Raw genomic sequence first — 43,563 nt, 5'->3', positions numbered from 1 at the left:
CATGCAGGTAGGGGTTTTGTCTTTGTGGGCAAAAAAGCCTGTGCCTGCTCGAATACCTGCGAGCACGCCCGCTCCCGCGGCCTGATGGCATTCGGCCGTTTCATGTACGCGTGATATCGTTCCCCTCTCAGCCATCAGCGCCTCCAGAGACCTTCCGATGCTCAACACCGCCCATCTCCACCCAGGCTTCATGATCGTCCACGGCAACCGCCTCGACGACCTGCGTAGCCTGGTAGTGAGCTGGATGCGTCGCTACCCGCTGGCGCCTCTGGAAAACGAAATTGCCCTGGTGCAAAGCAACGGTATCGCCCAATGGCTCAAGCTGGCCCTGGCCGAAGATCCGCTGGAGGATGATCTGGGTGGATGCGGCATCGCCGCTGCAATCGATGTGCAACTGCCCGGTAGCTTTATGTGGCAGCTCTACCGCAGCGTGCTGGGCCGTAGCGAAATTCCCGAAGTGTCTCTGCTCGACAAGGCACCCCTGACCTGGCGCCTGATGCGCCTGTTGCCAGCGCTCATTGAGCGGCCGCATTTCGAGCCACTGCGGCGCTTCCTCACCGACGACAGTGACTTGCGCAAGCGCTACCAGCTGGCCGAGCGCCTGGCCGACCTGTTCGACCAGTACCAGGTCTACCGCGCCGATTGGCTCAAGGACTGGGCCACTGGCGAGCATGTCATCAACACGGCCCGCGGCGAGCGCAAAGTCCTGCCGCCAGGCAACCGCTGGCAAGCCGAGCTGTGGCGAGCATTGCTGGAGGATGTTGGCGAGCAAGGCATGGCACAGAGCCGCGCCGGAGTACACCAACGCTTCATCGAGCGCATCAACAGCCTGGAGCAGGCGCCTGCAGGGCTGCCATCGAGGGTGATCGTGTTCGGTATCTCTTCGCTGCCGGCCCAGGCCCTGGAAGCGCTGGCAGGCCTGTCGCGTTTCAGTCAGGTTCTGTTGTGCGTACACAACCCATGCCGTCATCACTGGGCCGATATCGTTGCCGACAAGGACCTGTTGCGCCATCAGTACAAACGCCAGCAACGCAAGCAAGGCATGCCCTTGCAACTGGACGACCAGACGCTGCACCAGCATGCCCATCCGTTACTGGCAGCCTGGGGTAAACAAGGCCGCGACTACATCAACCTGCTCGACAGCTATGACGACCCGGGCAGCTACCAGGGCGTGTTCAGCGACGGCCGCATCGACCTGTTCAGCGACGGTTCGCCCACCACGCTGCTCAACGAACTGCAGGACGACATTCTGGAGTTGCGCCCGCTCGCCGAGAGCCGCGAACTGTGGCCGCCAGTCGACACCACAAAAGACCGCTCGATCCGCTTCCATATCGCGCACAGCCCGCAACGTGAAGTGGAGATCCTCCACGACCAGCTGTTGGCCCGCTTCAGCGCCGACCCTAGTTTGCGCCCGCGCGACGTGATCGTCATGCTGCCGGACATCGACACTTACGCGCCACATATCCGTGCCGTCTTCGGCCAGTTGCAGCGCAACGACCCGCGATACATCCCGTTCACCCTGACAGACCAGGGCCAGCGTGGCCGCGAGCCTTTGCTGATCGCGCTGGAGCACCTGCTCAAACTGCCTGACAGCCGCTTCGCGGTCAGCGAAGTGCTCGACCTGCTGGACGTGCCGGCAGTCCGCGCCCGCTTCGGCATCCGCGAAAACGACCTGCCCACGCTGCACCGCTGGATCGAGGGCGCTGGCATCCGTTGGGGCCTTGACGCCGAGCAGCGGGCGAGCCTGGGCTTGCCCGCCGGGCTTGAACAGAACAGTTGGCGTTTCGGCCTGCGCCGCATGCTGTTGGGTTATGCGGTGGGGGTGGGTGAGGCCTGTGATGGCATTGAACCCTACGATGAAATCGGTGGCCTGGACGCGGCACTGATCGGCCCGCTGGTCGCGTTGCTTGATGCGCTCGAAGTTGCCTGCCAGGCCTTGTCCGAGCCTGCTACCGTCAGCCAGTGGGGCGAGCGACTGCATGCCTTGCTGAACGTGTTCTTCCTCGCCGAGGACGAAGGTGATGAATTCCTGTTGATGCAGTTGCAGGATCTGCGCGATAGCTGGCTTGAAGTGTGCGAGACCGTCGGCCTGCACGACCCGCTACCGCTTACCGTGGTGCGTGAAGCCTGGCTGTCGGGCCTCGATCAAGGCAAGCTGTCGCAACGTTTCCTCGCCGGCTCGGTCAACTTCTGCACACTCATGCCCATGCGCGCCATCCCGTTCAGGGTGGTCTGCCTGCTGGGCATGAACGATGGCGACTACCCGCGTGCGCAGCAACCGCTGGACTTCGACCTGATGGCCAGCGACTATCGCCCCGGTGACCGCTCACGCCGCGAAGACGACCGTTACCTGCTGCTTGAAGCGCTACTGTCGGCACGTGACCAACTGTATGTCAGCTGGGTGGGGCGCAGTATCCGCGACAACAGCGAACGCCCGGCCTCGGTGCTGATCGGCCAGCTGCGCGATCACATTGCTGCGGGCTGGCATTTGGCCGACGCGCAGCAGGGGCAGCCCGCGAAACCGGGCGAGCAACTGTTGCACGCACTGACCCAGGAGCACCCGCTGCAGCCATTCAGCCCTCGGTACTTCCAGAAGGGCAGCGCACTGTTCAGCTATGCCCATGAATGGCAGGTGCTGCACCAGCAGGGCGAGGCAGACGAGCAGAGCGAGCCGGGCCTGCCGCCATATCAGGACGCTGAAGCCCTGAGTCTGCACCAGCTGAATGATTTCTTGCGCCACCCGGTGCGGCACTTCTTCAGCCAGCGCTTGAAGGTGTACTTTGAGGCGCTGGAAGCGCCCACCCCGGACGAAGAGCCCTTCGTCCTCGATACCCTGCAACGCTACGGCGCCAGTGAAAGCCTGCTTGGCGCCGCCTTGGCCGCACCTGACAACGCCGAACAGGCCTTGCGCGCCCAGGCCCGACGCCTGCAGGCCTGCGGCTTACTGCCACTAGCCGGTTTCGGCGAACTGCTGCAAAACGAGTTGATCGAACCGCTGCCGGACCTGCTGCAACGTCACCAGCAATTGCTGCAACGCTGGCCACAGCTGGTCGAGGGCGCTTTGCCGGTGCATTTCGAGCACGGTCAGCACCGTCTGGAAGGCTGGCTGGGCCGGGTGTTCCAGGCGGAAGACCAGAGCCTGCTCAGCATCACCACAGTACCCAACACCATCAGTGCCGGGCGCAACAACCTGAAGTGGCACCGCCTTATCGCGCCCTGGGTTACGCACCTGGCGGCCTGTGCAGCGGGCTACCCCTATAACAGTGCATTGGTAGCCAGTGACCTGACCCTGTTGCTTGCGCCGCTGCCGCAAGCACTGGCCGCGCAACTGCTGGGCGACCTGTTGGTGGCCCGTCAGGCGGCAATGAATGCGCCGTTGCCAGTCGCGGCCAAGACCGCGTTCGCCTGGTTGGCCCAAGACGATGCCGATAAAGCCATGGCCGCAGCAGCTCGTGCCTACGAAGGCGACGAACGCACCAGCTTTGGCGAACGGAGTGAAAGCATTGCCTTGGCCCGCCAGTTCCGGGACTTTGCAGCACTCACCGCTGACGAAACGTTTGAAGGCTGGTGCGAGACCTTGTACCGCCCGTTGTTCACCGCCCCTTGGCAGACCTTGGGCAACCCGGAGAAAGGCGCATGACCCAGGACCGTCCGCTGGCACTGAGTTTCCCCCTGCACGGTAGCCAGCTGATCGAGGCCAGCGCTGGCACGGGCAAGACTTTCACCATTTCGGCGCTGTACCTGCGCCTGATCCTCGGGCACGGTGGCGAGCAGGGCTTCGAGCGTGAGCTGCTGCCACCGCAGATCCTCGTGGTGACCTTCACCGACGCCGCCACCAAAGAGCTGCGCGAGCGCATCCGCGCCCGCCTGGCTGAAGCCGCACGGTTCTTCCGTGGTGAGCTGGAAGGCGCTGATCCGCTGTTGCACCAACTGCGTGACGATTACCCGCAAGAGACTTGGCCGCGCTGCGCCGGCCGGTTGGAAATCGCCGTGCAGTGGATGGACGAGGCTGCGGTATCGACCATCCATGGCTGGTGCCAGCGCATGCTGCGCGAGCATGCCTTCGACAGCGGCAGCCTGTTCACCCAGACCTTGGAAACCGACCACAGTGAGTTGTTGGGCCAGGTCATGCGCGATTACTGGCGGCGCTTCTGCTATGGGATGCAAGGTGACGCTTTGACCTGGGTACGCGGCAACTGGGGGAGCCCCGACGCCCTGCTGCCGCGCATTCGCCCGTTGTTCGGCCGTGTGCGCGTCCAGCAGGATGGGCCAGAGCCCGCCGCATTGATCCAGGCGTCGCTGCAGCAACGTGGCGCGCAGTTGGCGCGGATCAAGGCGCCATGGGCGCAGTGGGCCGAGGAGCTGCGGCAAATCTGCCGCGATGCGCTGGCTGCCAAGCAGGTCGACGGCCGCAAGATGCAAGCCCGTTACTTCGAGCCCTGGTTCGACAAGCTCTGCGCTTGGGCCAGCGATGAGCAACTGGTAGAGCTCGACTTGGGCACCGGCTTTACCCGGCTGACCCCGGCGGGCATGGCCGAGGCCTGGAAGGGAGAACCTCCCGAGCACCCAGCCCTCAACGCCATGCAGCACTTGCAGCAACAATTGCAGGCCCTGGACAGCCCGGATGCCCCGCTGCTCGAGCACGCGGCCAGTTGGGTATCGGCGCGTTTCGAAGTGGAGAAGCGCCGGCGTGCAGAAATGGGCTTCGACGACATGCTCGTGCGCTTGCAGCACGCACTCGCCAGCGAGGCCGGCGAGCGCCTGGCCAGTCTGATCCGTGAGCAGTTCCCGGTAGCGCTGATCGACGAATTCCAGGACACCGACCCGGTTCAGTACGGTATTTTCGAGCGCATTTACCAGATCAGCGAAAATCGCGCAGAAACCGGCCTGTTCATGATCGGCGACCCCAAGCAGGCGATCTACGCCTTCCGGGGTGCCGACATCTACACCTACCTCGCCGCGCGACGTGCCACCAGCGGCCGCCTGCACAGCCTGGACACCAACTACCGTTCCAGCAAAGCCATGGTGGCGGCGGTCAACCAGGTGTTCCTGCAGGCCGAGGCGCGTGAAGCGGGGCGGGGTGCATTCCTGTTCCGCGAGGCCGATGACAACCCGCTGCCATTCATCGAGGTGCGCGCCAAGGGGCGTGGCGAACAGCTGCTGATTGACGGTGAAGTCAGTGCAGCCCTGCAATGCTGGCAGCTGGAAAGTGAAGAGCCAGTCTCCAGCAGCGTTTACCGCCAGCAACTGGCCGCCAGTTGCGCCAGCCATATTGTTGCCTTGCTCAATGGCGGCCAGCAGGGCACGGCGGGTTTCCAGAATGCCGAAGGCGAATTGCGCGCCTGCTTGCCCTCGGACATCGCCATTCTGGTGCGCGATGGCCATGAGGCGCAGATGGTCCGCGCCGAACTGGCCGCTCGCGAGGTGCGCAGTGTGTACCTGTCCGACAAGGACTCGGTGTTTGCCGCCCAGGAAGCCCACGACCTGTTGGTCTGGCTCAAGGCCTGCGCCGAGCCTGACTCGGAGCGCCTGCTCAAGGCTGCTCTGGCCAGCCTGACACTGGGCCTGTCGCTGGCTGCGCTGGACCGGCTTAACCAGGACGAGCGGGTCTGGGAGAGCTGGGTGATGCGTTTTCGTCTTTACCGCGACACCTGGCAGCGCCAGGGGGTGTTGCCGATGTTGCGCCACCTGCTGCATGACTTCCAGCTACCGCGCACGCTGATCCGCCGCAGTGATGGCGAGCGGGTGCTGACCAACCTGCTGCACCTGGCCGAGCTGCTGCAGCAGGCTGCTGGCGAGCTGGACGGCGAACAGGCGCTTATCCGCCACCTGGCCGAGCACCTGGCCAGTTCCGGGCAGGCCGGTGAAGAGCAGATCCTGCGCCTGGAGAGCGACGAACAGTTGGTCAAGGTGGTGACCATCCACAAATCCAAGGGCCTGGAATATCCCTTGGTCTACCTGCCATTCATCTGCACCAGCAAACCGGTGGATGGCAGCCGTCTGCCGCTGGCGTGGCATGACAGCGAAGGTAACGCCCACGTCACCCTTACACCTGACCAGGAGCAGATCGAGCGCGCTGACGACGAGCGCCTGGCCGAAGACCTGCGCCTGCTCTACGTGGCCCTGACTCGCGCCCAGCATGCTTGCTGGCTGGGTGTCGCCGACCTCAAGCGCGGTAATCAGAAGAGCTCGCAGCTGCACCGCTCGGCTTTTGGCTACCTGCTGGGGGGCGGCCTTGCCTTGGCTGGCTCGGCGCAACTGACGGACTGGTTGCAGGCTTTGGCGGCAGGTTGCCCGCACATCACTTGCCCAGGCTTGCCACAGGCGGACGAGCAGATGTATCGCATGCCACACGCCGAACGTGAACTGCTGCCAGCACGCAGGCCACGTCGTGCGGCTGCCGAGCACTGGTGGATCGCTTCCTACAGTGCCCTTCGTGTCGGTGATCAGACCCTCGGCGCCGACAGCTCGCAGGCCCAGCAACTGCTGGATGACGAGGTGGCCGATGCCCAGATGTTGCGTGAAGTCCCGGCCGACAGCGGCGATATCCATCGCTTCCCGCGGGGGCCTAACCCCGGCACCTTCCTTCATGGTTTGCTGGAGTGGGCGGGCCGTGAGGGCTTCTGCGAGGTCAGCGGCAACCCTCAACTGATCGAGCGTACCGTTGGCCAGCGCTGCAATCGCCGTGACTGGGCCGGCTGGATCCCCACCCTGAGCCACTGGATGCAACGTTTGCTGGGCGAGGCATTGCCGCTGCCGGGCGGCGACCAGAGCGTAACCCTGGGCCAGCTGCGTCATTACCAGATCGAAATGGAGTTCTGGTTCGCCAGCCACCGGGTCGACGCAGAACAACTCGATCGCCTGGTGGCGCGTTACACCCATCCCGGTCTGGTGCGCCCGGCTGCGCAGCCGACAGTGCTCAACGGCATGTTCAAAGGGTTCATCGACCTGGCGTTCGAGCTGGACGGGCGTTACTACGTGACCGACTACAAGTCCAACTGGCTGGGTGCGGACATCCAGGCCTACGATGCCATGGCCATGGAAAAGGCGATTCTTGAGCACCGCTACGACCTGCAGTATGTGCTGTACCTGCTGGCCCTGCACCGCCAGTTGCGCGCGCGGCTGGCGGACTACGATTATGACCGCCATGTTGGCGGCGCCCTGTTCATCTTCCTGCGCGGTGCCAGCAGCAGCGGCCACGGTGTGTACCACGCCAAGCCACCGCGTGAGCTGATCGAAAGCCTCGATGCGCTGTTCCGTGGCGAGCACGCGCCGGTACAGCAGGACCTGTTTGCCGGAGTTGCGCCATGAGCCGAAGCCTTGTCGACCTGTTGCCCACCCCGTTGCACGCAGAGCACCTGCTGGCGCTGGCACCACAGCACAACAGCGCTGACCTGCTGCAATTGCTCGACCGCTGGGTTGAGCGGGGCTGGCTACGAGCCCTGGACCGCGCATTCGTCTCGTTCCTGGGAGAGCGCGCCCCTGGCAGTGATCCCTTGCTGTTGCTGGCGGCAGCGCTGGCCAGCCATCAACTTGGGCACGGGCATGTCTGCCTCGACCTGCAACAAACCTTGGCCGAGCCAGATTTCGCCCTGTCGTTGCCGCCGGAAGGTGATGCCCTGATCGGCCCCTTGCTATTGCCATCGCAACTGCTGGCCAACCTCGACTTGAATGCCTGGCTTCAGCGCATCATCGCTAGCCCGCTGGTGGCCGCAGGTGATACGCCTGGCCAGCAAGCGCGGCCACTGGTACGCAGTGGCGAGCGCCTTTACCTGCGCCGTTACTGGAGTTACGAACGGCGCATCGACCATGCCCTGCGCCAGCGCCTGAGTCAGGCCGAAGCACCGCCTGCAGACCTGCCAGAGCGCCTGGCGCAACTGTTCGAGGGCGGCGCACCAGCTGGCCAGGTGGACTGGCAGAAGCTCGCCTGTGCCTTGGCCACCCGTGCCGGTTTCAGCATCATCACTGGCGGCCCCGGTACTGGCAAGACGACCACCGTGGTGCGCCTGCTGGCGTTGCTGCAGGCACCGGCAGTGGAGCAGGGCAGGCCACTGCGCATCCGTCTGGCTGCACCGACCGGCAAGGCCGCTGCGCGCCTGACCGAATCCATTGGCCAGCAAGTCGAGCGCCTGCAAGTCAGCGCCGAAGTACGCGGGCAAATCCCTACTGAAGTCAGCACCGTGCATCGCCTGCTCGGTAGCCGCCCGGGCTCGCGGCACTTCCGCCACCATGCTGGCAACCCGTTGCCGTTGGATGTGCTGGTGGTCGACGAGGCGTCGATGATCGACCTGGAAATGATGGCCAACCTGCTCGATGCCTTGCCGCCGCGGGCGCGTCTGGTGCTGCTGGGCGACAAGGACCAGTTGGCTTCGGTTGAGGCCGGCGCGGTGCTGGGTGACCTGTGCCGGGATGCTGAGGAGGGCTTTTACTCGCCGGCGACTGCAGCGTGGCTTCAGCAGATCAGTGGCGAGTCGCTGGCCGGCAGTGGCCTCAAGACCGGCGATGAGCAGCGCCACCCATTGGCGCAGCAAGTGGTGATGCTGCGGTTCTCAAGGCGTTTCGGTGAAGGCAGCGGTATCGGCCAGTTGGCCAGACTGGTCAATCGTCAGGACGCTCACGCGGCGCGCAACCTGCTGGCCACGGCGCCGGCCGACGTGCACAGCCTGGCGCTCAAGCACGAGCAGGATCGTGCTTTCGACCGCCTGCTACTCGACGGCCTGAACCGCGGGACCGATGGCCCGCAAGGCTACCGCAGCTACCTGCGCACCCTTGGCCGTTACCGGCCGGTACTTGATACCGCCTTTGACGATCCCGCCTGGGAGCAATGGGCGAGCAAGGTGTTGCGCAGTTTCGAAGATTTCCAGCTGCTGTGCGCGGTGCGCCGGGGTGCCTGGGGTGTCGAAGGCCTCAACGAGCGGGTGGCTCGGGTGCTGCACAATGCCGGTCTGATCGACATCCAGCAGCCTTGGTACGAAGGGCGCCCGGTGCTGGTGACCCGCAACGACTACGGCCTGGGTCTGATGAACGGTGACATCGGCATTGCCCTGCGCCTGCCGGATGAGCATGGCCAGCCGCTGCTGCGTGTGGCCTTCCCGCGCAACGATGGCAGTGGTGGTGTGCGGTTCGTTCTGCCGAGCCGGCTCAACGAAGTGGAAACGGTATTCGCCATGACCGTGCACAAGTCCCAGGGCTCGGAGTTCAGCCACACTGCCCTGGTGCTGCCGGATGCGCTCAACCCGGTGCTGACCAAGGAACTGGTGTACACCGGCATCACCCGGGCCAAGCACTGCTTCAGCCTGGTTGAGCCACGCCAAGGCATCTTCGAAGAAGCGGTGGCGCGCAAAGTACGGCGTATTTCCGGGTTGATGCTCGAACAGGTCTAGGGCCATGAAACCCATTACACGTGGCCGCATGCTCATACAATAAAGCGGCCATGTGCTATCGTTGCGCCGATATCGGAAGGGGCTTAAAGGGATTTCCCACATGAACATGGCCGCAAGGCGAGTGACAAGCTGTGCGCTTTCGCTATTGCTGGCCGTCCTGTTCCTTTCTGCAGGCGCTGCCCAGGCAGACCCCGGTACAACTGCCGCCCAGGCACAGCAACGCGCCAAGGCAGTCACCCAGGTAGTACTGGGAATCTTCAGCTACGCCCGCTGGCCCGTTGAACCCTCTCCTTTGCGCCTGTGCCTGGTCGGCCCGACCGAGTATGCCGACGATCTCATCAAGGGCCATGTCCAGGAGTCTGGCCGGCCGCTGCAGGTGCGGCGCCTGCTGGCAGAAGACACCCAGGTAGCCCAGGCCTGCGATGCCATCTACATCGGCAAGCTTGACCAGGGCCAGCGGGATCGACTGTTCCAGCGTATCGGCGGCCGCCCGGTGCTGAGCATCAGCGAGGCGGATGACCCCTGCACGGTCGGCAGCCTGTTCTGCCTGCGGGTCAGCGACCAGCAGGTGGCCTTTGAAGTCAATCTCGACTCGGTGGCACGCTCTGGCGTGCACATTCACCCCAGCGTGCTGCAATTGTCGCGGCGCCGGGCGGGGCAGCCATGAAGCCGACCCGCAAGCGTACCGTGCGCCCGACCCTGCGCTCGGTGCTGGGCCGTGGCCACCTTAGCGTCGCCTTGCTTGCCGTTGGCCTGGCGGGTATCTCTCTTACCCTGCTGGGCGTGCTCGCCCTGCGTGTCTATGCCAACCATAACCTGCAGCTGATCGCCCGCTCGATCAACTACACCGTAGAAGCGGCGGTGGTGTTCGATGACAGCGCCGCCGCCAATGAATCGCTGGCGTTGATTGCCAGTACCGAAGAAGTGGCCGAGGCCAAGGTCTTCAACAACGAGGGCGAGCAACTGGCGCACTGGCAACGCGACAATACCGGCATGCTCGCGCAGCTGGAGGTGCAGGTTGCCACTGCCTTGCTGGAAGAGCCGGTCATTCTGCCTATCGTGCACCAGAACCAGCAGGTTGGGCACATCGAGCTGGCAGGCCAGGGCAGGAGCCTGTTGCTGTTCCTGTTCAGCGGCTTGGCCGGGATTCTGTTCTGCACGGTGCTCAGCGCTTTGGCTGCCCAGTATCTGTCGCGGCGCCTGCTCAGCGATATCACCCGCCCCCTGCGTGGCCTGGCCAGTGTCGCCCATGCCGCCCGCCGCGAGCGCCGCTTCGACCGGCGCGTACCAGAAGCGCCGATTGCCGAGCTCAACGAACTGGGTAACGACTTCAATGCGCTGCTGGATGAACTGGAGGTGTGGCATAGCCACCTGCAGAGCGAAAACCAGACCCTGGCCCACCAGGCCAGCCACGACAGCCTGACCGGCTTGCCCAACCGCGCCTTCTTTGAAGGGCGCCTGAGCCGCAGCGTGCAAAATGCGGCGCGCCAGCAAGACCATCTGGCAGTGCTGTTCCTTGACAGCGACCACTTCAAGCAGATCAACGACACCCTTGGCCACGCCGTGGGTGACGAGGTGTTGATCAGCGTGGCCGAACGTGTGCGCGCCCAGCTGCGCGAGCAAGACCTGGTGGCGCGCCTGGGGGGCGACGAGTTTGCCGTGCTGTTGACGCCTTTGCATTCGCGCGAGGACGCCGAACACATTGCCGAGAAGATCGTTGCCAGCATGAAGTTGCCGGTGCAACTGGACAGTGGCCGCAGTATCTCCACCTCGCTGAGCGTCGGTATTGCCTATTACCCGGATGACGGCGCTGACCCGGCCAGTCTCCTCAATGCCGCCGATGCGGCAATGTACCAGGCCAAGCGCAAACGCCGTGGCCATTGGCAAGTGGCGCAGACGGAACGGTCCGCCAACGAAATCAGGAACAGGAGTTGAACCCGTGATGCAAGCTTTGCGATTCCCGCTTTGGGCCTTGTTGCTCGCCATGCTGGCGCTGACCGGTTGTCAGAGCGCACCCCCCAAGGGCCTTACCCCAGAACAGATTGCTGTGCTCAAGCGCGAAGGTTTCACCCCGACCGATGAAGGTTGGGCCTACGACTTGTCTGGCAAAGTGCTGTTCGGCAGCGATCTGGACAGCCTCAACGGCCAGAGCCAGGCGATTGTCGAGCGCATCGGCAAGGCGCTGCTCGGCGTTGGTATCCAGGGCGTGCGGGTGGACGGGCATGCCGACTCGTCGGGCAAGGCTGCGTATAACCAGCAGCTGTCCGAGCGCCGCGCGCAAAGCGTGACCAAGGCGCTGGTGGGGGTTGGCATGCAGGCGCAGAACATTCAGAGCCGCGGCCTGGGCAGCAGCCAGCCGGTGGCGGACAACCGCACCAGCGCCGGGCGTACCGAGAACCGTCGGGTGTCCATCGTGGTAGCGTCCTACTGATCGTCGCCGCACGGGCTGTCACATATCCCCTGTAGGCGCGGGCAACGCGGCCTGGCACCGGCTTTGCCGGTGTTCGCGGGCAAGCCCGCTCCTACAGGGGCTGTGTTGCCTTCGGAAATGCGCAGGCCCATCATTCCTGGGCAAAGCGTATCTCGCGGGTTTGCCCCATCAACAACGGCGCATTCGCCTCGGTCACCCCACGGATGTAATCCCACAACAGGGTAATCCGCTTGAGCTTGCGAAGATCCTCCCGGCAATACATCCAGAATTGCCGCGTCACCTCGATCTCCTCCGGCAACACCGTGACCAATCGCGGGTCCTGCGCGGCGAGGAAGCACGGCAATATCGCCAGCCCGCGCCCCTGCAGCGCTGCCGTGTACTGCGCGATCACGCTGGTACTGCGCAGATGCGCGCTGGCGTTGGGGATCAGGTTGGCCAGGTACAGCAGCTCGGAGCTGAACGCCAGGTCATCCACGTAACTGATGAACGGGTGTTTGGCCAAATCCCCCACCTGGCGGATCGGCGCGTGGCTGTCCAGGTAATCCTGGGTCGCGTACAGGCGCAAGCGGTAGTCGCACAGCTTGCAGCACACATAAGGCCCATGCTCGGGCCGCTCCAGCGCGATGACGATGTCCGCCTCACGCTTGGACAGGCTGATGAAGTGCGGCAACGGCAGGATGTCCACCGAAATCGCCGGGTAGGCGTCGACGAAGTGGCTTAGCTGCGGCGTGATGAAGAAGCTGCCAAAGCCCTCGGTACAGCCCATGCGCACATGGCCCGACAATGCCACCCCCGACCCGGACACCTGCTCGCAAGCCATGTGCAGCGTGCTCTCGATGGATTCGGCATAGCCCAACAGGCGCTGGCCCTCGGCGGTCAGCACAAAGCCGTTGGTGCGCGATTTCTCGAACAGCAAGGTGCCCAGCGCCCCCTCCAGCGAGCTGATGCGTCGCGACACGGTGGTGTAGTCCACGCTCAGCCGTTTGGCAGCACTGCTGGCCTTGCGGGTGCGAGCCACTTCGAGGAAGAACTTCAAATCGTCCCAGTTGAGCGCGCTCAGGGATGTGAGGTCTTTTTGCATGATGATCCGGTTTTTTTGTGCGTTCTTGTTGGATGTTTGCACATCTATACTCGAAACAAGCCTCAGGACGCCACCTCGCGTTTGCCCGGCGCTGGCGATCTCGTCCCGACAATAATTCCAAGGAGAACGCAGATGAACGCACCGCAATCCCCTAACAGCACCAAGGTTGAGCAGGTCAAGCTGCTGATCGACGGCCAGTGGGTCGAGTCCAGAACCACCGAATGGCGTGACATCGTCAACCCGGCCACCCAAGAGGTGCTGGCGCGCGTACCGTTCGCCACCGTCGAGGAAGTCGATGCAGCCGTGGCCGCCGCACACCGCGCATTCCAGACCTGGCGTGACACCCCGATCGGCGCGCGCATGCGCATCATGCTCAAGCTGCAGGCGCTGATCCGCGAACACACCAAACGCATTGCCCAGGTACTCAGCGCCGAGCAGGGCAAGACCCTGGCCGACGCCGAAGGCGATATCTTCCGCGGCCTGGAAGTGGTCGAGCACGCGGCGTCCATTGGCACCCTGCAGATGGGCGAATTCGCCGAGAACGTCGCCGGCGGTGTCGATACCTACACCTTGCGCCAGCCGATCGGTGTGTGCGCTGGCATCACCCCGTTCAACTTCCCGGCGATGATCCCGCTGTGGATGTTCCCCATGGCCATCGTCTGCGGCAACACCTTCGTGCTCAAACCGTCCGAGCAGGACCCGCTGTCGACCATGCTACTGGTCGAGCTGGCGCTGGAAGCCGGCGTACCGGCCGGCGTGCTGAACGTGGTGCACGGCGGCAAGCAGGTGGTGGATGCCATTTGCACCCACCAGGACATCAAGGCGATTTCCTTCGTGGGCTCTACTGAAGTCGGTACGCACGTGTACAACCTCGGCAGCCAGCATGGCAAGCGTGTGCAGTCAATGATGGGCGCCAAGAACCATGCGGTGGTGCTGCCTGATGCCAATCGCACGCAAACCATCAATGCGCTGGTCGGTGCTGCCTTCGGCGCGGCGGGCCAGCGCTGCATGGCCACCTCGGTGGCAGTGTTGGTGGGCAAGGCCCGCGAATGGTTGCCGGATATCAAGGAGGCTGCCAGCAAGCTCAAGGTCAATGCAGGCTGCGAGCCGGGCACCGACGTTGGCCCGGTGGTTTCCAAGCGTGCCAAGGAGCGTGTGCTGGGCCTGATCGAAAGCGGTATCAAGGAAGGCGCCAAGCTGGAACTCGACGGCCGTGATGTCAAGGTACCGGGCTATGAGCAAGGCAACTTCGTCGGCCCGACCCTGTTCTCGGGCGTGAAGACCGACATGCAGGTGTATACCCAGGAAATCTTCGGCCCGGTGCTGGTGACCCTGGAAGTCGATACGCTTGACGAGGCCATCGCCCTGGTCAACGCCAACCCGTTTGGCAACGGCACCGGCCTGTTCACCCAGAGCGGCGCGGCAGCACGCAAGTTCCAGAGCGAAATTGATATCGGCCAGGTCGGCATCAACATCCCGATCCCGGTACCCGTACCGTTCTTCAGCTTCACCGGCTCGCGTGGTTCCAAGCTCGGTGATCTCGGGCCGTACGGCAAGCAAGTGGTGCAGTTCTACACTCAGACCAAGACTGTCACTGCTCGCTGGTTCGATGACGACAGCGTCAACGACGGTGTGAACACCACCATTAGCCTGCGCTAAGGAGTACGTCATGCGTATCGCATTCATCGGCCTGGGCAACATGGGCGCGCCCATGGCCCGCAACCTGATCAAGGCCGGGCATCAGCTGAACCTGTTCGACCTGAACAAGGTCGTGCTGGCAGAGCTGGCAGAACTGGGCGGGCAGATCAGCCCCTCGCCCAAGGACGCGGCGGCCAACAGCGAGCTGGTGATCACCATGCTGCCGGCCGCAGCCCATGTACGTAGCGTGTATTTGAACGAGGACGGCGTACTGGCCGGCATTCGCCCTGGCACGCCGACCGTTGACTGCAGCACCATCGACCCGCAGACCGCACGTGATGTGTCCAAGGCCGCAGCGGCGAAGGGCGTGGACATGGGTGATGCGCCGGTTTCCGGTGGTACTGGCGGCGCCGCGGCCGGCACTCTGACGTTCATGGTTGGCGCCAGTACCGAGTTGTTCGCCAGCCTCAAGCCGGTACTGGAGCAGATGGGCCGCAACATTGTGCACTGCGGGGAAGTCGGTACCGGCCAGATCGCCAAGATCTGCAATAACCTGCTGTTAGGCATTTCGATGATCGGCGTATCCGAGGCCATGGCCCTGGGTAACGCGTTGGGCATCGATACCAAGGTGCTGGCCGGCATCATCAACAGTTCGACCGGGCGTTGCTGGAGCTCGGACACCTACAACCCGTGGCCGGGCATCATCGAAACCGCACCGGCATCGCGTGGCTACACCGGTGGCTTTGGCGCCGAACTCATGCTCAAGGACCTGGGGCTGGCCACCGAAGCGGCACGCCAGGCACACCAACCGGTGATTCTCGGTGCCGTGGCCCAACAGTTGTATCAGGCCATGAGTTTGCGAGGTGAGGGTGGCAAGGACTTCTCGGCCATCGTCGAGGATTATCGCAAGAAGGATTGATGCAAGAGGTGGATTTCATCGCGGGCCAGGCGGCCTTCCCTCTGTAACTGCGCACCAGAGGGAAGGGCGTCTGCTTCGCGATTTTTTTTGTCCACGCTTACAGGTATTGCGTGGCCGTTGCAGGAGCGGGTTCACCCGCGAATGCTGCAGAAGCCTCACCGCCGCATTCGCGGGTAAACCCACGCCTACAAGTCAGGCGAAGACGAAATACTTGCGTACAGTCTCGACCACTTCCCAGGTACCTTTCATGCCTGGCTCAATCACGAACACATCACCCGCTTTCAGGTGCTTCGGCTCTTCGCCTTCCGGGGTGATGATGCAGTAGCCATCGAGGAAGTGGCAGAACTCCCATTTATCGTAGTTGACCTCGAACTTGCCCGGGGTGCAGATCCAGGTGCCCATGATTTTGCTGCCGTCGGCCGACAGGTAGGCATTGAGGTTGACGGTGTGCGGATCGCCGCCGATGCGCTTCCACTTGGTGGCGTCCACGACCGGCGTCGGGCAGGTTTCGCGCAGGACGGTGATGAAATCGGACATGGCACAACTCCTGGTGACTGGCTGAATGACTGGTCACCATAGGCCCAACGGCCGAGCCGCAGTTGCCTGGGCTCGACGTCCAGGTGTCTGCTCGCGCTATGCCAGGCGGTTTACCTCGACGGTGATGTGCGCCAGCTCTTCATGCACGCCCAATGCCCGGCGTACGCTGTCGGCGCTGAGGGCACCGTGGGTGACTAGGCCAAGGATGCAGGCGTATTGGTCCTTGCCCACCCGCCACACGTGCAGATCGGTGATGCTGGCCGGCACCGGCAACTGCGTGACCACTTCGCGGATTTCTTCCACCACAGGCGCGTCCATCTCCGCATCCAGCAGCACCCGCCCGGTATCGCGCAGCAGGCCGCGGGCCCACAGCGCCACCAGCAATGCACCCACCAGGCCCATGACCGGGTCGAGCCAGCTGGCGCCCCAGAACTTGCCAGCCAGCAAGGCAACGATGGCCAAGACCGAGGTGGCGGCATCGGCCAGTACATGCAGGTAGGCCGAACGCAGATTCAGGTCATGGTGATGATGGCCGTGCTCATGATGATGGCCGTGCCCATGATGGTCATGATGGTGGTGGTCATCGCGCAGCAGCCAGGCGCAGGTCAGGTTGACGGCAAGACCCACCACGGCGATGGATATTGCCTCGTCATAGTGGATTGGTCCCGGTGACAGCAGCCGCTCCACCGACTGAAACACCATAAGCCCGGCCACCCCCAGCAACAGCAGGGCGCTGGAGTAGCCGCCGAGAATCTCGATTTTCCAGGTGCCAAAGGCAAACCGTCGGTCAGCGGCATAGCGCCGTGCGGCAGCGTAGGCGAGCAAAGACAGGCCCAGGGCCAGGGCATGGGAGCTCATGTGCCAGCCATCGGCCAGCAATGCCATGGAGTTGAAGAACCACCCACCGGCAATTTCCGCCACCATCATCACGGTGGTAAGCCACACCGCCAGGCGTGTCTTGCGCTCGGCGCCCAGGTTGCTGGTGTGGAACTGATGGCTGTGCTGCCAACGGTCTGAGGTTTGTGTCGTCATGGTTTATCATGCTCCCGGAAGAACCAGAAATATACTATACCCCAGTATACCTAGCGCGGTGTGAAACCCAATGGCACATACCCTGAAGAGCAAGAAGCAGCTGTTGACCCGGGTGCGTAAAATCAAAGGCCAAGCCGCCGCTCTGGAGACGGCGCTGGAGCAGGACAAGGACTGCCTGGCGATCCTGCAGCAGATCGCTGCCGTGCGCGGTGCGGTGAACGGGCTGATGGCCGAGGTGATGGAAGGGCACATCCGCGATCACCTCGTAGCGGACGGCCTGAGTGCCGAGGAACGGCAGGACGAGGCGGACAAGGTGGCTACGTTGTTGCGGTCTTATCTCAAGTAGCCGGTACAGTGATGGTCGATACCCCAGGGGGGTATCAACGTCCGCGTTACAGTGCAGATTTTCGCTTTCACACTGATCGCAGATGCACGCATTCGCTACGCCCACCAGTACCGCACAAAGTGGAAGAACACCGGCGCGGCAAAGCACACCGAGTCCATGCGATCGAGCATGCCGCCGTGGCCTTCGATCATATGGCCCCAGTCCTTCACCCCGCGGTCGCGCTTGATCGCCGACATCACCAGCCCGCCGAAGAAGCCCATGGCGTTGACCGCCAACGCCATCAGCGCGGCCTGCCAGAAGGTGAACGGGGTGATCCAGCACAACAGGGCGCCGATCAGGGTGGCCAGTGCCACGCCGCCGGCCAACCCTTCTACGGTCTTGGACGGTGACAGGTTGGGGGCCACCTTGTGCTTGCCAAACAGCTTGCCGCACACGTATTGCAGCACGTCGCTGATCTGCACCACCAGGATCAGCCAGGCGATCAGCAGCAGGTTCCGCCCCTCGTAGCCGGGGATGTCCAGGGTCATCAAGGCGGGCACCGACGATACGCAGTACACCGCGATCATCAGCCCCCACTGCACCTTTGACGCCCGTTCGAGAAAGCGTGTGGTATCGCCGCCGAAGCTGGCCAAAATCGGCAGCAGCAGGAACAGGTACACCGGGATGAAGATGCTGAACAGGCCGTACCAGTCCATGGCGATCAGCACGTACTGCACCGGCAGTGCCACATAAAACGCTGCCACCAGCGCCGGGTAGTCGCTGCGCCGGGTCGGGGTGAGGGTCATGAACTCGCGCAGGGCGTAGAACGACACGCCATAGAACAGCACGATCACGCCGTATTTACCGAACAGGAAAGCGATGCCGATCACCAGCACCATCACCCACCAGGCGTTGATGCGAGCGTTGAGGTTGTCGATCACCGCGTGTGGCGCCGGGCCGGCGCGCCACTTCAGCAGGCGGCCGGTCACGCTGGCGAGCAGCAGCAGGGCGCCGATGCCGGCGAACAGGAAAAGGGTGTTGTCGTCCATGTCAGGCATCCTTCGGGGCCAGGGTCAGCAGGGCCTGGCTGGCCCGCTCGAGAAAGGCCTGCTTGCTTTCATCTGCGTGCAGGTGCAGCGGTTCGCCAAAGCTCAGTGTGCACAGCAACGGCAGGGGCAGGGCGCGGCCTTTGGGCATCACCCGGTTGAGATTGGCGATCCATACCGGTACCAGTTCGACGTCGGGGTTGGCCGCGGCCAGGTGGTACAACCCGCTTCTGAACGGCATCAGTGGCTCGTCGCCCAGATTACGCGTGCCTTCCGGGAAGAAGATCAGCGAGTCGCCTTGAGCCACGGCTTCAAGGATCGGCTGTAGCGGGCTGCCCTGGCCTTCGCTGCGTTGGCGGTCGATCAATACGCCGTTGAACACCTTGCGAATGAGAAAATCGCGGATGCCCGGTTTGGCCCAGTAGTCCGCGCCGGCCACCGGGCGGGTGCGTTTGCGCAAGGGCTGCGGCAGTGAAGCCCACAGCAGCACGAAGTCACCGTGGCTGCTGTGGTTGGCGAAGTACAGGCGCTGCACTGGCAGCGGCGTGCAACCCAGCCACAGGGCGCGGGCACCCGTGATCAGACGGGCGGCGGAGGTGATGAGGTAGGCGGTCAGGTTGGCGAGCATGGATCGGTGGTCATCCCTTCAAAGGCAGTGTCAGCAGGGTAGCCAAGGCCAGCGACAACTGCAGGCCCAGGCACACACCCTGGCGGCGCAACAGGTTCAGTGCGGCCTGGCTGCGATCAGGCCAGGCGCGGGCGTCCGTGGCCTGCGGTTTCAGTTTCAGCTCGAACAGGGCGCGGTCCAGGGCCTGGGTGTCCGCTGCCAGGTGGTTGCTGCTGGCGAGGTGGGTGAACAGTTCGGTATCTATGGCCACGCGGATGGCCCAGTACTTGTGCATTACGCCTAGCACCAGCAGCACGCCGCACAGCAGGCTGGCCAGCGGCTGAAGTGGGGCACCCAACAAAGGTGCAAGGCCGTAGGCCAGGGCCAGCAGGGTGAGGCCGTCGGACAAGCGTTCCAGCTGTTTGCCGCGACCCAGCAGGCTGGCTACCACACGCAGGTTCATGGCTGTGCTCCAAGCTGTTGCAAGGCCAGGCGGTGTGCCGGGTGCAGAATGCTGCCGGGGCGGGCTTTGCGGATCAATGCTTCGGCCTGCTGGGCGTCGCTGCAGCGGCCGGAGAGCAGCAGCCAGGCGGCCACGGCGCTGGCGCTGCGTGAATAGCCCAGAGCACAGCACACCAGTAAGGGGCCTTTGGCGCGCAGGCGTTCGATGGCGTTGGCGGCCTGTTGTAACAGGGCAGCGTCCGGCGCTATCAGGTCCAGGGTAGGGAAACACTGATACTCAAAGGCTGGCGCGGCCGAGGGAGCGGCCTTGTGTTGCGAAAGGGGCGCGAAGCGGCCCCGGTTTTTCAGCTTCGCAGCAGACATTGCCGGGGCTGCTGCGCAGCCCTTTCGCAACACAAGGCCGCTCCTGCAAAGGTTGGCGCTGCCTTGAGCTTTGCACGGCAACTCGGCGCACAAATCGACAATCGCAGCGAACGGCGTGCTGCGCCCTGGGATCCTCCCCAGGTACACGCCATCGCACACTTCATCGGCTTGCGGATGGTGCCGGGTCCATAGCCGCGAATTGACCCACGCACCGACCAGGTATGGTGCCAGCAGCCAGCTGGCCGCACTCGACAAGTGGCCATCGGCGCCTTTCTGAAACCCGCCTGCACCCAACACACCATAGTTCAGCGCAACCAGTGCCAGCGACACGGCCGGCCAGGCCAACCACAACCAGGCACCGCCCGACACAACGGCAGGCACAGCGCACAAAACAGCGCCCACGGCATAATAAAACGCCATCCGCCAGCGCTTGGCATCCCGTGCAAGGTGCGCCTGCTGCCAGGGCAGTTGCCCCTGATGCGGCCACAGCCAGGCGCAGGCAAACCCCGCCAATGCACCCGTGGGTACATCGATGAAATGATGCTGCCAGGTGGTCAGTACCGACACCCCGATCAACGCCATCCAGCCATGCATCAGCCATCGCCAGGGCTGGTGCTGCACATGCCGGGCAAACATCGTCCAGATGATCACCAGCAGCGCAATGTGCAGCGATGGCGCCTGGTTGAACGGTTTGTCGAAGCCCATCAGTACATCGAACAGCCAGCCGAACAGCCCATCCAGCTCCGGCCGTTCGAAGGTGAACCGCAGCGGCCACAGCAGGAAGCAGGTGACACTGATCACTTGTGCGCTGAGCAGTGCCAGCGCGTGCCGGTCCATTTCCTGGCGTGTGCGCGGCAGCAGAAAAGACAGCCCGTAAAGCAAGTCGATCGACCAGTACGGGATGATCGTCCAGGGCCACAGCGGCATGCAGCGCTCCCAGCCGAACACCAGGTTGCCGACATCACTGCGCCCGGCGGTATGGTTGTTCGCCAGCCCATAGCTGAGGAAAAACAACGGCCCCAGCAGCAGAAGCCAGAACACGCCCCGGCGGATCAGCCCTGGCTCGCGTGGTGGGTTCATTCAGCGCACTCGCTGTGCCAGGCTGACGCTGAAAATCCCCCATTCATCGATGCGCTGGGCCAGCTTGCGGAAACCGGCCGCCTCTACCAACTGGTCCATTTCGGCCTGGCTGCGGCGTCGCATCACCCAGGCCTCGCCACCCCGGTGGCTGGTAAGGGCGCGGGCGATCATCTCCAGTTGCGGGTGCCACGGCTGGCCGGTGTAGAGCAGATAACCGCCATCTTCCACGGCATCGGCCAGGCCGGCCAGCGAGTTGCCCACCAGTTGGTTGCTGGGGAACAGTTCGTAGAGCCCCGAGACCACCGCCAGGGTCGGCGGTTGCTCCAGCGTGGCCAGGCTCTGGCGGTCGAAGGCATCGCCCTGGACGAAACGGGCGATGTCGGCCAGGCCCTTCTCAGTGATCAGCGCGCTGCCTTGCTGCACGTTAAGCTCGCTGTAGTCGCGCAGCAGGATCGAGTCCGGCAACTGCTCAAGGTCTTGCAGGGCTTCGAGGATGTAGCGGCCATGGCCGGCGGCGATATCGACAATGTGCACAGGCCGCTGTTGTTCGCGCAGTCGGGCGATGGCCAGGCGCAGCAGTTCTTCGACGTGCAGCTTGCGCTGGCGAATGCCACGCCAGCCGATGGCGTCGAGGTAGTTCTGGTCGACCAGGCGGCCCAGCTGGCCCTTGCCGGTCGGTTGGTTGCGGTACACGTAGTCGAGCGTGCTGCCCGAATCGAAGCCGGTGTCGAAGCCCAGTTTCACCCCCGCAGACAACCCCTTGCCCAGGCTAAGCCCGGCGCGGGTGGCGCGCCAGTAAAGGTCACGCGGCGAGTGGCGCGGCAACGGTGCGGCCAGGCTTTCGGCTTCGGCGCAACTGGGGCCCGTCTTGTCGGCATCGAGCAGTGAGGGCCGGGCGGCGGGGCTGGTGAAGCAGTGCTCCACAAACCGTTCGATGCGCTTCAGGGCGTGCGCCCGGTCACGCTCACCGAGGGTGTCGTGGAAGAAGCCCGGCAGAATGTGCATTTCCTTGCGCGTGCTGCCCAGCCGTTCGAAAAAGCGCTCCTGCGGTTGGCGCTCGACCACGAAGTCGGCCCCGGATACCAGCAACTGGGTTGGTATCTGAATGGCCTGGGCATCCGCCACCACCCGGTCAGCGGCTTCGTACAGGCCCAGCAGCATGGTCACCGAAATCGGCCGGCTGATCAGCGGGTCGGCCACGTACGACATCACCCGCTCGGGGTCGTGAGTGAGCAGGCGTGGCTTGACGTAGCTGTTGACGAAGAAGTTGCCGCGCCAGGCCTTGAGCAGCTTCAGGCCAAGGCGGGCGAATGGCACGTACAGCTTGACCTTGAACGCGGGCGAGGCCAGCACCAGGCAGCGTACCTTGGGCGCGTAGTCGTGGGCCCAGGTGGCAATCAGCACCGCGCCGACGCTTTGCGCCAGCACCACCAGGTCGTGCTCGGCGATGCCGTGATGGGTCTGGATATGTTCGATGAAGGTTTGCACGTCGCGCACGCTGGTGGCGAACCCTGGGCTGTCGCCGCGTGCGCCTGGCGACTGGCCATGGCCGCGGGCATCCCAGGCGAAGAAGTCATAGCCCGGCATGTCCAGTTCATCGGCCAGGTGGGCCATGCGCCCGCCGTGTTCATGGCCGCGGTGGAACATCACCACGGCCCGGCGTGGCTGGTGCTCGTTGCGGGTGGCAGACCAATGACGGTAGTGCAACTCGACACCGTCATGGGTGGAGAAGTGCAGCGCTTGCGCTTGGCGCATTATCAACGTCCTTTTTGCGGCGGCTTTGGGCTCAGCGGGTTTCGGCCAGCCCCTGGCGAACCCGGTTGTAGAGGGTATAGAGCGAGAGCGCGAGGATGACCAGCAGCAGGCCATTGATCCAGCTGCCATTCAGCAGGCCAAAAGCGACCCCGGTGCCCAGCACGCCGAAGGCAAAGGCCCGGTCGCTTTTGCCCATGGGGCCGTCGTAACGGCGCGAGGCGCCAGCCAGCGGGCCCATGACGCCGGCGTATTCGCTGAAGGTGGCACACACCACCACCAGCACCACCAGCACCGGAGAAACCCCGGTCAGCAGGGCGAAGGGCAGGTACAGGGCGGCGTCGGCAATCACGTCGCAGAGTTCGTTGAGGTAGGCGCCGAGGGTAGATTGCTGGCCGAACTCCCTGGCCAGCATGCCGTCAACGGCGTTCAGTGCCATGCGCAGCAGCATCCACACCGGTATCAGGATGAACAGCCAGGTAACGTGGGGGAGGGCGGCCAGCAGCAGGCCCACCAGGACCGACACCACGGCGGCGGCGACGGTAACCTGGTTGGCGGTGACACCGCGGTCGTAAAGGCGCTGGACTGCTGGGCGCAGCAGGGCCTGGAAGCGCGGTTTGAGCTGGTAGATCGATGCCACTGGAAAATCCTTTTTCGTGGTGCGATGGGGGATTGTGTGCGACCGGCCGAAAAAATGCACTTACTGTGTAGGCACTGACGCTTCAACGGGTGAGGGTGGTCACCAATGCTGCGGCATAGCCCGGCAATGTCGCAAAATCCCGCGCGCACACCAGCAACCGGCGGTTGGCCCATGGCTCCTGCAGCGCAACCCAGTGCAACGGCAGCATGCCTTGCCAGCGCTGCACCGCTGCCAGCGGCACCACCCCGATTCCGGCCCCGCCCGCGACCATGCGGATCACCCCATCAAACCCCTCCGCACGCACCCGAACCTGCATGCGCTGCCCCTCATGCAGCGCTTGCTCTTCCAGGTACAATCCCAATGCACTGACCGCCCCCAGGCCTACATAGCCATGGGCCAGACTATCGACGAAGCTTGGCGCCAGCGCACTGGCCAGAGGGTGGCTCAGCGGAGTCACCAGCACCAGTGGGTCGTCTCGAAAAGGCCGGGTCTGCAGGTGCTCGCAAGGGGCAGCAGTGGAAACGATGCCCAGGTCGGCCATGCCTTGGGTAATTGCCTGCACGATGCGCAAACTCGGCAGCTCTTGCACGTCCACACTGACTCCCGGGTTATCAGCCAGATAGCTGGCCAGCAGTTCGGGCAGGTATTCGGTCAGCGCTGCGGTGTTGCACAGCAGGCGCACTTGGCCTTGCTGCCCTTGCGCGTATTGGCCCAGGTCGAATTGCAGGCGTTCGACCTGCTGCGTTATCAGCCGTGCATGCTGCAAGAGTGCCTGGCCAGCCGGCGTTGGTTGTACGCCACGGCGGTTACGTTCCAGCAAGGGAATGCCCAGCGATGCTTCCATGGCGCGAATGCGCGCACTGGCTGCCGGCAGCGACAGATGGCTGCGGCTGGCGCCGGCGGTAATGTTGCCGCACTCCAGGGTGTGTAGGAACAGCTTGAGGTCGATCAGGTCGAAATGCATGTGGCTCTGTCCTGGCAAGAGGCTGGCTGAGTATATGGCAGATTCTCACGTTGCCCGGGGTGCGCCATCATCGGCCCCATGACTACCTTGCTCGCTTTCTACCAGAACATTGGCCCGGCACTGTCGTTGCTGGTTGTACTGACCTTCCTGCTGGCTGGCGCAGTGAAGGGGGTCATTGGCCTGGGCCTGCCGACCATTGCCATGGGCCTGTTGGGCCTGGCTATGTCGCCAGCGCAGGCTGCCGCTTTGCTGATCGTGCCCTCGACCCTCACCAACCTGTGGCAGTTGGCCTGCGGCGGGCACCTGCGCGGGTTGTTGGTCCGCCTGGGGCCGATGCTGATATTGATCTTTGTCGGCACTTTGCTGGGCAGCGCCTGGGTGGGAATCAACAGCGGCCCATGGGCTGCGCACGCGCTGGGGGGCGCCTTGCTGGTCTATGCGTTGTATGGGTTGGTCGGCTTGGGCCTGCATGTGAAACCGGGACACGAGCGCTGGCTGGGACCGCTTTGCGGGCTGGTCACGGGAGTGGTCACGGCGTCGACCGGGGTGTTCGTGATGCCAGCGGTGCCTTACCTGCAGAGCCTGGGGTTGAACCGCGAGCAGATGATCCAGGCCCTGGGCTTGTCGTTTACGGTGTCGACCCTGGCCTTGGCCCTAGGCCTGGCCGGGCAGGATGCCTTGGGTGGCCAGGCGCTAGGAGCGTCGCTGCTGATGCTGGCGCCGGCCTTGCTCGGCATGCTGGCGGGGCAGTGGCTGCGTCAGCGGATCAGCGCGCTGCTGTTCAAGCGTTGTTTTTTCATCGGCCTGGCCGCACTCGGCGGCCATCTGCTGATCAGCGGCTAGCGGACGAAGCGCTGAGCATGTCGACCCTCTGGATATCGAAATCGCGCTCCAGGTAGTCCATGCGCTTTTCGAAGAAGGCGGCCATGTGCGGGAGGGCCGAGTGCACGTCCAGCGCGGCCTTGTCGGCCCACACTTCGAAGAACACAAACAGGCTCGGGTCCTGCTGGTCGCGCAGCATGTGGTATTCGATGCAGCCGGGTTCCTGGCGGCTTGGCTCGACGTAGGGACGGAACAGGTTTTCGAACGCATCAGCCATTTCCGGGCGGGTCTTGGCTTTGAGGATAAAGGCGAACGGCTCACTCATGGGGCGCTACTCGGTGATGGGTGGTGAGTCGATTCTACGGCAATAATGCGTTGTTCATTCGTGACTTCTGATCAATTGTATTTTGCCCTGTCACCGCTGTATCCCGCCCCCGCGAGCCTCTAACCTGCCGGCATCAATTTTTGATTCGGCCGTGGAGGCCAGCATGAAAAAGATCCTTCTGCTCAATGGTGGTAAACAGTTCGCTCACTCCGAAGGCCGTCTCAACGCGACCTTGCACGAAGCGGCCATCGCTCACCTGGACCGCGCCGGTTTCGATGTGCGCCAGACGTTCATCGACGGCGGCTACGATGCCCAGGAAGAGGTGGAGAAATTCCTCTGGGCCGATGTGGTGATCTATCAGATGCCCGGCTGGTGGATGGGCGCGCCGTGGACCGTTAAGAAGTACATCGACGAGGTATTCACTGCCGGCCACGGCAGCCTGTATGCCAATGATGGCCGTACCCGTTCGGACCACTCGCAAAAATACGGCAGCGGTGGTTTGGTGCACGGCAAGCAATACATGTTGTCGCTGACCTGGAACGCGCCGCAGCAGGCGTTCGATGACCCCAGCGATTTCTTCGAAGGCAAAGGGGTGGATGCCGTGTACTTCCCGTTCCACAAGGCCAACCAGTTCCTGGGTATGACCGGCCTGCCGACCTTCCTGGCTGTGGATGTGATGAAGCGCCCGGATGTGCCGGCGGCGTTGGCAGCTTATGAGGCCCATCTGGACAAGGTGTTTGGCAAGGCACAGTAATTTTATGCCTGTACGGGCCTATTCGCGGGCTTGCCCGCTCCCACAGGTATTACGCAGGTTTCAAGGACTTTGCAGTACTTGTGGGAGCGGGCAAGCCCGCGAATAGGCCCGTACAGGCGCCGCTGGACTTGGCCTCGACAAGCGGTTATCTAATCCTTGCACAGACCAACCACAGGCCTAGATGTGAAAACCCGATCCGAAGAACTCCAGGTATTCGTCGCCGTCATCGACTGCGGCTCGATTTCCGCTGCTGCCGAGCAGATGGGCCAGACCCCGTCTGCCGTCAGCCGCACCCTGTCGCGCCTGGAGGGCAAGCTGGGCACCACGCTGGTCAACCGCACCACCCGGCGCATGGACCTTACCGAAGAGGGTCGTTATTTTCTTGAGCGCTCGCGGCTGATCCTGCAGCAGATGGACGAGATGGAAGAGCGTCTTTCGATGAACCGCCAGACCCCGACCGGGCGATTGCGCATCAATGCTGCGGCGCCGTTCATGCTGCATGCCATCCTGCCGTGGATCGGCGAGTTCCGCCGCCAGTACCCGGGCATCGAACTGGAGCTTAACACTGACGACCTGATCATCGACCTGCTGGAGCAGAGCACCGACGTGGCGATCCGCATCGGTGAACTGGCCGACTCCAGCCTGCATGCGCGCAGCCTGGGTTGCAGTCCGGTGCAGGTGCTGGCCAGTCCGGCCTACCTGGAGCAGCACGGCACGCCACGGCAGGTCGAGGAGCTGGCCGACCACTGTCTGCTCGGCTTCAGCCAACCTGAGTCGCTCAATCATTGGCCGCTACGCCACGCTCAGGGCGATCGCTGGAGCATCCGCCCGACGCTGGTCGCTTCCAGCGGCGAAACCCTGCGCCAGCTGGCGCTGGCCGGGGAGGGCATCGTCAGCCTGTCGCACTTCATGACCCACGAAGATATCCGTACAGGGCGCCTGCAGGTGCTGCTGAGCGAGGCCAATAATGGCTACCGTCAGCCGATCCACGCGGTGTATTACCGCAACACCCAGTTGGCGCTGCGCATCCAGTGCTTCCTGGATTTCATCCAGCGCAAGCTGGCCATGTACGCCTGCTGAGTTGCCTGATCGCGACAAATCCTGTCCACAGGCGGCGAAACTTCCGACGGTTGATTGCACAGTCGAAGCGCTTCGGCCTTACTGAGTGCTCGACAAAAACAACACCAAGGAAGTGTCATGCGCATTGTCCCTTTCCAGTACCTGGCTCTCGCAGCCGCGATCCTGAGCTGTTCCTCGGTTTACGCCGCCACGCTGGAGGGCGGCGCGGTGGCCGCCCCCGATCAATATGGTGCACAGGTGGCCGCCGATATTCTGAAAAAGGGCGGCAACGCGGTAGACGCGGCAGTGGCGACCGCCTTCACCCTGGCGGTGACTTACCCGGAGGCCGGTAACATCGGCGGTGGCGGCTTCATGACCCTGTTCGTCGAAGGCAAGCCTTACTTCCTCGACTACCGCGAAGTCGCGCCCAAGGCCGCCACACGCAACATGTACCTGGACGACAAGGGCGAGGTCATCGAGAACCTCAGCCTGGTCGGGGCACGTGCCGCAGGTGTACCCGGTACGGTAATGGGCCTGTGGGAGGCGCACCAGAAGTTCGGCAAGCTGCCCTGGAGCGAGTTGCTGACCCCGGCCATCGGCTATGCGAAAAACGGCTTCAAGGTGGCAGAAAAGCAGTACCAGTACCGCAACGATGCCCAGGGCATGTTCAAGACCGCGACCAACTTCAACGATTACTTCGGCAACATGAAGGTCGGCGAGCTGTTCAAGCAGCCGGAAATGGCCCAGACCCTGGAGCGTATAGCCGACAAGGGCGTGAGCGAGTTCTATCAAGGCAAGACCGCCGATTTGCTGGTGGCGCAGATGCAGGCTGACAAAGGCCTGATTACCAAAGACGACCTTAAGGACTACAAGGCGGTATGGCGTGAACCGATGGCCGTGAGCTGGCGTGGCAATGTGGTGTATACCGCGCCGCCACCGAGCTCCGGCGGTGTGGCGCTGGCCCAGTTGCTGGGCATCAAGGAAGACCGCGCGGCCGACTTCAAAGGGGTGGCGCATAACTCGGCGCAGTACATCCACCTGTTGGCCGAGATCGAGAAGCGGGTGTTCGCCGACCGCGCCGACTACCTGGGCGACCCGGCCTTCACCAAGGTGCCGGTGGACCAGCTGGTGGCCAAGGATTACCTGGCCAAGCGCGCAGCCCAGGTCAACCCGAAGGCCATCTCCGAGACCGACAAGGTCAAGCCGGGCCTCGAACCGCACCAGACCACGCATTTCTCGATCATCGACAAGCAGGGCAACGCGGTCAGCAATACCTACACCCTCAACCTCGACTACGGCAGTGGTGTGGTGGTGAAGGGCGCCGGTTTCCTGCTCAACGACGAGATGGATGATTTCAGCGCCAAACCGGGGGCGGCGAACGCCTTTGGCGTGGTCGGTGGTGATGCCAACGCGATCGAACCGGGCAAGCGCATGCTGTCGTCGATGAGTCCCAGCCTGATGACCCGCGATGGCAAGGTCGAGCTGGTTATCGGTACCCCGGGTGGTTCACGGATCTTTACCTCGATCTTCCAGGTGATGAACAACCTGTACGACTACGGCATGCCGCTGGACAAGGCGGTGGCGACGCAGCGCGTGCACCATCAGTTGCTGCCCAAGGACACCATCTACTTCGACAGCTATGCGCCGCTGACCGGTCCTGTAGCTGACGAGCTGAAGAAGATGGGCTATGTGCTGGAGGACCAGGGCTGGGAGATGGGTGACATCCAGGCGATTCGAGTCGATGGAGCGAAGCTTGAGACCGCTTCTGATCCACGTGGGCGTGGGGTGGGGATGATCGTCAAGTGATGCTGTGCAAGCCGTGCTGACTCATTCGCGGGTAAACCCCCTGCTACATCTGTAGGGGCGGGTTTACCCGCGAATCCGGGCGGTCGGTCAGACGCGGAACTGGCTGACCAATGTCTGCAACTGCCCACCCAACCGCGCCAGCTCCACACTCGACGCTGCCGTCTCGTCACTGGCTGCCGCGGTTTGCTCTGACACATCGCGCACATTCAGGATGCTTCGGCTGATCTCTTCAGCCACCGCACTCTGCTGCTCTGCCGCCGCAGCAATCTGCTGGTTCATCGACTGGATGCTCGATACCGTACTGGTAATGCTCTCCAGCGATGACCCGGCCTTGCGCGCCAGTTCGACGCTGCTGTCGGTCAGGGTACGGCTGCCCTCCATGGCACTCGCCACTTGCTGGGTACCGTGCTGCAGGCCGGCAATCAGCTCTTCGATCTCTTCGGTAGACTTTTGCGTGCGCTGGGCCAAGCCGCGCACTTCGTCGGCAACCACGGCAAAGCCACGGCCTGCCTCGCCGGCGCGTGCCGCCTCGATCGCCGCGTTGAGCGCCAGCAGGTTGGTCTGTTCGGCCACCGACTTGATCACGTCCATCACGCTACCAATCTTCTGGCTTTCCTGCTGCAGCAGGTTCATCGCCTCGGTAGAGCGGTGCATGTCTTCGGCCAGGCGTTCGATCTGGCCAATCGCTTCGCCTACCACGCGGTCGCCGGCCCGGGCTTCGTCATCGGCACCGGTGGCTGCATGTGAGGCCTGCTCGGCATTGCGCGCCACTTCCTGTACGGTGGCGGCCATTTCGTGCATGGCGGTGGCCACCTGGTCGGTCTCGACCTTCTGACTGTTGGCGCCCGCGCTGGTCTGTTCGGTGACTGCCGACAGCTCTTCGGCGGCGCTGGCGATCTGGGTGACGCCATCGCGGATGCCGCTGATCAGCTCGCGCAGGGTGGTGCCCATGCGCGCGATGCCTTGCTGCAGCACACCCAGTTCGTCGCGGCGGGTGACGCGCATGTGCTGGGTAAGGTCGCCGCTGGCGATCTTTTCCACGGCCGCCAGGGTGTCTTGCAAGGGGCGAGTGATCTGGCGGGTGATCAGTACCGCCGCCAGCACGCCGACCAGCAGCGCCAGCAGTGTGGCAATGGCCTGCAGGCTACGGGCCTGGGTACTCTCGATGTCACGGCGCTCTAGCTGGATCTGGTACAGCGCGTCGCTGCGCTTGACGATGTCGGCGCCCTGCACGGTCATTTCGGCGCGCGAGGTGGTGATGTTGGCAACCGCGTCGCGGAACTGGCGTACCGCGTCACGATAGGCCAGTACCGCGTTTTCGAACTGCTGCAGGCGCGCGTCTTCGCTGGGCAGCTGGCGCTTGAGGTTGTCGGTATCGGCCAGTGCTGCATCCAGCTGGCGCAGCGCGGCCTGTTCGTTGGCGCTGCTGTTTTCGGCGATGTAACCACGCACATCAATACGCACCTGCAGCAGTTGCTGGCGGGCCTTGCTGATCAGCTGGTACTGGGCCAGGCGCACGCTGTCGGCCTCGGGGCGAGCCATCACTTCCTGGCTGAGCGCATCCATGGCCTGGTCGGCGAGGATGGCCGAGCTGTCCATGGAAACGCGCGCCGCGCGGGTGGCGTCGTAGCCCTGGCGCATCTTGTTCAGCGACAGCTTGTAGGCGCTGATGGTTTCGCCCAGCTCACCCAGCAGCTTGACGTTCTCCGGGCTTTTGAAGGTGGTGGCCAGGTAGGCCTGCTGCTTGCTGAATGCGTCCAGCTTGGCCAGGGTGTTGGCGGCGGCGGTATCGTCGCCGTTGGCAATCATGTACTGCAGGCGCGCAATGCGCAGATTGGTGAGGTCCTTGTTCAACTGGCCGATGTCGCCCATCCAGTTGCTGCGGTCGATCAGGCTGCCCAGGCTGGTCCAGCCGGTGAGGGCCAGCAGGCCGGTGAGGACCAGCACCAGGCCGAAGCCCAGGCCGAGTTTAAGATTGACGCTGATGTTGGCGAACCAGCTGTTCATGCACGCTCTCCAGAAGTTGATTTCGCTCTCTTGATCTTCGATCGCCAGGCGTTATTGTTCTGGATGCCCGCTGATTCGTGCAGGTGTTATCGGCAATGATTGAGGAAGCTGAAACGCTTTTTCAGCAAAAACATCAGCACGCGCTTTCACTCGTTCGCTGTTGGACCGGGTTTCAGAGGGTGCGCGCGCTGAAGGTATCGCAGCGGTTCACTTCACCTTCGGCAAACCCGGTCTTGAACCAGCGCACCCGCTGCGCCGAGGTGCCGTGGGTGAACGAGTCCGGCACCACGCGCCCGCGGCTTTGCTGCTGCAGGCGGTCGTCGCCAATGGCATTGGCCGCATTCAGGGCTTCCTCGACATCGCCTGGCTCCAGCCAGTTCAGGCGTTTCTGCGCCTGATAGGCCCATACGCCGGCCAGGCAGTCGGCCTGCAACTCCTGGCGCACCAACAGGCCGTTGTCGCCCTCCATGCGCTGGCCGGCGCGTCGTGCGGCATCGACCTTGGCCGAAACCCCCAGCAGTGTCTGCACATGGTGGCCGATTTCGTGGGCGATCACGTAGGCCTGGGCGAAGTCGCCAGCTGCAGCGAAGCGGGTTTCCATTTCGCGGAAGAACGACATGTCCAGATACACCCGCTGGTCCGCCGGGCAATAGAACGGCCCGACCGCTGCCGAGGCAAAACCACAGGCCGAGTTGACCTGGCCGCTGAACAGCACCAGTTTGGGGTCGCGGTATTGCTTGCCGGCTTCGGCAAAGAGCGCTTTCCAGGTGTCCTCGGTGTCGCCCAGCACAGAGGCAACGAACTCGGCTTGCTGGTCGTTTGCCGGTGGCGCCTTGCCGCCCGCACCACTGGGCGCCGACTGCTGTTGTTGCTGCTCCATCTGGCCGGCAAGCTGGCCAAGAATCTGCAACGGGTCCTGCCCGGTGAGCCAACCGATACCGACGATCAGCAGGATCGCCCCGAGGCCCAGCCCCTTGCCGCCGCCGAAACGCATGCCACCGCCGCCACCTTCGCCTCGGGCATCGACCACGTTGTCGCTGCGTCGGCCTTTTCGCCATTCCATGAATGCTCTCCCGAGCGTGAAACAAGAAGACAAAGATTAGTTCACGAAGGCGGTACGTGTCAGGCTGAGGTGTTGATACATAACCATCTGGTTATGGATCGAGTGGTCGATTTCAATATTCATCGCGTACCGCCTGCCGGAAACTGCAAGTCCGCCTGCCACGCCCAGGCGTTCTCACAATTCCAAGAGAGGAAACCGGCATGCCCGCCCAGGACAACAGCCGCTTCGTGATCCGTGATCGCAACTGGCACCCTAAAGCCCTTACGCCTGACTACAAGACGTCCGTTGCCCGCTCGCCGCGCCAGGCACTGGTCAGCATTCCGCAGTCGATCAGCGAAACCACTGGTCCAGACTTTTCCCACCTGGGCTTCGGCGCCCACGACCATGATCTGCTGCTGAATTTCAATAACGGTGGCCTGCCAATCGGCGAGCGCATCATCGTCGCCGGCCGTGTCGTCGACCAGTACGGCAAGCCTGTGCCGAACACCTTGGTGGAGATGTGGCAAGCCAACGCCGGCGGCCGCTATCGCCACAAGAACGACCGCTACCTGGCGCCACTGGACCCGAACTTCGGTGGTGTTGGCCGATGCCTGACCGACCGCGACGGCTACTACAGCTTCCGCACCATCAAGCCGGGCCCGTACCCATGGCGCAACGGCCCGAACGACTGGCGCCCGGCGCATATCCACTTCGCCATCAGCGGCCCGTCGATCGCCACCAAGTTGATCACCCAGTTGTACTTCGAAGGTGACCCGCTGATTCCGATGTGCCCGATCGTCAAGTCGATCGCCAACCCGCAAGCCGTGCAGCAGTTGATCGCCAAGCTCGACATGAGCAACGCCAACCCGATGGACTGCCTGGCCTACCGCTTCGACATCGTGCTGCGCGGCCAGCGCAAGACCCACTTCGAAAACTGCTGAGGACCCCGCCATGCCCATCGAACTGCTGCCGGAAACCCCTTCGCAGACTGCCGGCCCCTACGTGCACATCGGCCTGGCCCTGGAAGCCGCCGGCAACCCGACCCGCGACCAGGAAATCTGGAACTGCCTGGCCAAGCCGGACGCCCCGGGCGAGCACATTCTGCTGATCGGCCACGTATATGACGGGAACGGCCACCTGGTGCGCGATTCGTTCCTGGAAGTGTGGCAGGCCGACGCCAACGGTGAGTACCAGGATGCCTACAACCTGGAAAACGCCTTCAACAGCTTTGGCCGCACGGCTACCACCTTCGATGCCGGTGAGTGGACGCTGTACACGGTCAAGCCGGGTGTGGTGAACAACGCTGCTGGCGTGCCGATGGCACCGCACATCAACATCAGCCTGTTTGCCCGTGGCATCAACATCCACCTGCACACGCGCCTGTATTTCGATGATGAGGCCCAGGCCAATGCCAAGTGCCCGGTGCTCAACCTGATCGAGCAGCCGCAGCGGTGTGAAACCTTGATTGCCAAGCGTTGTGAAGTGGATGGGAAGACGGCATATCGCTTCGATATCCGTATTCAGGGGGAAGGGGAGACCGTCTTCTTCGACTTCTGAGGTGAAGCTTGGGGCCGCTTTGCGGCCCATTCGCGGGCAAGCCCGCTCCTACAACGATCTGCGTACACCGACGCCGATCAATGTGGGAGCGGGCTTGCCCGCGAATGGGCTGCAAAGCAGCCCCGGCGATACAACGATCAGCGCCGAACCAGCAGAACCCCACTTTCCATATGGTGGGTATACGGGAACTGGTCAAACAATGCACAGCGCTCGATACGGTGGGTGTCCTGCAACTGGGCAATGTTCGCTGCCAGTGTTTCCGGGTTGCACGAAATGTACAGGATGCGTTCGAAGCGACGGGTCAGCTCGCAGGTATCCGGGTCCATCCCCGCACGCGGTGGGTCGACGAACACTGTACCGAACTGATAACTCTTCAGGTCGATGCCTTCCAGGCGCCGGAACGGCCGCACCTCATTCAGTGCCTGGGTCAGTTCCTCTGCCGACAAACGTACCAGCCGCACGTTATCCACAGCGTTCTCGTCGAGGTTGCTCAGTGCGGCATTGACCGACGTCTTGCTGATTTCGGTGGCCAGCACCTGGCGTACACGCGTGGCCAGCGGCAGGGTGAAGTTGCCGTTGCCGCAATACAGCTCCAGCAAGTCATCCTCACGCTCGCCAATGGCCTCGAAGGCCCAGCTGAGCATCTTCTGGTTCACTGCGCCGTTGGGCTGGGTGAACGCACCCTCCGGCTGGCGGTAACTGAACACGCGGCCAGCCACATCGAGTTTTTCCACCGCGTAGTCACGGCCGATAACCAGGCGCTTGCCCTTGGAACGGCCGATAACGCTCGCGCCCAGCGCGTCAGCCAGTTGCCGGGCTTCCACTTCCCAGGCCTCGTCCAGCGGGCGGTGATAGCACATCGTGATCATCGCATCGCCAGCCAGGGTGGTGAGGAACTCAACCTGGAACAGGCGGTTGCCCAGTTCTTCGCTGGCCTGCCAGGCCGCCTTCAGGCGTGGCATCAGTGCATTGATGCGCTGGCTGGCAATGGGGAAATCGTCGATCAGGATTGCCTTGTGCTTCTCGCCCGGGGCGAACATGGCGTAATGGCGATGGCCATCCTCGCGCCACAGGCGGAACTCGGCGCGCAGGCGGTAATGCTCGCGCGGTGAGTCGAAAACAGTCGGCTCCGGCGCGCCGAACGGCGCCAGCAGCTCGCGCAACCGGGCCACTTTGGCATCCAGCTGGGTCGCGTAGGAGGAGGGGTCGAAAGCAGCACTCATGCGTTGAACCAGCCTAGCTTGATGACGAACAGGATGGAAAGGATCACCAGTGCCGGGTTCAGGTCGCGGTGGCGGCCGGAGATCAGCTTGACGGCGGTCCAGGCGATGAAGCCGAAGGCGATGCCGTTGGCGATCGAGTAGGTCAGCGGCATGGCCAGGGCGGTCACGACAACCGGCGCGGCTTCGGTCACGTCGTCCCAGTTTATTTCTGCCAGGCCAGAGGCCATCAGCACGGCGACGAACAGCAGCGCCGGGGCCGTGGCGAAGGCCGGTACGCTACCGGCCAGCGGGGCGAAGAACAGCGCCAGCAGGAACAGCACGGCAACCACGATGGCAGTCAGGCCGGTACGGCCACCGGCGCTCACACCCGCAGCAGATTCGATGTAGCTGGTGGTGGTCGAGGTGCCCAGCAGGGAGCCGGCCATGGCGGCGGTGCTGTCGGCGATCAGGGCGCGGCCCATCTTCGGCATGTGGCCGTCCTTGCCCATCAGGCCGGCGCGCTTGGCCACGGCGATCAGGGTGCCGGAGTTGTCGAACAGGTCGACGAACAGGAACGCGAAGATCACGCTGATCAGGCCCACATCGAGGGCACCGGCGATGTCCAGTTGCAGGAAGGTTGGTGCCAGCGAAGGTGGCATCGACACGATCCCGCCGAACGGCGTGACGCCCATGGCGATCGACGCAACGGTGACGGCCAGGATGCCGATCAATACCGCGCCGCGCACCTTCAGCGACTCAAGGCCGACGATCAGGAAGAAGCCCAGCGTGGCGAGAATCACCGAGGGCTGCTTGAGGTCGCCCATCCCCACCAAAGTGGCTGGGTTATCGACGACGATGCCAGCGTTATGCAGGGCGATCAATGCCAGGAACAGGCCGATGCCGGCGGCAATCGCCGAACGCAGCGGCAGCGGAATGCTGTTCACGATCCACTCGCGGATGCGGAAGATCGACAGCAGGAAGAACATAACCGCAGACAGGAACACGGCACCCAGCGCCACCTGCCAGGTGTGGCCCATGTGCAGCACCACGGTGTAGGTGAAGAACGCGTTCAGGCCCATGCCCGGTGCCAGGGCGATCGGGTAGTTGGCAATCAGGCCCATGGTGGCGGAGCCGATGGCCGCTGCCAGGCAGGTGGCGACGAAGATCGCGCCCTTGTCCATGCCGGTCTCGCCGAGGATGCTCGGGTTGACGAACAGGATGTAGGCCATGGCCAGGAAGGTGGTGACGCCCGCGAGAATCTCGGTGCGCACGTTGGTGTTGTGTGCTCTTAGTTGAAACAGCCTTTCCAGCATGCCCGCTCCCCAAGGCGCCCCCGGCGCCATGAATGTATCGACCCCATCAGCAAAGCACAGACCGTACCGGATGCCGTGGTTTTGTGTGGGGAGGAAAAAAGCCGCGCATCATACCAGCATGCATGGCGGGGGCCTATGGCCGTTGGGGAATGGGTTTTTCTTGCTCTTCGCGGGTAAGGTCCCCTGTAGGCGGGGCATGCCCGCGAAAAGGCTGGCACAGGTAACGATCACCCGCTGTGCAACCGATCCCGCTTGGCCAGGGTAGGGAACAGTTTTATCCAAACCCCGGTCACCACCAAGGTGCCCACCCCGCCCAGCACCACCGCCGGCACTGTACCAAACCAGTGCGCGGTCACCCCCGATTCGAATTCACCGAGCTGGTTCGAGGCACCGATGAACAAGCCGTTCACTGCGCTCACCCGCCCACGCATTTCATCCGGTGTCTCCAGCTGTACGAACGAACTGCGAATGACCATGCTGATCATGTCTGCCGCACCCAGTACCACCAGTACCGCCAGCGAGAACCAGAAGGAGGTCGACAGGCCGAAGGCGATGGTCGCCACGCCGAACACGCCGACCGCAGTGAACATCGTCCGCCCGACGTTGCGCTGGAACGGGAAGCGCGCCAGCCAGAGTGACATCAGCAACGCACCCACCGCTGGCGCCGAGCGCAACAGGCCAAGGCCCATCGGGCCGGTCAGCAGGATGTCCTTGGCAAATACCGGCAGCAACGCGGTGGCCCCACCCAGCAATACTGCGAACAGGTCGAGCGAGATGGCGCCGAGGATGTCGGGCCGGCTGCGAATGAAGCGGATGCCAGCCAGCAGCGATTCGATGCTGGCGCGCCCGCGCTGGGCGACCTGGCCGTGTGCCTGCAGGCTCAGGGTCAGCACGCAGGCAATGGCGTACAAGGCCACCGTCGGGCCATACACCCACATGCTGCCAAAGGCATACAGGAAACCGCCCACCGCCGGCGCCACGATGGTCGCCGACTGGGTGGCCGAGGCCGACGCCGCCACTGCCCGCGGGAACAGCCCGGCCGGTACCACATTGGGCAACAGCGCCTGGGTTGCCGGCATTTCGAATGAGCGGCTGGCGCCGAGCAGGAAGGCCAGGGCAAAGATCAGTTCGCGGGTGACATTGTCGGTGGCACTGCCCACCGCCAGCGCCAGGGCAATCAGGCCCTGAAGGCTCTGGCACAGGGCGGCGACCTTGCGCCTGTCATAGCGGTCGGCGACATGGCCGGTGTGCAACATGAACAGCACCCGTGGGGCGAACTCGACCAGGCCGACAAGGCCCAGGTCCAGTACGTTGCCGGTCAATTGGTAGAGGTGCCAGCCGATGGCCACGGTGAGCATCTGGAAGCCGCTGGCGGTGAACACGCGAGCCAGCCAGAAGGCCAGAAAAGGACGATGGTGACGCAACAACTGCGGTGCGGAATCGGACATCGGAAACCAGGGGCCTCGGCGCAGTAGAGGGGGCGCAGCGTATCATCTGTTTGTAACAAACAGTTACTGTTTGCACGGGTCGGCACTTTTCTATTGTTGATTAAAGAGGGTGAGGCAACAGGTCACGCGGCAATCCACCACACGGCCCACCGGGCCATTCGGGACTATGCTTCCTAGCATTCATTGATCTGGGTCAATCGTTCCAGATCAAAGAAATGGCCGTCTGGCCGGAATCCCTGCGATCGAACAGAACAATTCCAACACGCCGTACTCGACCCAGTGGGGGCAGTGGGCGACTGGGGCCACAAGCCCGGACGCCGGATTATCTGAAGAGGAAGCACCATGTTCGGAATAGAGGCCTTAGAGCTCGCCCGAATGCAGTTTGCCTTTACCGTGTCGTTCCACATCCTGTTCCCGGCCATCACCATTGGCCTGGCGAGCTACCTGGCAGTCCTCGAAGGCCTCTGGCTGAGGACCCACAATCAGGTCTACCGTGACCTCTATCACTTCTGGTCGAAGATCTTCGCCGTCAACTTCGGCATGGGCGTGGTCTCCGGCCTGGTCATGGCCTACCAGTTCGGCACCAACTGGAGCCGCTTCTCCGACTTTGCCGGCGCCGTCACCGGCCCGCTGCTCACCTATGAAGTACTGACTGCGTTCTTCCTCGAGGCCGGCTTCCTGGGCGTCATGCTGTTTGGCTGGAATCGCGTCGGCCGTGGCCTGCACTTCTTCTCCACAGTCATGGTTGCGCTCGGTACATTGGTATCGACCTTCTGGATTCTTGCCTCGAACAGCTGGATGCAAACCCCGCAAGGTCACGAGATCATCGATGGTCGGGTGGTGCCGGTGGACTGGTTTGCGGTGGTGTTCAATCCCTCGTTCCCCTACCGCCTGATGCACATGGCCACTGCTGCGTTCGTTTCCACCGCGTTCTTCGTCGGTGCCTCGGCGGCCTGGCACCTGCTGCGCGGGCGTGACAACCCGGCCGTTCGCAAGATGCTGTCGATGGCCATGTGGATGGCACTGATCGTCGCCCCGATTCAGGCAGTGATCGGCGATTTCCACGGTCTCAATACACTCAAGCACCAGCCGGTAAAAATTGCCGCGATCGAAGGCCATTGGGAGAACGTGCCCGGTGAGCCGACTCCACTGATCCTGTTCGGCATTCCCGATATGAAGGCCGAGACTACCCGGTTCAAGATCGAGATCCCGGCGCTCGGCAGCCTGATCCTGACCCACAGCCTGGACAAGCAGGTGCCGGCGATGAAGGAGTTTCCGCCCGAGGACCGGCCTAACTCGACCATCGTATTCTGGTCGTTCCGGATCATGGTCGGGCTTGGTTTCCTGATGATCTTCGTCGGCCTGTGGAGCCTGTGGTTGCGCAAACGCGGCACGCTGTACAGTTCGCGACCGTTCTTGTATGTGGCGCTGTGGATGGGCCCATCCGGGCTGGTCGCGCTACTGGCCGGTTGGTTCACCACCGAAATTGGCCGCCAGCCTTGGGTGGTGTACGGCCTGATGCGCACGGCGGACGGTGTTTCCAACCACAGTTACGCCCAGCTCGGCTTCACCCTTGTGGCGTTCGTGGTGGTGTACTTCGCCCTGTTTGGCACCGGCCTTGGCTACATGATGCGCCTGGTGCGCAAAGGGCCGCAGACCGGCGAGGGTGACGAGCACACACCGGGAGGCCCAGGCCAGAAACGCACGCCGGCACGGCCTTTGTCCGCCGCCGATGATGGCCGCGAGGCCACCTCTGCCAGCCTGAACGAGGGGAACTGAACCATGGGTATCGACCTTCCACTGATCTGGGCCGTGATCATCATCTTCGGCGTCATGATGTACGTGGTGATGGACGGATTCGACCTGGGGATCGGCATGCTCTTCCCCTTCGTCAAGGGCGAGCAGGACCGTGATGTAATGATGAACACTGTCGCGCCGGTATGGGACGGCAACGAAACCTGGTTGATCCTGGGCGGTGCCGGACTGTTCGGGGCCTTCCCGATGGCCTATGCCGTGGTCCTCGAGGCCCTGTACCTGCCCCTGATCCTGATGCTGATCGGCCTGATTTTCCGGGGCGTGGCCTTCGAGTTCCGCTTCAAGGCCAAAGCCGACAAGCGGCACATCTGGGACAAGGCTTTCATCTGGGGTTCGCTGATCGCCACCTTCTTCCAGGGCGTGGCGCTGGGCGCGTTCCTGGAGGGTTTCAAGGTGGTCGACCGGCATTTTGCCGGTGGCACCCTGGACTGGCTGACCCCGTTCAGCCTGTTCTGCGGGCTGGGGTTGATCGTGGCCTACACCCTGCTGGGTTGTACCTGGCTGATCATGAAGACCGAAGGGCCGCTGCAACAGAAGATGCACGATATGGCCCGGCCGCTGGCGCTGGTGCTGCTGGTGGTGATCGGTATCGTCAGCCTGTGGACGCCAATCGCCTACCCGCAGATTGCCGACCGCTGGTTCAGCATGCCCAATCTGATCTGGTTCATGCCGGTACCGCTGCTGGTGCTGGTGACGTTCTACGGGTTGCTCAAAGCGGTGGCGCGCAACGCGCACTACACGCCGTTCCTGCTCACTCTGGTATTGATCTTCCTTGGCTACAGCGGCTTGGGAATCAGCCTGTGGCCTAACATCATCCCGCCGTCGATCTCGATCTGGGATGCCGCAGCGCCACCGCAAAGCCAGGGCTTCATGCTGGTGGGTACCCTGTTCATCCTGCCGTTTATCCTCATGTATACCTTCTGGAGCTACTACGTGTTCCGCGGCAAGGTGACCCACGAAGACGGCTATCACTAGGAGGGCCGCATGATGACTGGCAAGCATGGCTTGGAAGAAAAGAAACCGCTGTGGCAGCGACTGGGTTGGCTGTTGCTGATCTGGGCGATGAGCGTGGCAGCGCTGGGTGTGGCGGCCTGGGTGATGCGGCTGTTCATGGGGGCGGCGGGATTGACCACACATTGATAAAGAGCGGCAGCGGGCTTGCCCGCGAAGCAGACAACGCGCTAGATGGCACCGGCGTTGCCGGTGTTCGCGGGCAAGCCCGCTCCTACTTGCGGGCTTTCAGGATTACGAACTTGGGCGTAGCCGCCACCTGCTCAACGCCGCGGAACAACCGCGCCAGCTTGCTGTGATAGCCCAGGTGCCGGTTACCCACGATATACAGCGCCCCGCCTACCACCAGCGCTTCACGCGCCTGCTGGAACATGCGCCAGGCCAGGAAATCACCGACCACCTGCTGTTGGTGGAACGGCGGGTTGCACAGCACCACGTCCAGCGACTGTTTCTCCAGCCCGGCCAGGCCATCGGCCGCGACGAAGGTCGCCGGGCGCTCGCCCAACGCGGACTGCCAGTTCTCCTGTGCTGATTGCACCGCCATGTACGACTCGTCGACCAGGGTGTACTCGGCGTCCGGGTTGGCCAGGGCGCTGGCAATCGCGAGTACGCCATTGCCGCAGCCCAGGTCTGCCACCCGTGCACGGCCAAGGTCGCGTGGCAGATGAGGGAGGAATGCCCGGGTACCAATATCCAGGCCTTCACGGCAGAACACGTTGGCGTGGTTGACCAATTCCAGTGCCGGCACGTCGAGGCGGTAGCGGCTAGGGTAGGGGGACTTGGCTTGCGGCCGCTCGGCAACCGTTGCTGTCAGCAAGCGGGCCTTTTTCAGCGCCAGCGAAGCCTGTACGGGGCCGATGTACTTCTCCATCAGGTCGCCGGCCGCCCGTGGCAGGTGCTTGATCATCGCCCCGGCAATCACCTGCGCACCGGGGGCCAGCTGGCCTTGCAGGCGGATCAGTTGTTCTTCGAGCAGGGCCAGGGTCTTGGGTACACGCACCAGCACCCGGTCGAACGGGCCTTGCGAGTGTTGGCTGGCTGGTACGAACGGGACACTGTCGAATGGCAGGCCATTGCGCGCCAGGTTTTTTTCCAGGGCCAGGTGCCCCAGGTGCGAGTCACCGCTGCTGACCACCTGCAGCTGGCCTGCAAGGCTTGCGGCCAGGGCACCGAAGCTGTCATTGAGCACCAGTACCCGGCAATTGGCGTCGGGTGCCTGATCGTGTAGCTGCGCAAGCAGGTACTCGTCGGCGGCATCGAAGGCCTGCAACGGGTCGTTGGCCTGCTCCGGCTGGCGGATCAGGTCGAGTTCGGCGTAGGGGGTGGTCAACAGGGGCATGGCGTCTGGCTCGGGTACGAAACTGCCCGCTGCGGTTCGCGCCGGGCTTTGCCGGACGATTCTACAGGGCTTTGCCCAAGGTCGCAGGTTTGAAGGTCAGATCCAGCCACGCAAGGCGGCAATGGCGATGGCTCCGGCTTTGTTGGCTGCATTGGTCTTGGTGATCACGCTGCGGATATGGAAGTTGACCGTGCTTTGCGACAGCGAGAGGATGCAGGCAACATCGGCAGCGGTCTTGCCGGCGGCAGACCATTTCAGCACTTCCAGTTCACGCTCGCTCATTTTCGGTTGCGGTGGGCACAGCGCGTTCAGGTGGTGCTCGCCCAGTACCGCGTGAAGGGTGTGGCACAGCCACTGCACACTACCGGCTTTGTCGTACAGCTCGAACGCATCGATGTGGCCGTTTGGCCGAGCGACACTGATCTGGCTTTCGTTGTGCTGCTGATCGTGAAGCGACTGTGTCCAGCCGTGGCGCAAGCCATGCTGGCAGGCCATTTCGCGAAATTGCGGGGCTTCCTTGTACAGTTCATCGGTCCAGAGCACTGGTGTCGTGGAGCTGTGGCTCAGGTTCGCTGCCGGGTCCTGCTTGTAGAAGTCGTCGCGCTGGTAGCGCTCGATCCACTCACTTGGGTAGTTGCTGTAGAGGTACAGCTTTGGCGTTTGCGTAGCGATCTGAATGCGGATGTTCAGCCCAAGGTAATCCATGTCCAGGTCCCGAGCCAGATGGACTGCGATGTCGAATAGCTTTTGTGGGCTGCGTTCGCTGACGAATGCATGAAGATGTTCAGGTTTCCAGTGATACATCTGAAGCACTCCTTGATGCGCGCAGAATCCAATCCGTTTGAGTACCCGGAAGATTGTAGGAAAAGACCTACCATCCTGTTGGGAATTTTTTGTTATAGCGATCAGGAATTTCTGCGACTTTGGCCCGATTGCACTTCATGAGGCCCTACAAAGCGGTGGTTTTTATCCTGGCCACTTTAGGCGACACTGTGCACACGCCAACCCTGGAGCCCGATATGACCGCTAGCGCCGAAAAGTTCACCCGCCAGACACTGCTCGATGTTCAGCCACTGACGCCGAACCTCTTCAGCCTGCGGGTTACGCGCGATGCGGGGTTCCGCTTCCGTTCCGGCCAATTCGCCCGGCTAGGTGTGACCAAGGCCGATGGTAGCGTGGTGTGGCGCGCCTATTCCATGGTCAGCGCGCCCCATGACGAGTATCTGGATTTCTTTTCCATCGTGGTGCCAGGTGGTGAGTTCACCAGTGAGCTGAGCCGTTTGGGGGCAGGCGATACGTTGCTGATCGACCGCCAGGCGTTCGGTTTCCTCACCCTCGACCGCTTCGTCGGTGGTCGTGACCTGTGGCTGCTGGCTACCGGTACCGGCATTGCGCCCTTTATGTCGATCCTGCAGGACTTCGAAGCCTGGGAGCGCTTCGACAGCATCAAGCTGGTGTATTCAGTGCGCGAAGCCAAGGAGCTGGCCTATGTGGATGAAATTGCCGGGCTGGAACAGCGCGATTATCTGGCTGAATACGCGGGCAAGTTGCAGTTCATTCCCGTGGTGACCCGTGAACAGCACCCGGGGGCGTTGAATCAGCGCATTACCACATTGATCGAGAATGGCGAGCTGGAGAAGGCGGCGGGGCTTGAACTGTCACCAGAGCATTCGCGGGTGATGCTCTGCGGTAACCCGGAAATGATCGACGAAACCCGCAAGGTCCTCAAGGCGCGAGACCTGCAACTGAGCCTGAGCAAGCGGCCCGGGCAGGTAGCAGTCGAGAACTACTGGTAAGACTACT

General features: G+C 63.1%; 37 protein-coding genes. 19 read left to right on the top strand and 18 right to left on the bottom strand.

Going from position 1 to position 43,563, the window contains the following annotated elements:
- Positions 1-157: 157 nt before the first annotated feature.
- The 6 genes from recC (at position 158) to ACF8EA_RS03445 (ending at position 11,814) form a co-directional block, all read left to right on the top strand.
- Positions 158-3,640 carry an exodeoxyribonuclease V subunit gamma gene (gene recC / locus ACF8EA_RS03470; RefSeq protein ID WP_392521121.1) on the top strand — a complete coding sequence of 1,161 codons (3,483 nt, stop codon included), beginning with the start codon at positions 158-160 and terminating at the stop codon, positions 3,638-3,640.
- On the top strand, positions 3,637-7,311 hold the full coding sequence (gene recB, locus ACF8EA_RS03465; RefSeq protein WP_392521120.1) for an exodeoxyribonuclease V subunit beta: 3,675 nt from the start codon (positions 3,637-3,639) through the stop codon (positions 7,309-7,311). Before recC ends, recB begins: the two co-directional genes overlap by 4 nt.
- Positions 7,308-9,383, top strand: coding sequence for an exodeoxyribonuclease V subunit alpha (recD, locus tag ACF8EA_RS03460; protein ID WP_392521119.1), 2,076 nt, complete (start codon positions 7,308-7,310; stop codon positions 9,381-9,383). The genes recB and recD overlap by 4 nt, the downstream gene beginning before the upstream one ends.
- 100 nt (positions 9,384-9,483) lie before the next feature.
- On the top strand, positions 9,484-10,050 hold the full coding sequence (locus ACF8EA_RS03455) for a YfiR family protein (RefSeq protein ID WP_392521118.1): 567 nt from the start codon (positions 9,484-9,486) through the stop codon (positions 10,048-10,050).
- Positions 10,047-11,318 (top strand): diguanylate cyclase domain-containing protein, encoded by a 1,272-nt coding sequence (locus tag ACF8EA_RS03450; RefSeq protein ID WP_392521117.1) that lies wholly within the window; start codon positions 10,047-10,049, stop codon positions 11,316-11,318. The genes ACF8EA_RS03455 and ACF8EA_RS03450 overlap by 4 nt, the downstream gene beginning before the upstream one ends.
- 4 nt (positions 11,319-11,322) lie before the next feature.
- On the top strand, positions 11,323-11,814 hold the full coding sequence (locus ACF8EA_RS03445; RefSeq protein WP_021784314.1) for an OmpA family protein: 492 nt from the start codon (positions 11,323-11,325) through the stop codon (positions 11,812-11,814).
- Positions 11,815-11,944: 130 nt separating this feature from the next.
- On the opposite strand, the gene ACF8EA_RS03440 is transcribed toward ACF8EA_RS03445, so the two are convergent.
- On the bottom strand, positions 11,945-12,895 hold the full coding sequence (locus tag ACF8EA_RS03440; protein ID WP_392521116.1) for a LysR family transcriptional regulator: 951 nt from the start codon (positions 12,893-12,895) through the stop codon (positions 11,945-11,947).
- 132 nt (positions 12,896-13,027) lie between these two features.
- Here ACF8EA_RS03440 and ACF8EA_RS03435 point away from each other — a divergent pair, with 132 nt between their 5' ends.
- Together ACF8EA_RS03435 and mmsB are read left to right on the top strand one after the other, a co-directional pair.
- Positions 13,028-14,554 carry a CoA-acylating methylmalonate-semialdehyde dehydrogenase gene (locus ACF8EA_RS03435; RefSeq protein ID WP_021784312.1) on the top strand — a complete coding sequence of 509 codons (1,527 nt, stop codon included), beginning with the start codon at positions 13,028-13,030 and terminating at the stop codon, positions 14,552-14,554.
- Between the two features lie 10 nt (positions 14,555-14,564).
- Positions 14,565-15,452 (top strand): 3-hydroxyisobutyrate dehydrogenase, encoded by an 888-nt coding sequence (gene mmsB / locus ACF8EA_RS03430; RefSeq protein ID WP_392521115.1) that lies wholly within the window; start codon positions 14,565-14,567, stop codon positions 15,450-15,452.
- Positions 15,453-15,644: 192 nt separating this feature from the next.
- On the opposite strand, the gene ACF8EA_RS03425 is transcribed toward mmsB, so the two are convergent.
- Complete coding sequence (locus ACF8EA_RS03425; protein ID WP_003251579.1) at positions 15,645-15,989, bottom strand: cupin domain-containing protein; 345 nt, start codon at positions 15,987-15,989, stop codon at positions 15,645-15,647.
- A gap of 96 nt (positions 15,990-16,085) precedes the next feature.
- The gene (gene dmeF, locus ACF8EA_RS03420) at positions 16,086-17,021 is read right to left on the bottom strand and encodes a CDF family Co(II)/Ni(II) efflux transporter DmeF (RefSeq protein WP_392521114.1); all 936 of its coding nucleotides are present in this window, start codon (positions 17,019-17,021) and stop codon (positions 16,086-16,088) included.
- A 70-nt stretch (positions 17,022-17,091) separates the two neighbouring features.
- Between dmeF and ACF8EA_RS03415 the strand changes: the two genes are divergently transcribed.
- On the top strand, positions 17,092-17,367 hold the full coding sequence (locus ACF8EA_RS03415) for a metal/formaldehyde-sensitive transcriptional repressor (RefSeq protein ID WP_233692907.1): 276 nt from the start codon (positions 17,092-17,094) through the stop codon (positions 17,365-17,367).
- Between the two features lie 95 nt (positions 17,368-17,462).
- Here the strand turns inward: ACF8EA_RS03415 and ACF8EA_RS03410 are convergent, their stop codons facing one another.
- The 7 genes from ACF8EA_RS03410 to ACF8EA_RS03380 form a co-directional block, all read right to left on the bottom strand.
- Positions 17,463-18,395, bottom strand: a complete 933-nt coding sequence (locus ACF8EA_RS03410; RefSeq protein ID WP_233692908.1) for a phosphatidate cytidylyltransferase — start codon at positions 18,393-18,395, stop codon at positions 17,463-17,465.
- Position 18,396: 1 nt separating this feature from the next.
- Positions 18,397-19,020, bottom strand: coding sequence for a lysophospholipid acyltransferase family protein (locus ACF8EA_RS03405; RefSeq protein WP_016497906.1), 624 nt, complete (start codon positions 19,018-19,020; stop codon positions 18,397-18,399).
- 10 nt (positions 19,021-19,030) lie between these two features.
- Positions 19,031-19,462, bottom strand: a complete 432-nt coding sequence (locus ACF8EA_RS03400) for a hypothetical protein (RefSeq protein WP_392521113.1) — start codon at positions 19,460-19,462, stop codon at positions 19,031-19,033.
- Positions 19,459-20,904 (bottom strand): serine/threonine protein phosphatase, encoded by a 1,446-nt coding sequence (locus ACF8EA_RS03395; protein WP_392521112.1) that lies wholly within the window; start codon positions 20,902-20,904, stop codon positions 19,459-19,461. The genes ACF8EA_RS03400 and ACF8EA_RS03395 overlap by 4 nt, the downstream gene beginning before the upstream one ends.
- On the bottom strand, positions 20,905-22,659 hold the full coding sequence (locus tag ACF8EA_RS03390; protein WP_392521111.1) for a bifunctional alpha/beta hydrolase/class I SAM-dependent methyltransferase: 1,755 nt from the start codon (positions 22,657-22,659) through the stop codon (positions 20,905-20,907).
- A 31-nt stretch (positions 22,660-22,690) separates the two neighbouring features.
- Positions 22,691-23,296, bottom strand: coding sequence for a CDP-alcohol phosphatidyltransferase family protein (locus tag ACF8EA_RS03385; protein ID WP_392521110.1), 606 nt, complete (start codon positions 23,294-23,296; stop codon positions 22,691-22,693).
- Between the two features lie 82 nt (positions 23,297-23,378).
- Positions 23,379-24,260, bottom strand: coding sequence for a LysR family transcriptional regulator (locus ACF8EA_RS03380; RefSeq protein WP_392521109.1), 882 nt, complete (start codon positions 24,258-24,260; stop codon positions 23,379-23,381).
- Between the two features lie 78 nt (positions 24,261-24,338).
- On the opposite strand from ACF8EA_RS03380, the gene ACF8EA_RS03375 reads away from it, so the two are divergent.
- Entirely contained in the window at positions 24,339-25,103 is a 765-nt protein-coding gene (locus tag ACF8EA_RS03375) for a sulfite exporter TauE/SafE family protein (protein ID WP_392506770.1), read from the top strand.
- Here ACF8EA_RS03375 and ACF8EA_RS03370 read toward each other — a convergent pair.
- The gene (locus ACF8EA_RS03370; RefSeq protein WP_003251589.1) at positions 25,093-25,407 is read right to left on the bottom strand and encodes a putative quinol monooxygenase; all 315 of its coding nucleotides are present in this window, start codon (positions 25,405-25,407) and stop codon (positions 25,093-25,095) included. The two genes, ACF8EA_RS03375 and ACF8EA_RS03370, sit on opposite strands and share 11 nt — an antisense overlap.
- A 163-nt stretch (positions 25,408-25,570) precedes the next feature.
- On the opposite strand from ACF8EA_RS03370, the gene ACF8EA_RS03365 reads away from it, so the two are divergent.
- From ACF8EA_RS03365 to ggt, 3 genes are all read left to right on the top strand, one after another.
- Positions 25,571-26,161 carry an NAD(P)H-dependent oxidoreductase gene (locus ACF8EA_RS03365; protein ID WP_020193400.1) on the top strand — a complete coding sequence of 197 codons (591 nt, stop codon included), beginning with the start codon at positions 25,571-25,573 and terminating at the stop codon, positions 26,159-26,161.
- Between the two features lie 183 nt (positions 26,162-26,344).
- Positions 26,345-27,241, top strand: a complete 897-nt coding sequence (locus ACF8EA_RS03360; protein WP_135192686.1) for a LysR family transcriptional regulator — start codon at positions 26,345-26,347, stop codon at positions 27,239-27,241.
- Between the two features lie 117 nt (positions 27,242-27,358).
- Complete coding sequence (gene ggt / locus ACF8EA_RS03355) at positions 27,359-29,026, top strand: gamma-glutamyltransferase (protein ID WP_392521108.1); 1,668 nt, start codon at positions 27,359-27,361, stop codon at positions 29,024-29,026.
- A gap of 87 nt (positions 29,027-29,113) precedes the next feature.
- On the opposite strand, the gene ACF8EA_RS03350 is transcribed toward ggt, so the two are convergent.
- Entirely contained in the window at positions 29,114-31,033 is a 1,920-nt protein-coding gene (locus tag ACF8EA_RS03350; protein WP_392521107.1) for a methyl-accepting chemotaxis protein, read from the bottom strand.
- Between the two features lie 172 nt (positions 31,034-31,205).
- On the bottom strand, positions 31,206-32,096 hold the full coding sequence (locus tag ACF8EA_RS03345; protein WP_021784303.1) for a neutral zinc metallopeptidase: 891 nt from the start codon (positions 32,094-32,096) through the stop codon (positions 31,206-31,208).
- Between the two features lie 200 nt (positions 32,097-32,296).
- On the opposite strand from ACF8EA_RS03345, the gene pcaH reads away from it, so the two are divergent.
- Positions 32,297-33,016 (top strand): protocatechuate 3,4-dioxygenase subunit beta, encoded by a 720-nt coding sequence (gene pcaH / locus ACF8EA_RS03340; protein WP_009682255.1) that lies wholly within the window; start codon positions 32,297-32,299, stop codon positions 33,014-33,016.
- A gap of 10 nt (positions 33,017-33,026) precedes the next feature.
- Positions 33,027-33,632, top strand: a complete 606-nt coding sequence (gene pcaG / locus ACF8EA_RS03335; RefSeq protein ID WP_392521106.1) for a protocatechuate 3,4-dioxygenase subunit alpha — start codon at positions 33,027-33,029, stop codon at positions 33,630-33,632.
- 137 nt (positions 33,633-33,769) lie between these two features.
- Here the strand turns inward: pcaG and trmA are convergent, their stop codons facing one another.
- From trmA to ACF8EA_RS03320, 3 genes are all read right to left on the bottom strand, one after another.
- Entirely contained in the window at positions 33,770-34,855 is a 1,086-nt protein-coding gene (gene trmA / locus ACF8EA_RS03330; RefSeq protein ID WP_392520680.1) for a tRNA (uridine(54)-C5)-methyltransferase TrmA, read from the bottom strand.
- Positions 34,852-36,147, bottom strand: a complete 1,296-nt coding sequence (locus tag ACF8EA_RS03325) for an NCS2 family permease (protein ID WP_209963485.1) — start codon at positions 36,145-36,147, stop codon at positions 34,852-34,854. The genes trmA and ACF8EA_RS03325 overlap by 4 nt, the downstream gene beginning before the upstream one ends.
- A 227-nt stretch (positions 36,148-36,374) precedes the next feature.
- A complete protein-coding gene (locus ACF8EA_RS03320) occupies positions 36,375-37,595 on the bottom strand; it encodes an MFS transporter (RefSeq protein WP_392521105.1) in 1,221 nt (406 codons plus the stop codon).
- A 342-nt stretch (positions 37,596-37,937) separates the two neighbouring features.
- Here ACF8EA_RS03320 and ACF8EA_RS03315 point away from each other — a divergent pair, with 342 nt between their 5' ends.
- The 3 genes from ACF8EA_RS03315 to ACF8EA_RS03305 are packed head-to-tail and all read left to right on the top strand — an operon-like array spanning position 37,938 to position 40,550.
- Positions 37,938-39,374 carry a cytochrome ubiquinol oxidase subunit I gene (locus ACF8EA_RS03315; RefSeq protein WP_021784299.1) on the top strand — a complete coding sequence of 479 codons (1,437 nt, stop codon included), beginning with the start codon at positions 37,938-37,940 and terminating at the stop codon, positions 39,372-39,374.
- A gap of 3 nt (positions 39,375-39,377) precedes the next feature.
- Positions 39,378-40,385 (top strand): cytochrome d ubiquinol oxidase subunit II, encoded by a 1,008-nt coding sequence (gene cydB / locus ACF8EA_RS03310; RefSeq protein ID WP_003251612.1) that lies wholly within the window; start codon positions 39,378-39,380, stop codon positions 40,383-40,385.
- 9 nt (positions 40,386-40,394) lie between these two features.
- Positions 40,395-40,550 carry a DUF2474 domain-containing protein gene (locus tag ACF8EA_RS03305; RefSeq protein WP_016713451.1) on the top strand — a complete coding sequence of 52 codons (156 nt, stop codon included), beginning with the start codon at positions 40,395-40,397 and terminating at the stop codon, positions 40,548-40,550.
- 85 nt (positions 40,551-40,635) lie between these two features.
- Here the strand turns inward: ACF8EA_RS03305 and ACF8EA_RS03300 are convergent, their stop codons facing one another.
- Positions 40,636-41,760, bottom strand: coding sequence for a methyltransferase (locus ACF8EA_RS03300; protein WP_392521104.1), 1,125 nt, complete (start codon positions 41,758-41,760; stop codon positions 40,636-40,638).
- 96 nt (positions 41,761-41,856) lie between these two features.
- Positions 41,857-42,564 (bottom strand): autoinducer binding domain-containing protein, encoded by a 708-nt coding sequence (locus tag ACF8EA_RS03295; RefSeq protein ID WP_021784296.1) that lies wholly within the window; start codon positions 42,562-42,564, stop codon positions 41,857-41,859.
- Positions 42,565-42,779: 215 nt separating this feature from the next.
- Between ACF8EA_RS03295 and ACF8EA_RS03290 the strand changes: the two genes are divergently transcribed.
- On the top strand, positions 42,780-43,556 hold the full coding sequence (locus ACF8EA_RS03290; RefSeq protein WP_028698125.1) for a ferredoxin--NADP reductase: 777 nt from the start codon (positions 42,780-42,782) through the stop codon (positions 43,554-43,556).
- Positions 43,557-43,563 lie beyond the last annotated feature (7 nt).

The organism is Pseudomonas sp. YQ_5 (assembly GCF_043103305.1).
Taxonomy (GTDB): domain Bacteria; phylum Pseudomonadota; class Gammaproteobacteria; order Pseudomonadales; family Pseudomonadaceae; genus Aquipseudomonas; species Aquipseudomonas putida_Y.
This window is presented reverse-complemented; position numbering and strand designations above follow the sequence as displayed.

What these genes read in the sequence shown, in the direction of transcription:
- ACF8EA_RS03400 (WP_392521113.1), bottom strand. Translation starts at nt 19,462, where the DNA reads ATGAACCTGCGTGTGGTAGCCAGCCTGCTGGGTCGCGGCAAACAGCTG.
- ACF8EA_RS03380 (WP_392521109.1), bottom strand. Translation starts at nt 24,260, where the DNA reads ATGCATTTCGACCTGATCGACCTCAAGCTGTTCCTACACACCCTGGAG.
- ACF8EA_RS03455 (WP_392521118.1), top strand. Translation starts at nt 9,484, where the DNA reads ATGAACATGGCCGCAAGGCGAGTGACAAGCTGTGCGCTTTCGCTATTG.
- ggt (WP_392521108.1), top strand. Translation starts at nt 27,359, where the DNA reads ATGCGCATTGTCCCTTTCCAGTACCTGGCTCTCGCAGCCGCGATCCTG.
- ACF8EA_RS03295 (WP_021784296.1), bottom strand. Translation starts at nt 42,564, where the DNA reads ATGTATCACTGGAAACCTGAACATCTTCATGCATTCGTCAGCGAACGC.
- ACF8EA_RS03325 (WP_209963485.1), bottom strand. Translation starts at nt 36,147, where the DNA reads ATGCTGGAAAGGCTGTTTCAACTAAGAGCACACAACACCAACGTGCGC.
- pcaG (WP_392521106.1), top strand. Translation starts at nt 33,027, where the DNA reads ATGCCCATCGAACTGCTGCCGGAAACCCCTTCGCAGACTGCCGGCCCC.
- ACF8EA_RS03405 (WP_016497906.1), bottom strand. Translation starts at nt 19,020, where the DNA reads ATGCTCGCCAACCTGACCGCCTACCTCATCACCTCCGCCGCCCGTCTG.
- ACF8EA_RS03320 (WP_392521105.1), bottom strand. Translation starts at nt 37,595, where the DNA reads ATGTCCGATTCCGCACCGCAGTTGTTGCGTCACCATCGTCCTTTTCTG.
- ACF8EA_RS03390 (WP_392521111.1), bottom strand. Translation starts at nt 22,659, where the DNA reads ATGCGCCAAGCGCAAGCGCTGCACTTCTCCACCCATGACGGTGTCGAG.
- ACF8EA_RS03415 (WP_233692907.1), top strand. Translation starts at nt 17,092, where the DNA reads ATGGCACATACCCTGAAGAGCAAGAAGCAGCTGTTGACCCGGGTGCGT.
- trmA (WP_392520680.1), bottom strand. Translation starts at nt 34,855, where the DNA reads ATGAGTGCTGCTTTCGACCCCTCCTCCTACGCGACCCAGCTGGATGCC.
- ACF8EA_RS03395 (WP_392521112.1), bottom strand. Translation starts at nt 20,904, where the DNA reads ATGAACCCACCACGCGAGCCAGGGCTGATCCGCCGGGGCGTGTTCTGG.
- cydB (WP_003251612.1), top strand. Translation starts at nt 39,378, where the DNA reads ATGGGTATCGACCTTCCACTGATCTGGGCCGTGATCATCATCTTCGGC.
- ACF8EA_RS03345 (WP_021784303.1), bottom strand. Translation starts at nt 32,096, where the DNA reads ATGGAATGGCGAAAAGGCCGACGCAGCGACAACGTGGTCGATGCCCGA.
- ACF8EA_RS03440 (WP_392521116.1), bottom strand. Translation starts at nt 12,895, where the DNA reads ATGCAAAAAGACCTCACATCCCTGAGCGCGCTCAACTGGGACGATTTG.
- recD (WP_392521119.1), top strand. Translation starts at nt 7,308, where the DNA reads ATGAGCCGAAGCCTTGTCGACCTGTTGCCCACCCCGTTGCACGCAGAG.
- ACF8EA_RS03425 (WP_003251579.1), bottom strand. Translation starts at nt 15,989, where the DNA reads ATGTCCGATTTCATCACCGTCCTGCGCGAAACCTGCCCGACGCCGGTC.
- ACF8EA_RS03375 (WP_392506770.1), top strand. Translation starts at nt 24,339, where the DNA reads ATGACTACCTTGCTCGCTTTCTACCAGAACATTGGCCCGGCACTGTCG.
- ACF8EA_RS03410 (WP_233692908.1), bottom strand. Translation starts at nt 18,395, where the DNA reads ATGGACGACAACACCCTTTTCCTGTTCGCCGGCATCGGCGCCCTGCTG.
- ACF8EA_RS03350 (WP_392521107.1), bottom strand. Translation starts at nt 31,033, where the DNA reads ATGAACAGCTGGTTCGCCAACATCAGCGTCAATCTTAAACTCGGCCTG.
- ACF8EA_RS03435 (WP_021784312.1), top strand. Translation starts at nt 13,028, where the DNA reads ATGAACGCACCGCAATCCCCTAACAGCACCAAGGTTGAGCAGGTCAAG.
- dmeF (WP_392521114.1), bottom strand. Translation starts at nt 17,021, where the DNA reads ATGACGACACAAACCTCAGACCGTTGGCAGCACAGCCATCAGTTCCAC.
- ACF8EA_RS03305 (WP_016713451.1), top strand. Translation starts at nt 40,395, where the DNA reads ATGATGACTGGCAAGCATGGCTTGGAAGAAAAGAAACCGCTGTGGCAG.
- recC (WP_392521121.1), top strand. Translation starts at nt 158, where the DNA reads ATGCTCAACACCGCCCATCTCCACCCAGGCTTCATGATCGTCCACGGC.
- pcaH (WP_009682255.1), top strand. Translation starts at nt 32,297, where the DNA reads ATGCCCGCCCAGGACAACAGCCGCTTCGTGATCCGTGATCGCAACTGG.
- ACF8EA_RS03365 (WP_020193400.1), top strand. Translation starts at nt 25,571, where the DNA reads ATGAAAAAGATCCTTCTGCTCAATGGTGGTAAACAGTTCGCTCACTCC.
- ACF8EA_RS03290 (WP_028698125.1), top strand. Translation starts at nt 42,780, where the DNA reads ATGACCGCTAGCGCCGAAAAGTTCACCCGCCAGACACTGCTCGATGTT.
- ACF8EA_RS03315 (WP_021784299.1), top strand. Translation starts at nt 37,938, where the DNA reads ATGTTCGGAATAGAGGCCTTAGAGCTCGCCCGAATGCAGTTTGCCTTT.
- ACF8EA_RS03370 (WP_003251589.1), bottom strand. Translation starts at nt 25,407, where the DNA reads ATGAGTGAGCCGTTCGCCTTTATCCTCAAAGCCAAGACCCGCCCGGAA.
- ACF8EA_RS03450 (WP_392521117.1), top strand. Translation starts at nt 10,047, where the DNA reads ATGAAGCCGACCCGCAAGCGTACCGTGCGCCCGACCCTGCGCTCGGTG.
- recB (WP_392521120.1), top strand. Translation starts at nt 3,637, where the DNA reads ATGACCCAGGACCGTCCGCTGGCACTGAGTTTCCCCCTGCACGGTAGC.
- mmsB (WP_392521115.1), top strand. Translation starts at nt 14,565, where the DNA reads ATGCGTATCGCATTCATCGGCCTGGGCAACATGGGCGCGCCCATGGCC.
- ACF8EA_RS03300 (WP_392521104.1), bottom strand. Translation starts at nt 41,760, where the DNA reads ATGCCCCTGTTGACCACCCCCTACGCCGAACTCGACCTGATCCGCCAG.